The organism is Afipia broomeae ATCC 49717 (assembly GCF_000314675.2).
Taxonomy (GTDB): Bacteria; Pseudomonadota; Alphaproteobacteria; order Rhizobiales; family Xanthobacteraceae; genus Afipia; species Afipia broomeae.
Map to the genome: position 1 here is coordinate 427,678 of NZ_KB375282.1, position 55,694 is coordinate 483,371.

The 55,694-nt window shown below is 57.5% G+C and carries 56 protein-coding genes and 3 pseudogenes (2 of these 59 only partly in view); 34 read left to right on the forward strand and 25 right to left on the reverse strand.

What is annotated here, in order from left to right; genetic code table 11:
* Positions 1 to 44: the 5' end (the start) of a CAP domain-containing protein gene (locus HMPREF9695_RS02070; RefSeq protein ID WP_006019115.1), read on the reverse strand. 532 nt of this gene lie to the left of the window's left edge; the window shows 44 of its 576 coding nt (coding positions 1-44); it begins with the start codon at positions 42 to 44; its stop codon lies beyond the left edge, outside the window.
* Positions 45 to 239: 195 nt separating this feature from the next.
* Here HMPREF9695_RS02070 and HMPREF9695_RS02075 point away from each other — a divergent pair, with 195 nt between their 5' ends.
* From HMPREF9695_RS02075 to HMPREF9695_RS02090, 4 genes are all read left to right on the forward strand, one after another.
* Positions 240 to 1,184, forward strand: a complete 945-nt coding sequence (locus tag HMPREF9695_RS02075; RefSeq protein ID WP_006019116.1) for a hypothetical protein — start codon at positions 240 to 242, stop codon at positions 1,182 to 1,184.
* Positions 1,185 to 1,611: 427 nt separating this feature from the next.
* Positions 1,612 to 5,163 (forward strand): DEAD/DEAH box helicase, encoded by a 3,552-nt coding sequence (locus HMPREF9695_RS02080; protein ID WP_006019118.1) that lies wholly within the window; start codon positions 1,612 to 1,614, stop codon positions 5,161 to 5,163.
* Complete coding sequence (locus HMPREF9695_RS02085) at positions 5,160 to 6,911, forward strand: phospholipase D-like domain-containing protein (RefSeq protein ID WP_006019119.1); 1,752 nt, start codon at positions 5,160 to 5,162, stop codon at positions 6,909 to 6,911. The genes HMPREF9695_RS02080 and HMPREF9695_RS02085 overlap by 4 nt, the downstream gene beginning before the upstream one ends.
* 20 nt (positions 6,912 to 6,931) lie before the next feature.
* Positions 6,932 to 7,606 carry a DUF1889 family protein gene (locus HMPREF9695_RS02090; RefSeq protein ID WP_006019120.1) on the forward strand — a complete coding sequence of 225 codons (675 nt, stop codon included), beginning with the start codon at positions 6,932 to 6,934 and terminating at the stop codon, positions 7,604 to 7,606.
* Between the two features lie 112 nt (positions 7,607 to 7,718).
* Here HMPREF9695_RS02090 and HMPREF9695_RS02095 read toward each other — a convergent pair whose 3' ends face one another.
* A complete protein-coding gene (locus tag HMPREF9695_RS02095; protein WP_006019121.1) occupies positions 7,719 to 8,615 on the reverse strand; it encodes a 3'-5' exonuclease in 897 nt (298 codons plus the stop codon).
* Positions 8,616 to 8,749: 134 nt separating this feature from the next.
* On the opposite strand from HMPREF9695_RS02095, the gene HMPREF9695_RS02100 reads away from it, so the two are divergent.
* Both HMPREF9695_RS02100 and HMPREF9695_RS02105 read left to right on the forward strand, forming a co-directional pair.
* Positions 8,750 to 10,417, forward strand: coding sequence for a RecQ family ATP-dependent DNA helicase (locus HMPREF9695_RS02100; protein ID WP_083875141.1), 1,668 nt, complete (start codon positions 8,750 to 8,752; stop codon positions 10,415 to 10,417).
* Positions 10,418 to 10,609: 192 nt separating this feature from the next.
* Positions 10,610 to 11,905: an ISNCY family transposase gene (locus HMPREF9695_RS02105; protein WP_006019123.1), complete on the forward strand. Its 1,296-nt coding sequence runs from the start codon at positions 10,610 to 10,612 to the stop codon at positions 11,903 to 11,905.
* 169 nt (positions 11,906 to 12,074) lie between these two features.
* Here the strand turns inward: HMPREF9695_RS02105 and HMPREF9695_RS02110 are convergent, their stop codons facing one another.
* From HMPREF9695_RS02110 to HMPREF9695_RS27125, 3 genes are read right to left on the reverse strand one after another with little or no spacing between them, the layout of a single operon-like run.
* Positions 12,075 to 13,613, reverse strand: coding sequence for a recombinase family protein (locus HMPREF9695_RS02110; RefSeq protein WP_006019124.1), 1,539 nt, complete (start codon positions 13,611 to 13,613; stop codon positions 12,075 to 12,077).
* Positions 13,600 to 14,130 carry a DUF2924 domain-containing protein gene (locus HMPREF9695_RS02115; protein WP_006019125.1) on the reverse strand — a complete coding sequence of 177 codons (531 nt, stop codon included), beginning with the start codon at positions 14,128 to 14,130 and terminating at the stop codon, positions 13,600 to 13,602. Before HMPREF9695_RS02115 ends, HMPREF9695_RS02110 begins: the two co-directional genes overlap by 14 nt.
* Positions 14,130 to 14,606, reverse strand: coding sequence for a DUF3489 domain-containing protein (locus tag HMPREF9695_RS27125; RefSeq protein WP_347335802.1), 477 nt, complete (start codon positions 14,604 to 14,606; stop codon positions 14,130 to 14,132). The genes HMPREF9695_RS02115 and HMPREF9695_RS27125 overlap by 1 nt, the downstream gene beginning before the upstream one ends.
* Between HMPREF9695_RS27125 and HMPREF9695_RS25420 the strand changes: the two genes are divergently transcribed.
* Positions 14,503 to 15,644 (forward strand): IS3 family transposase gene (locus HMPREF9695_RS25420; protein ID WP_085947356.1). Its coding sequence is split into 2 segments (ribosomal slippage): positions 14,503 to 14,767 and positions 14,767 to 15,644, totalling 1,143 coding nucleotides; the frame shifts between segments, so codons are not numbered across the junction. The two genes, HMPREF9695_RS27125 and HMPREF9695_RS25420, sit on opposite strands and share 104 nt — an antisense overlap.
* 103 nt (positions 15,645 to 15,747) lie before the next feature.
* Here HMPREF9695_RS25420 and HMPREF9695_RS02135 read toward each other — a convergent pair.
* Positions 15,748 to 15,978, reverse strand: a complete 231-nt coding sequence (locus HMPREF9695_RS02135; protein WP_006019129.1) for a hypothetical protein — start codon at positions 15,976 to 15,978, stop codon at positions 15,748 to 15,750.
* 236 nt (positions 15,979 to 16,214) lie between these two features.
* On the opposite strand from HMPREF9695_RS02135, the gene HMPREF9695_RS02140 reads away from it, so the two are divergent.
* The 6 genes from HMPREF9695_RS02140 to HMPREF9695_RS02165 all read left to right on the forward strand — a co-directional run bounded on the left by HMPREF9695_RS02140 (position 16,215) and on the right by HMPREF9695_RS02165 (position 21,229).
* Positions 16,215 to 16,613 carry a type II toxin-antitoxin system RelE/ParE family toxin gene (locus HMPREF9695_RS02140; RefSeq protein WP_041711038.1) on the forward strand — a complete coding sequence of 133 codons (399 nt, stop codon included), beginning with the start codon at positions 16,215 to 16,217 and terminating at the stop codon, positions 16,611 to 16,613.
* Entirely contained in the window at positions 16,558 to 16,908 is a 351-nt protein-coding gene (locus HMPREF9695_RS02145; RefSeq protein ID WP_006019131.1) for a helix-turn-helix domain-containing protein, read from the forward strand. The genes HMPREF9695_RS02140 and HMPREF9695_RS02145 overlap by 56 nt, the downstream gene beginning before the upstream one ends.
* Before the next feature lie 447 nt (positions 16,909 to 17,355).
* Positions 17,356 to 17,844, forward strand: coding sequence for a ParB N-terminal domain-containing protein (locus tag HMPREF9695_RS02150; RefSeq protein ID WP_006019132.1), 489 nt, complete (start codon positions 17,356 to 17,358; stop codon positions 17,842 to 17,844).
* A gap of 10 nt (positions 17,845 to 17,854) precedes the next feature.
* Positions 17,855 to 19,297 carry a DNA modification methylase gene (locus HMPREF9695_RS02155; protein WP_006019133.1) on the forward strand — a complete coding sequence of 481 codons (1,443 nt, stop codon included), beginning with the start codon at positions 17,855 to 17,857 and terminating at the stop codon, positions 19,295 to 19,297.
* A complete protein-coding gene (locus HMPREF9695_RS02160; RefSeq protein WP_006019134.1) occupies positions 19,290 to 19,664 on the forward strand; it encodes a DUF5681 domain-containing protein in 375 nt (124 codons plus the stop codon). The genes HMPREF9695_RS02155 and HMPREF9695_RS02160 overlap by 8 nt, the downstream gene beginning before the upstream one ends.
* A gap of 62 nt (positions 19,665 to 19,726) precedes the next feature.
* Positions 19,727 to 21,229, forward strand: coding sequence for a phage terminase large subunit family protein (locus HMPREF9695_RS02165; RefSeq protein ID WP_006019135.1), 1,503 nt, complete (start codon positions 19,727 to 19,729; stop codon positions 21,227 to 21,229).
* A 60-nt stretch (positions 21,230 to 21,289) separates the two neighbouring features.
* Here HMPREF9695_RS02165 and HMPREF9695_RS02170 read toward each other — a convergent pair whose 3' ends face one another.
* The 4 genes from HMPREF9695_RS02170 to HMPREF9695_RS02185 form a co-directional block, all read right to left on the reverse strand.
* Positions 21,290 to 21,679, reverse strand: a complete 390-nt coding sequence (locus tag HMPREF9695_RS02170) for a hypothetical protein (protein ID WP_006019136.1) — start codon at positions 21,677 to 21,679, stop codon at positions 21,290 to 21,292.
* A 109-nt stretch (positions 21,680 to 21,788) separates the two neighbouring features.
* Complete coding sequence (locus HMPREF9695_RS02175; RefSeq protein ID WP_006019137.1) at positions 21,789 to 22,514, reverse strand: recombinase family protein; 726 nt, start codon at positions 22,512 to 22,514, stop codon at positions 21,789 to 21,791.
* 133 nt (positions 22,515 to 22,647) lie between these two features.
* A complete protein-coding gene (locus HMPREF9695_RS02180) occupies positions 22,648 to 23,631 on the reverse strand; it encodes a hypothetical protein (protein WP_006019138.1) in 984 nt (327 codons plus the stop codon).
* Positions 23,628 to 24,875, reverse strand: coding sequence for an MBL fold metallo-hydrolase (locus HMPREF9695_RS02185; RefSeq protein WP_006019139.1), 1,248 nt, complete (start codon positions 24,873 to 24,875; stop codon positions 23,628 to 23,630). The genes HMPREF9695_RS02180 and HMPREF9695_RS02185 overlap by 4 nt, the downstream gene beginning before the upstream one ends.
* A gap of 72 nt (positions 24,876 to 24,947) precedes the next feature.
* Here HMPREF9695_RS02185 and HMPREF9695_RS02190 point away from each other — a divergent pair, with 72 nt between their 5' ends.
* The 6 genes and pseudogenes from HMPREF9695_RS02190 (at position 24,948) to HMPREF9695_RS02210 (ending at position 28,721) form a co-directional block, all read left to right on the forward strand.
* Positions 24,948 to 25,208, forward strand: coding sequence for a helix-turn-helix domain-containing protein (locus HMPREF9695_RS02190; RefSeq protein ID WP_006019140.1), 261 nt, complete (start codon positions 24,948 to 24,950; stop codon positions 25,206 to 25,208).
* Between the two features lie 66 nt (positions 25,209 to 25,274).
* Positions 25,275 to 25,661, forward strand: a complete 387-nt coding sequence (locus HMPREF9695_RS02195; protein ID WP_006019141.1) for a hypothetical protein — start codon at positions 25,275 to 25,277, stop codon at positions 25,659 to 25,661.
* 344 nt (positions 25,662 to 26,005) lie between these two features.
* Positions 26,006 to 26,161: pseudogene (locus HMPREF9695_RS25425) on the forward strand (DapH/DapD/GlmU-related protein); the annotation flags it as partial.
* Positions 26,162 to 26,396: 235 nt separating this feature from the next.
* On the forward strand, positions 26,397 to 26,654 hold the full coding sequence (locus HMPREF9695_RS02200; RefSeq protein WP_006019142.1) for a SemiSWEET family sugar transporter: 258 nt from the start codon (positions 26,397 to 26,399) through the stop codon (positions 26,652 to 26,654).
* Between the two features lie 269 nt (positions 26,655 to 26,923).
* Positions 26,924 to 27,154 carry a DUF3551 domain-containing protein gene (locus HMPREF9695_RS25430; RefSeq protein ID WP_083875143.1) on the forward strand — a complete coding sequence of 77 codons (231 nt, stop codon included), beginning with the start codon at positions 26,924 to 26,926 and terminating at the stop codon, positions 27,152 to 27,154.
* Between the two features lie 215 nt (positions 27,155 to 27,369).
* A protein-coding gene (locus HMPREF9695_RS02210) for an IS3 family transposase (RefSeq protein WP_085947357.1) occupies positions 27,370 to 28,721 on the forward strand; the annotation gives its coding sequence in 2 pieces (ribosomal slippage) (positions 27,370 to 27,706 and positions 27,706 to 28,721; 1,353 coding nt in all).
* Between the two features lie 605 nt (positions 28,722 to 29,326).
* Here the strand turns inward: HMPREF9695_RS02210 and HMPREF9695_RS27065 are convergent.
* The 5 genes and pseudogenes from HMPREF9695_RS27065 to HMPREF9695_RS02235 form a co-directional block, all read right to left on the reverse strand.
* Positions 29,327 to 29,455, reverse strand: a complete 129-nt coding sequence (locus HMPREF9695_RS27065; protein ID WP_006019146.1) for a hypothetical protein — start codon at positions 29,453 to 29,455, stop codon at positions 29,327 to 29,329.
* A gap of 183 nt (positions 29,456 to 29,638) precedes the next feature.
* Complete coding sequence (locus HMPREF9695_RS02220; protein WP_167540037.1) at positions 29,639 to 29,941, reverse strand: hypothetical protein; 303 nt, start codon at positions 29,939 to 29,941, stop codon at positions 29,639 to 29,641.
* Between the two features lie 8 nt (positions 29,942 to 29,949).
* Positions 29,950 to 30,192 carry a hypothetical protein gene (locus tag HMPREF9695_RS02225; protein ID WP_006019147.1) on the reverse strand — a complete coding sequence of 81 codons (243 nt, stop codon included), beginning with the start codon at positions 30,190 to 30,192 and terminating at the stop codon, positions 29,950 to 29,952.
* A 1,101-nt stretch (positions 30,193 to 31,293) separates the two neighbouring features.
* The gene (locus tag HMPREF9695_RS02230) at positions 31,294 to 31,788 is read right to left on the reverse strand and encodes a YciE/YciF ferroxidase family protein (protein WP_006019149.1); all 495 of its coding nucleotides are present in this window, start codon (positions 31,786 to 31,788) and stop codon (positions 31,294 to 31,296) included.
* A gap of 122 nt (positions 31,789 to 31,910) precedes the next feature.
* Positions 31,911 to 32,219, reverse strand: a pseudogene (locus HMPREF9695_RS02235) (low affinity iron permease family protein); the annotation flags it as partial.
* 68 nt (positions 32,220 to 32,287) lie between these two features.
* On the opposite strand from HMPREF9695_RS02235, the pseudogene HMPREF9695_RS02240 reads away from it, so the two are divergent.
* Positions 32,288 to 32,485: pseudogene (locus HMPREF9695_RS02240) on the forward strand (transposase); the annotation flags it as partial.
* A gap of 71 nt (positions 32,486 to 32,556) precedes the next feature.
* On the opposite strand, the gene HMPREF9695_RS02245 reads toward HMPREF9695_RS02240, so the two are convergent.
* The 7 genes from HMPREF9695_RS02245 to HMPREF9695_RS02280 all read right to left on the reverse strand — a co-directional run bounded on the left by HMPREF9695_RS02245 (position 32,557) and on the right by HMPREF9695_RS02280 (position 39,794).
* A protein-coding gene (locus HMPREF9695_RS02245; RefSeq protein ID WP_085947357.1) for an IS3 family transposase occupies positions 32,557 to 33,908 on the reverse strand; the annotation gives its coding sequence in 2 pieces (ribosomal slippage) (positions 32,557 to 33,572 and positions 33,572 to 33,908; 1,353 coding nt in all).
* A gap of 52 nt (positions 33,909 to 33,960) precedes the next feature.
* Positions 33,961 to 34,578, reverse strand: a complete 618-nt coding sequence (locus tag HMPREF9695_RS02255) for a hypothetical protein (RefSeq protein ID WP_006019151.1) — start codon at positions 34,576 to 34,578, stop codon at positions 33,961 to 33,963.
* A 220-nt stretch (positions 34,579 to 34,798) separates the two neighbouring features.
* Entirely contained in the window at positions 34,799 to 35,836 is a 1,038-nt protein-coding gene (locus HMPREF9695_RS02260; protein WP_152544232.1) for a Bug family tripartite tricarboxylate transporter substrate binding protein, read from the reverse strand.
* Between the two features lie 33 nt (positions 35,837 to 35,869).
* Complete coding sequence (locus HMPREF9695_RS02265; RefSeq protein ID WP_006019153.1) at positions 35,870 to 36,892, reverse strand: PdxA family dehydrogenase; 1,023 nt, start codon at positions 36,890 to 36,892, stop codon at positions 35,870 to 35,872.
* A 64-nt stretch (positions 36,893 to 36,956) separates the two neighbouring features.
* Positions 36,957 to 37,979, reverse strand: coding sequence for a 2Fe-2S iron-sulfur cluster-binding protein (locus HMPREF9695_RS02270; protein ID WP_006019154.1), 1,023 nt, complete (start codon positions 37,977 to 37,979; stop codon positions 36,957 to 36,959).
* A 70-nt stretch (positions 37,980 to 38,049) separates the two neighbouring features.
* Positions 38,050 to 38,535: an aromatic-ring-hydroxylating dioxygenase subunit beta gene (locus tag HMPREF9695_RS02275; protein WP_006019155.1), complete on the reverse strand. Its 486-nt coding sequence runs from the start codon at positions 38,533 to 38,535 to the stop codon at positions 38,050 to 38,052.
* Entirely contained in the window at positions 38,532 to 39,794 is a 1,263-nt protein-coding gene (locus HMPREF9695_RS02280; protein WP_006019156.1) for an aromatic ring-hydroxylating dioxygenase subunit alpha, read from the reverse strand. Before HMPREF9695_RS02280 ends, HMPREF9695_RS02275 begins: the two co-directional genes overlap by 4 nt.
* Before the next feature lie 193 nt (positions 39,795 to 39,987).
* On the opposite strand from HMPREF9695_RS02280, the gene HMPREF9695_RS02285 reads away from it, so the two are divergent.
* From HMPREF9695_RS02285 to HMPREF9695_RS02320, 8 genes are all read left to right on the forward strand, one after another.
* The gene (locus HMPREF9695_RS02285) at positions 39,988 to 40,560 is read left to right on the forward strand and encodes an NADPH-dependent FMN reductase (protein WP_006019157.1); all 573 of its coding nucleotides are present in this window, start codon (positions 39,988 to 39,990) and stop codon (positions 40,558 to 40,560) included.
* A 128-nt stretch (positions 40,561 to 40,688) separates the two neighbouring features.
* Positions 40,689 to 41,912 carry an NAD(P)/FAD-dependent oxidoreductase gene (locus HMPREF9695_RS02290; protein WP_006019158.1) on the forward strand — a complete coding sequence of 408 codons (1,224 nt, stop codon included), beginning with the start codon at positions 40,689 to 40,691 and terminating at the stop codon, positions 41,910 to 41,912.
* Between the two features lie 85 nt (positions 41,913 to 41,997).
* Entirely contained in the window at positions 41,998 to 42,699 is a 702-nt protein-coding gene (gene pcaH / locus HMPREF9695_RS02295; RefSeq protein WP_006019159.1) for a protocatechuate 3,4-dioxygenase subunit beta, read from the forward strand.
* Complete coding sequence (gene pcaG, locus HMPREF9695_RS02300; RefSeq protein ID WP_006019160.1) at positions 42,699 to 43,286, forward strand: protocatechuate 3,4-dioxygenase subunit alpha; 588 nt, start codon at positions 42,699 to 42,701, stop codon at positions 43,284 to 43,286. Before pcaH ends, pcaG begins: the two co-directional genes overlap by 1 nt.
* Before the next feature lie 265 nt (positions 43,287 to 43,551).
* Positions 43,552 to 44,805, forward strand: coding sequence for a cytochrome P450 (locus tag HMPREF9695_RS02305; RefSeq protein WP_006019161.1), 1,254 nt, complete (start codon positions 43,552 to 43,554; stop codon positions 44,803 to 44,805).
* Positions 44,802 to 45,128, forward strand: a complete 327-nt coding sequence (locus tag HMPREF9695_RS02310; RefSeq protein WP_244434453.1) for a 2Fe-2S iron-sulfur cluster-binding protein — start codon at positions 44,802 to 44,804, stop codon at positions 45,126 to 45,128. Before HMPREF9695_RS02305 ends, HMPREF9695_RS02310 begins: the two co-directional genes overlap by 4 nt.
* A gap of 83 nt (positions 45,129 to 45,211) precedes the next feature.
* Positions 45,212 to 45,973 (forward strand): SDR family NAD(P)-dependent oxidoreductase, encoded by a 762-nt coding sequence (locus HMPREF9695_RS02315; protein ID WP_006019163.1) that lies wholly within the window; start codon positions 45,212 to 45,214, stop codon positions 45,971 to 45,973.
* Positions 45,970 to 47,424 (forward strand): NAD-dependent succinate-semialdehyde dehydrogenase, encoded by a 1,455-nt coding sequence (locus HMPREF9695_RS02320; RefSeq protein ID WP_006019164.1) that lies wholly within the window; start codon positions 45,970 to 45,972, stop codon positions 47,422 to 47,424. Before HMPREF9695_RS02315 ends, HMPREF9695_RS02320 begins: the two co-directional genes overlap by 4 nt.
* A gap of 9 nt (positions 47,425 to 47,433) precedes the next feature.
* Here the strand turns inward: HMPREF9695_RS02320 and HMPREF9695_RS02325 are convergent, their stop codons facing one another.
* Entirely contained in the window at positions 47,434 to 48,192 is a 759-nt protein-coding gene (locus tag HMPREF9695_RS02325; protein ID WP_204367752.1) for an IclR family transcriptional regulator domain-containing protein, read from the reverse strand.
* Between the two features lie 267 nt (positions 48,193 to 48,459).
* On the opposite strand from HMPREF9695_RS02325, the gene HMPREF9695_RS02330 reads away from it, so the two are divergent.
* The 5 genes from HMPREF9695_RS02330 to HMPREF9695_RS02350 all read left to right on the forward strand — a co-directional run bounded on the left by HMPREF9695_RS02330 (position 48,460) and on the right by HMPREF9695_RS02350 (position 53,288).
* Complete coding sequence (locus HMPREF9695_RS02330; protein WP_006019166.1) at positions 48,460 to 49,332, forward strand: branched-chain amino acid ABC transporter permease; 873 nt, start codon at positions 48,460 to 48,462, stop codon at positions 49,330 to 49,332.
* Positions 49,325 to 50,362: a branched-chain amino acid ABC transporter permease gene (locus tag HMPREF9695_RS02335; protein ID WP_006019167.1), complete on the forward strand. Its 1,038-nt coding sequence runs from the start codon at positions 49,325 to 49,327 to the stop codon at positions 50,360 to 50,362. Before HMPREF9695_RS02330 ends, HMPREF9695_RS02335 begins: the two co-directional genes overlap by 8 nt.
* A complete protein-coding gene (locus HMPREF9695_RS02340; RefSeq protein ID WP_006019168.1) occupies positions 50,359 to 51,186 on the forward strand; it encodes an ABC transporter ATP-binding protein in 828 nt (275 codons plus the stop codon). Before HMPREF9695_RS02335 ends, HMPREF9695_RS02340 begins: the two co-directional genes overlap by 4 nt.
* The gene (locus HMPREF9695_RS02345) at positions 51,183 to 52,001 is read left to right on the forward strand and encodes an ABC transporter ATP-binding protein (protein ID WP_006019169.1); all 819 of its coding nucleotides are present in this window, start codon (positions 51,183 to 51,185) and stop codon (positions 51,999 to 52,001) included. Before HMPREF9695_RS02340 ends, HMPREF9695_RS02345 begins: the two co-directional genes overlap by 4 nt.
* Positions 52,002 to 52,124: 123 nt before the next feature.
* Positions 52,125 to 53,288, forward strand: a complete 1,164-nt coding sequence (locus HMPREF9695_RS02350; protein WP_006019170.1) for an ABC transporter substrate-binding protein — start codon at positions 52,125 to 52,127, stop codon at positions 53,286 to 53,288.
* A 67-nt stretch (positions 53,289 to 53,355) separates the two neighbouring features.
* On the opposite strand, the gene HMPREF9695_RS25440 is transcribed toward HMPREF9695_RS02350, so the two are convergent.
* Positions 53,356 to 53,883 (reverse strand): acetyl-CoA hydrolase/transferase C-terminal domain-containing protein, encoded by a 528-nt coding sequence (locus tag HMPREF9695_RS25440; RefSeq protein ID WP_081758646.1) that lies wholly within the window; start codon positions 53,881 to 53,883, stop codon positions 53,356 to 53,358.
* Between the two features lie 838 nt (positions 53,884 to 54,721).
* Between HMPREF9695_RS25440 and HMPREF9695_RS27160 the strand changes: the two genes are divergently transcribed.
* Complete coding sequence (locus HMPREF9695_RS27160; protein WP_081758652.1) at positions 54,722 to 54,955, forward strand: integrase core domain-containing protein; 234 nt, start codon at positions 54,722 to 54,724, stop codon at positions 54,953 to 54,955.
* A gap of 56 nt (positions 54,956 to 55,011) precedes the next feature.
* Here the strand turns inward: HMPREF9695_RS27160 and HMPREF9695_RS02365 are convergent.
* The gene (locus tag HMPREF9695_RS02365; RefSeq protein ID WP_085947357.1) for an IS3 family transposase occupies positions 55,012 to 55,694 on the reverse strand (it continues 669 nt past the right edge of the window). Within the gene, positions 55,012 to 55,694 belong to an annotated coding region that runs on past the window's edge; the region does not span the whole gene.

Genomic DNA, 55,694 nt, shown 5'->3' on the forward strand with positions numbered 1-55,694 from the left:
ACCCTACCAACTGCACGAAGTGCAATTATCGTCCAGAAGCTCATTGCTCACCAAGCCTGTGCTATGCCCTCCCACCTCTCGATCGGCAATGTGGACGCTTCAAGGCACGCGCTGTTATTAGCACGAAGCAGGTCACTGAGGCCGGACCTCTTCTCTCATCAAATTGACGTGCCGCGCTGAGATCAAGGTGATGCCGCCCGTTCCGGGCAGGCCTTGCAAACTTGATGTTGGAGGATTCCATGAACAAGCTTGTCGCAGCGTCAATCGGTAATGCAGTAAAGATAAAGCTAATTGATGATAAGACAGTGCGCATTGCCGCCGAGGTAAAGGAAGCCGAACGACACGCACGCCGGAATGGTATCGTGCGCAACATACTAGAACGAAATAGGCTTTCTAAGAAGGCTTATGGAGCTCTATGCAGGCTGGATTTGGCCGCGACAAAGCTGACCCAAACAGCACCGACCACAGCAGCGGGTCTTGTCGCCAAAGCGGGCGTAGCCAAGCTTGTCGACGGTTACTCGGAGGGATTTTCAGAGGAAATCGAGAAGGAGTTGGCTTCAGACGTGTTGCGTGTGCTTGCGCCTGGCACGACATCCAGAATCATGGCTGACCTCGCAATCTCGCAGGACCGTCGTGAAAGTAGTCCTGTCCTTCAGGCTGTATTAAGCTATCGACGAGCCCTGCGTGCGGAAGCCAAGGCACGCCGTGCTTTGAGCAAGCTGACTGAAAAATATCCAGACCTAAAGGATACACGACCGGCGGTTGCCGCAGGGATCAGAGAAGGTAAGCCGGTCTATGTTCGCTGCCTGGCTGATTGGAATGCGCTTTATGGCCATGAACATGATGAGCAGTGGGCCAAATTCAGCCGAGCGCTTGATGAAGCAAGGCCTGCTCACAAGCTTGCGCGGCAACGCACGGGTATCAAGAAAGCTGAAAATACGTTTTATGAAGCAAGGCGTGCTACTGCACGGTCATTTGAAGACCTATGTCGCCTGAAACCCGAGAACGTGGTCGATCTAAGGGCATTTGCCGGCGTGATTGTTCGACATATGAAGAAGGAGGCTGGTGATTCTATCAGCAATGTCTATCCTTATTCGAGAAACAGTGACTATCAGGAGTGGAAAGACCGGCGACACTCCGCCATGTTTACCGCGCTACGTGTCCTTGGTGGCTTCGCGCGCTAGCAGCGGAAGAACAGCTTAACAGCGTTGAGGCTGTGCAAGTCAGCCCAGCCTCAACCCTCAGGGGCAACGCGATTTTCGCAAGACACTTGCGGCTGCAGTTTACCATTACCGTCCTGCTCTGGCACTGATCGCTCAGTGTTAGCCAGAAGGGTCGATAAATTTTCGTCTCAACTGTGCTTTGCTTATCAACAAGCTAAAATGTCAGCTTCTGACCCAAAGCGGACGTTAACGCCGGGCAATTAAAAGGAGAAAACACCTACCAGGCTCGTGAAGAGCGCGTGAGGAAGCGTGACCAGCAACTCAAGCTCGCCGAACGACAGGTCGTTATCGTACTGCACCAATTGATTTATGCTGGAGAATCTGCGTTTTCCAGTCAACGTAACTTGCCATTCGTATATCATTACAATCTGATTCTCGAAGGCGTTTTATGGCACTTAAGAACAATCAAGCCTCTCTTGAAGAATTATTTGAGCTCCCGGAAGACTATCTGCGTGGTCCGCAGTCTGAAGCGCTTCGACCTGGATTGATTGAAGCGGTCGACAGAAAGACTAAGCAGGATCGACTGCTGAAGTTCTGGCCGAAGACCGGAACCGCCGCCGATGAGGAGCTTCGCGACCTTTGGCGCCACGAGCGGCTTCAGGTCGATCGCATCATGAGCTACCCGGGCGCCGACGAAGTATTCGCCGGCGTCGTTGCGATGATCGAGACGTCGGACACGTTTTGTATCGTGCATGAGCCGGGATCGATGCCCCTCGAAGGGAAGCTGAGGACAGCGCCGAAGCGGTTCTGGATGCGCAACCTTTCCGTTCCTGCAAACCGTGTCATCCTCTGGCAGAACCTTGGTCGGCTTGCGAAGGCATTGGGCATCCTGCACTCGCACGGTCTTCTGCATGGCAGAATCGATAGCTATGCCGTCTTTACTGAGGGGGCGCAGGAGGCGGATTTCCGCCTGGGCGGCTTCGAATGGAGCTTGGTATTGGGCGAAGCGCGGACTGTTCACCCTCCGCTGCAACAGGTCCGTACCAAGATCCGACAGCTCACTTATTCCTATGCTCATGATTGGAAGGCTATTGCCTCGCTCTTCGCATCCTTCATTGGTATTGATCCGGGCGGATTGCGCAGAGCCGATCCCTATATCGACACGGACAACCCAATCGAATTGACGGATGGTGAAATCGATCTTCTGCGCCGGATGATCGATCCCGCACGTGAAGAGGTCGTGGAGGCAAAATCGGTCATCCGGTCAATCCAGGTTCTCACGCGGGAGCTGGGCGGTCACCGTGAAACACGCGAATCCCGCCTTCTTCTCCTGTTTCGTCCAAACGACAAGATGGCCGAGACAATTTATACGCTGAGCGAGGAGAGCGTAGCCTTCGATGATATTCAGGCTCAACAGTCGTTCGTCGAAAGCGACCTGTCGAGTGGCGCCAGAATTGTCGCCCCTGCCGGTGATGACAATCCAGAGCGTCTCTTTCTTATAACCGATACAACATCCTATCAGCTTCGCCGGTTCTCGGATTCAGGTGCCAGTACTTGGCAAGTTGCGACCGTCACGTCGATCATTGCCCGCGAGCCGGGCCGCGCATTTGGCAACAGCGAGATTCAGCCGATCCGGCACCCGGTCGAACTGGTCTCGAACAACAAGGAAGCGACACGTAGATTGACCGAGCTGGGGGCTGGAGCGCTGGAGTGGACGCTCTCTCTCGTCAAAGAGAAGTCTCACGAAGAAGACCCAGAGACCCGCACGCTCAGGCACGCGGTCCTGCTAATTCAGGTTGTCGAGGCGTTGTTGCACGCCCTCGAAATTCTCCCCGTTGCGATCGTGGGTACGCGTTCCGAACGAGGACGTGTCATCCTTCAGATCGCGCCGCGCGAATCACCCAGAGACGATGTCGCTCGGAGCGTCGGAGAGCGCAACACGGCCGACGTGCTGGACCGGTTGTTCGAGAAGGACGACCAGGGAATCGACGTCGAGTGGCGTTTGAGCAGTTCGGGTGGCTTGGGCGGACGGGACGCAGGCGATGTCAGCCTGAGGTTTGAGTCCGTTGAAAAGGACCAGTCCGGACGCACCGTCTACGAATTCTCGGCTTTCGAGCTGCCCGCGGAAGACGACGGCCTGTTTCTGCGAAAATATGGCGATCACGGCACCGAAAGCCTGATCCGACGGCGGCTCAGAACCACGCGCGCACTTGTAGAGCAGCGCGATCTCGTGACGCTGTTCTCCGATCCGAGGCGCAACAGCCGCCGTACTGACACGCCTCTTGCCAAAGATGAGTTCTACGAGGACCTGGACGAAGCAAAGCAGGGTGTTCTTGAGGACTTATGGACGCTCGAGCCGAGCTACTTCGTCGTTGGCCCGCCCGGTGTCGGCAAGACGAAACTTGTCAGCGAAGTGCTGCGCCGAAAGGTGTCAGTCGACCCCGCCGCTCGCGTCCTTGTATCAACGCAAAGTCATCAAGCCCTCGACCATATCTTAAAGGCGACGCGACGCGCGCTCAGTGGAAACGCAGATGATGTCATTATCGTCCGCTCGCCGGGACGTGACGATGCCGTATCCACCGAGGCGGACGTCCGGCGTACGGCACAAGACTATTTGAGACGCGTCTGCGCCTCAGATCGCTTCGCAGAAGCACCGCTCGGCGTGCAGTCCGGAATTGCAGATCTTGAGAAGGCGTTTGCGCAAGACGGGTTCGGTACGGTCCAACGGCGCGATGCGCGGGATGCCGAAGGAATGCGAGCGTTGACCGCATTGGTCCTCGGATCGGCCAACTTGGTGTTTTCAACCAGCGCATCGGCGGACATCGAGCGGCTGATCGACGAATCCGCCCAATTCGACTGGGTCATTATCGAGGAGGCCGCCAAGGCGACTGGACCCGACCTGATTGCTCCACTCTCATTGTCGGGGCGGCGTCTATTTATCGGAGATCACAATCAGCTTCCACCGTTCGACACCGAACGCATGACCTCGATCCTCTCAGATCAGACAGCGCTGCGGAATGCGTTGGTCAGTTCGGATGAGATGATTGGCCCGACGTTCTTTGAATCGGGGCTTGAGGAACTTCGCAAGGCCGCCGAGGACGACGACACGCTCGCCCAGGTTTCGCGCTCCGCGTTGCGGGCATTTGAACCATTCCGTGTTCTCGTCGAAGAAGATGAAAAACGCAGAAGCGTGGTCGCTGGAACGCGGCGGTCAGTCTCAAGCGAATTGCTGGTCCAGCATCGTATGGACCCGCAGATCGCGGAGTTGATTTCGCTCTGCTTCTATAAGGGACGGTTGAAGACTTCGGATCGCCGAACGAAGGAAGCGTCGCAACCCTTGCCATTCACATTTGGCGAAGGATTCCCAACGTCTCCTCTGGTTTTCATCGACATGCCCTATGTGAGCCGGACTGGGAAAGCTCCGCCGGTCGAAACGGGAAGGCCTCGATGGAGCAATGGATCAGAGGCGAGGGTCATCGTCGATTTGCTGGAGCGACTGCGTCTGCTTCCGCAAACTGGCGATCAGGATGCGCCTTCGCTTGCCGTTCTCGCGCCCTATCGGGCGCAGGTCGATCGGATCGAGCGGCAGATTGAGGCGCTCAAAGCAAAAGGCGGCGATATCCTGCGCTTCAAGGGATTCGCCGAGAATGGCCGAATTTGTGGGACTGTTGATGCTTCACAAGGTTCGGAGGCCGATTTGGTCCTCGTGTCTCTGGTTCGAAACAATCCCAGAACTGGTGTGCCGGCGCTCGGCTTCTTGCGCGATCGGCGCCGTATGAACGTGCTGTTAAGTCGGGGCCGTCAGCAACTCGTTCTCGTAGGATCGCTGGAGTTCCTACGGGAAAGCTCCCGGCATGCAACCAAGGATCCGAAAGACGAACTGTCGTTTGTCGTAACGTTTCTCGAAACGATCGAGGCGTTGCGCAACCAACAGGCCCAACGGGGCGGGCCGGCCGCGACGATCATCACTCCCGCGGAATTGCTTCGGAGGGCCCGATGAGCGTCGTTGTGGCTATACCGATCCGCCGGGTTTCAACGCGAGCGGTGATTGAAAAAGGTCGTGGCTGGAGTGCACTTGACGAGTTCGTCCTGTGGTCTTTGTCACGCGAAGCAATGTCGGCGACCCGTCTGGCCGATGATCTTGATATCCCGCGGCGCGTCATCCTGGAGATCATCGTCCGGATGATGAGGTTTAGGCTACTTGAGGCTATCTTGATCGACGGCTTTCCGGCATTTCAGACGACGGCGTTTGGTGCCGCCGTGGTCGCGGGCGGATCAGAGATTCCAACGGATAAGCAGCGGGTCACGCGAAACGTCTCGTTCGTTTACGATACGATCACTGGCACCGTATTTTCGAGACGAGACGTTGCGGGCAAACGCGCCGGCGTTATCCTATCGCTACGGCAAAAGGGGATCGACGTCCGGGATGTCGAGGTGCGTGGTGCGCTTCCTAAAACAACCCCTCAGGAAAATTTTGCGCGCATCCAAAAGGTCCTCCGTGAAGACGAGAAGCTGCTGTTCTTTGACGGCGACACATTCGTCGAGCGACAAAACGAGTTCATGCTCATTGTGGTGGACGGCGCATCGATGCGGAACTTGCCCGATCGTGCGCCTGAGTCTCTCAAGCAGGAAATCGCCCGCGTTGCGGCATCAGCAGACCGTGTGAGGCCGGTTGTTGTTGCATCCCATATCCTGGAAGAACCCGAAAAGGTTCTGCCTGATCCAATCACGGTTGCGTTTGAAGCGGATGACCTCATTTTTGGAGGTGACGCGCATCGTGAACGGCTCAAGCGGATTTTTGGAAGAGCGAGGCGGCGGATATTCCTTCACTCTACATTCCTGCGGCTTGGAGGCTTCACCAGATGGATCGACGAAATCCGCGACGCGGTCCGTCGGGGTGCCAAGATCGATCTGTTCTGGGGGGCAGGGGCGCCAGACAATCCGAATGAAAAAGCGTTCCTGCAGGCCGCAGAGATATCGAAGTTCGTCGCCGCCGATGAACTCCTTCGAGAGCGAGTCCGTATCCACCTCCGGTCGACCGGCTCACATTCCAAGCTGATTATTGCTGACGATGGCGACGAGGGATACGTCGCGGTCGTCGGATCCTGTAATTGGCTGTACACGTCGTTCGATCGGTTCGAGCTGTCGTGCGAATTCAGAGATCCGCGCCTCATCGCGGAAATCGCCGAGGCCTTCGGCGCGATGGTGGCTCGGCCGGGATTCAAGCCGGAGATCGGGACCGAACTCTATATTCTGGCGCGTTCGCTGCGACGGCGGCCTGAAAGCACCGGAAATCATCGCGCTCGCGTCATCGCGGGACAAGCACATGAGGCGATATTGCGTGAGGCCAGTGGCAGCCGGCCGAGCCGCTTCCTGGTTGCGAGCGATAAGTTCGGAAACTCGGCCTTTGCCAATGCTATCATTCCAGCCGAGGTTGCTGCGGCCACCGCCCGCACCGAGCCGGTGGTTATCTATGGAAGCACCGCCGGGCTGGTAAGTGGTCTGATCGCCGCTGGAATGACGATCGACGTCCGCGAACGCGGTGTTCGCCTGCTTCGAATCTCTGAAGGCTTCCATGCAAAATTTCTTCTGTGGGGCGACGATGACATCGTCGTCACCAGCATCAACTGGTGTTCGTGGACCTCGCCGCCAGATGCCTCATTCGGTGAGATTGGCGTGCACATATCGCGACCAGGCTTGGCGCGGCAGCTTGCGGAACGATTGCCTCTAATTTGGTCGCAGCTCTAATTCGGTAAGGGGAGGAATAAGTGTCATCCGTCTCACGATATGTCGTTGAGCGGTCGCCGGATCAAGTCCGGCTCGCTTTCAAGAGCGTCCTCGATATTTGCAAAACGAAGAATATCGCCAACGTAACGTTGGTGGTGCCACAAAAAGGGGGCTTCGATCGTACCATCGTGGCCGAATTCCTCGGGCCAAACATCGTAAAGGCGCTGGTAAAGGGGCAGGCCGTTCTGATTGCCCAAGGCGTCCAGATGAAACTAGAGAGTGCTCAGACCTTTCAGGGAAGCTGGTCAGAAGGGCTCCTGATTGGTGCGCACATCTCAGACAAAGACATGAACAAGCTTGACGATTCGATAGGAGCGCAAGCGATCGTCTATCTTCCGTGGAACGACACCGAGGGTAAAGAATGGCAAGCAACGTGGGAAGCCCAGATAGTGGGAACAACCACTGCAACGGCACCGGCCAGTAGTTTGTCCGGCCCTGTGGAGGAGGCGCTGCAGAACCTGACCCAATCCATCAACTTAGGCACTGGTCTCAGTCATCCCTTGGACAAGAAACGTGCAGAGCGCACAATCGCGCAGCTTCGTCAAGAAGGTCATTTATTCGACCCTGTTGAAATTCGCCGCTGGGCTCAGCGAAACGGCTGGACATCGAGTGCCGCTGCTAGTCTCGAAGCGGTTGCACGCAAATCGAATCCATAGTCTTGGCGTTCTCTGATCAGAGAATTGTATAGCAATAGCAGTTTACGGGACCCAAGGTTTCCAAGATGAGCACGGAATATACTAACAGTGCAAGTTGCAGTAACTTCGGTCCCTAGACTCGGTTCGAAAACCTCTGTGCAGCAGTGATCCGATTGGAGAAGAGATCAACGTCACGCCGGTAGATCTCATCGCATAAAAATTTGAGTTCATCGGCCTGGTTGGCTTCCGGAACATCCACATACCAAGCTTTGGGACGGCCGTCGGACCCATCATTCCAGCGATACTTTCGCTTTTTCAATATCTCACGGAGATCGAAAGGAGATTGCTCGGCCCATATACGTACCGTGGGCTTGCGAGCGGATTCGAGTAGCAGCGCAAGTGCCGTACTCTCACTCCCATTTGGCTTCATCGACATAATTTCTAGCAGTGCTTTGCAATCGTCGGCTGCTCGATGTGAATGATGAAAGTAACCACATCCCGCCAGGAGGTAGGCTAACCGGGATCCTTCAAAACCCAGCTTACGCCATTCGACCTGGGTTGCCGAGCAGGCCCAGTTTTTATGCTCAAAGACCGACCAATATCGCTCGCTAAACTGCCGATCGAAGGCTGCATTGTGAGCAATGATGATTGCTGCGTCTGCGACGAAGCTGCTGACGTCATCGGCTGAAATCTTATGGCCGGCGACGAGTTCGTCAGTAATCCCTGTTAGTTCTACAATTTCGGATGGTATCGGCGTCGATGGCTCATTAAACGCCTCGAAAACACCCATGATATCCGTGATTTCACCGGAAGGAAGGTAGGCGAATTTCACCATCCCTAATTCAATGATCTCGTCCTTACTTGTGTCGAGACCGGTCGTCTCAACGTCGAGCGCCACGCCAACCCTAGTGTTTTCGCTCTTATCAGGGATGCTCATCTCGCGTGGTTTTAGCCGGCGAAGGACGCGATAGTCCTGGCAAAGCGATAGCTTTTCCGCCATGGCGTCGAGTTCGGAGTTTGATACAGTCATGGTGGTAGCGGTCCGGAATGAAGCACGTCGACTATGCGGGATGCCCATTATACTGAACTGGACGTCAGATTTTTCCAAGGTTTGCCGCAATATTTTCGGGTAGGCTGGCCGGCAAGCACCGCACGGGTCCGTTGATGCTGCCTTCTTCAATAGAGTGGAAGCGAGTTCGCACGCAGGTTATTCAGCGGGATAACTTCAAATGTGTGGAGTGCGGGACTGTCGCGAAAAGCGCAGATATCGATGTGCATCACCTGCTGCCGAGGTCCGCAGGTGGTACTGACGATCCATCAAACTTGGTCACCCTCTGCGATGGTTGCCACGCGGCTCATCACCCAAAGCTCGCAGGCGGGCTGGCTCGGCGCGCAATCGAGCGCTGGGCTGTTCGGTTGGCGCGTTGGCTGGACCGTGACGGAGAGGTGGTCGCTGAAAGTCAGGCCTTTGGTCCCGTGCTTCGCTTGTTCGGTCTCGACCGATTCAAGGAAGGCCAGCTACCTATCATCCAGGCGGCTTTAGCCGGACAGTCGTTGTTGGTTGTAAGTCGCACGGGCTTCGGCAAGACCTTATGTTTTCAGCTGCCTGCTGTTTTGCGGCAAAGCGTTAGTGTTGTCGTCTCGCCGCTAAAAGCCTTGATGGGAGAGCAGGTTTCCTCGCTTCTTCGACGTAAGATTCCGGCAAGTTTCATCAATAGTGATCTCGACTCGGGCGAGAAGCGTCTGCGGTATCAACTTCTCTCACAAGGCAGCTTTAAGCTTCTTTATGCCGCGCCGGAGCGCTTCTTTGTACGAAGTGGAGCCGAGCAACAGGTGCTGCGCGCGATGCGCCCAAGCTTCTTGGTGATTGATGAGGCCCATTGTGTCGATCAATGGGGGCGAGATTTTCGGCCCGAATACGGGCGACTTAAGGAAGTGAGGGAGGCGCTGGGATCTCCTCCAATCCTGGCATTCACCGCAACCGCCGGAACAGAGATGCAGCAGCGCATTCTGCATTCTCTCGGCATTCCTGATGCGCGGGTGTTTGTCCGCGGCGTGGATCGGCCCAATATTGCGCTGCTGCGCTGGCAGGCGCCTGTCAAAGAAAGATCGGCGATCATCGCAGCTCTTTGCCGGCTTGCTCTTCCCGGGAGCGGCAAGTTGATGGTTTTCGTGCCAACTCGCAAGATTGGTGATGCTTTGCAGGCCCATCTCGCTCGTGAAGGGCTTGAGACGCCGTTCTATCATTCGCAGCTCGGTAATGGCTGGGAGCGAGAGCAATTGCTTAAGCGTTTTGTCGGCGACAGCAGACCTGTCGTTGACCGTATTATTTGCACGAGTGCTTTCGGAATGGGTCTCGACGTACCGAATGTGCGCATGGTTGTTCATTGGCAGCACCCCGGTTCGATCGAGGATTATCTCCAGGAGTTTGGCCGTGCTGGTCGCGATGGAGCGCCGTCTGTCGCCGTCCTGCTACAGGGAGGGGAGGTAAAAGAAGATATCGGCCTGTTGCGTTACATGGCCCAACGAGCAATCAACGGATCCAAGTTGAGCGATGAAGCGGCCATCGTGGCACTGCGGCACAAGCATGAGCAGATCGCCATCATGGCCAGTATGGCGCGTAAGAGTGCCTGCTTTCGCAAAGCGTTGGCTGGCTATTTCGAGGGACCCGAGAAGGTGACGCGAAGGAGCATATCAACGCGCATTATGGAATGGGTCTTTGCCGACGCTAGGCGTAATCAGAGCCAAGTGGCTTGCTGTGATGGCTGCCATCAGGCCGAGATCGTCAAGCAAGGGAGATTGAACTTCATTCGCAAAGTGCTGGCTTCATAGCGGGGGTAGAGAACTCGCGGTACCTTCCATTTTCTATGGTCGACGAAGTCCGCGTCCGGTGCGCGGCGGAGTTTTTTTTGTTCCATAATATCGGATGTGCGACTCTGATCTGTAGACGCCAGATAGAGAAGTCACTGTTGGCCCAGATAGAGATGTCACTCTCCACGGTTTCAGCTGGGGAGTATTGGGCCGATGACGGTGATTGCGATGAGCCGGACGGAGATCGACCGGATGAGCGTGTTGCAGGATCTGGCGGCGAACAGGATCAAAGTTGCGGACGCCGCAGCGCTGATGGGGCTTGGCCGGCGTCAGGTATTTCGGCTGGCGAAGGCCTATGACCAGCATGGCCCGGAGGCCCTGGTCTCCCGCCGCCGCGGCCGGCCGAGCAACCGCTGTTATCCGACAACGTTGCGCGCCGAAGTCATCGGCATCATTCGGGAGCGCTATTGCGACTTCGGACCGACGCTGGCTGCGGAGAAGCTGGCGGAGCTGCACGGGATTCATCTGGCGCGCGAGACGCTGCGGCAATGGATGATGGCGGCGGGCCTGTGGAAGGATCGCCGGGCAAGGTTGAAGCCTGTGCATCAGCCGCGGTATCGGCGCGATTGCCTGGGCGAGTTGATCCAGATTGATGGCTCGGAGCACTGGTGGTTCGAGGGCCGCGGACCACAATGCACCCTGCTCGTCTACATCGACGATGCCACCAGCCGGCTGATGCATCTGCAGTTTGTCGAGAGCGAGAGCACCTTCGATTATTTTGCCGCGACCCGCGCTTATCTGGAGCGCTATGGCAAGCCGGTGGCGTTCTACTCCGACAAGCATGGCGTATTCCGGGTCAACAAGAAGGATGCCGCCTCCGGCGATGGCATGACCCAGTTTGGCCGGGCGCTGCACGCGCTGAATATCGACATCATTTGTGCCAACTCCTCGCAGGCCAAAGGCCGCGTGGAACGGGCCCATGGCACGCTGCAGGATCGGTTGGTGAAGGAGATGCGGTTGGGCGGCATCGATACCATTGCGGCCGGCAACGTGTTCCTGCCGGCCTTCATGGAGACGTACAATGCGAGATTTGCCAAGGCACCGTTCGACGATCGCGATATCCATCGTCCGCTGGCCGGGCATGACGACCTCGACGATGTCTTTGCCTGGAAGGAAGAGCGTTCGGTCTCGGTGAACCTGACGCTGCAGTACGACCAGGTGCTGTTCATGCTGGAGCCGACCCCCATCGCCCGATCGCTCGCCCGCAAGCGGGTTACGGTGATTGACTACCCCGACGGACGGCTGGCGATCCGGCACCACGGCGTCGATCTGCCCTATCGCACTTTCGATAAGCGGCCGCAGGTCAACCAGGCCGCGATCGTCGAGAACAAACGCCTCGGTCCGATCCTGGCCTATATTGCCGAACAGCAGAAGCAACTCGACATGTCCCGCTCGGCCAAGGCGCCGCGCCGCCGCGGCCAGAAGAACCACATGTTCAAGATCGGATAGATCCCGTGACCGTCACCGGCGGCGCGTTGCGCAATATGAAGGCTTCATGCGCCGCCCGCTTCCGCCAGATTTCAACCTCTAACCCGTAGAAAGGCGGCTATCCTGCTCCCCATCGAGTGACATTTCTAACTGGCGCAAATCGTGACTTCCCTAAATGGCGGCGACATGATCAGAACCCCAGCGCACGGTACTGCCCGGACCAGGCCAAAGGCAGGGTCTTTGGAATCCGCGCCAGCGTGAGTGCTGGCGGCTGCTCACCGGTCAGAATGGCCTCGGTAATGGAAGGCGCCAGAAACGCATAGCGTAGCTCTTGCCGCACGACTTTTGGATGGAGCTTGACCGACGCTGCCAGCGCTTCGACGCTGTCGAACTTGCCACGTTGCAGGTCTCGCAGCCACACATAAGCACGGACGATCGCCTGCAGAAGCTTTGGATCTGGCTGATCGGTATCTGTTGAGGATGGCGCAAGTGCGGGAGCATTCTTCACAGGCGATTTCCATGGGATCTCGATCGCGTCAGCGTTGTCTGGTTGAAGGCGGATCGTTATCTTCTCCGGGTAAACGACGACGTCAGCAACGGAATCCATGACATGGCTTCTGAGCTGATCTTCAGGGGTTTGTGCATCGAGTGCGAAACGCTCGCGGATCGCGTTGATGACGAGGCCTTCGATAAGCTGCGCCGGAATGCGCGCCACCGAGCCAGCTTGAGCCTTTCTGCCGCGCATAAGAGCGCGTGAAATATAGAACCGGTAACGAATGCCGTTCTTGACCGTAAAACTCGGGCTCATGTAATTGCCGCGATCATCGCAGAGCTTACCGGCGAGAAGGGCTCCGCTGGTTGATCGACGGGTTTGCGTGGTGACGCGGTTTTCTGCGAGCAGGGCCTGCACCTGATCGAAGGTCTTCTGGTCGAGAATTGGCTTATGCTCGGCGGGATACCATTTGCCGCCATGATGGACCTCGCCAAGATACACGCGGTTCTTCAGGACATGGGCGAGGGGACCATAGGTGAAGGGGATGCCCCCGCGATACTTTGCTACCTTGGTGTCGCGCCGCTTGGTGACGATACAGCGACGATCAAGATCCTGCACCAGCAGTCTGAAGGACCTCAGTTGTAGATACTGACGGAAGATGGTGCGGACAGTCTCCGCTTCTTTCGGGTTGATGACGAGCTTCTTGTCTTTGGCCTCATAACCGAGCGGAACGGTGCCGCCGGTCCATTTGCCTTTGCGGCGGGAGGCGGCGACTTTGTCCCGCACGCGTTCGGACGCCAGTTCCCGTTCGAACTGGGCGAAGGACAGCAGCACATTCAGGGTCAGCCGCCCCATGGAGGAGGTGGTATTGAACTGCTGGGTCACAGCGACAAAAGAAATAGACTTCCGGTCGAAGGTCTCGACCAGCTTGGCGAAGTCGGCGAGGGAGCGGGTCAGGCGATCGATCTTGTAGACCACAATTACATCGATCAGCCCGGACTCGATGTCGGCCAGAAGCTGCTTCAGGGCGGGACGGTCGAGGTTGCCGCCTGAGAACGCCGGATCGTCATAAGGCTGTGGCAAGACACGCCAGCCCTGCGAAGCCTGACTCTTTATATAGGCCTCACAGGCTTCGCGCTGGGCGTCGAGAGAGTTGAACTCAAGCTCAAGGCCATGCTCGGTGGATTTGCGGGTGTAGATGGCGCAGCGCACCGGTTTGAGGCTATTGGTGGCCACGGCGACTTCCCTTCGAGACCATTCTTGCGGCGACCGCTTTGTCGGACTCTTTGGTTGTTGTCCTCAATCCGAAGAACTTTGGTCCATTCCAGCGCGTGCCGGTGATCCGGTTGGCGATCTCCGAGAGGCTGGTGAAGATTTCGCCCTGGTAGGCAAAGCCCTTGGCCAGCACCGTGACCTTGTGGCTCTGGCCGTTCCAAACCCGTACCAGTTCCGAACCGGGTTTGATCCGCTGCGGCACCTCAAGACGCCCCGTTTTTCCGGCGGCTATCGACCGGCTTAACTGGTCGAGCAGCTTCTTTGTCTCGCGGGACAGACCACCATAGGCCCTTTCTTGGATCTGCCTGGCGATACTCCGCCGCAGCAGGTCCGGGCCGAAGGCTGGCGGCGGGTCGGACCGGAACAGTTCGCGGTACCGGATCCGCAAGGTGGAGATGGGCATGGTGCCGAGCTGTTTCAGCTCGGCCTCCACACTGGGATTAATCGGTCGCCCGTTCACTGTGGGGCGGTTGTCCATTACTTGGATCCCGCGGACTTGCCAATCCGATAGCGGCGCTCGCCATCAGCCTTGTCGGAGGCGAGATCAAGCTTCAGCCTCTTCCGGACAACACCAGTCAGAAAGCCTCGCACTGAATGCTGCTGCCAGCCGGTCGCCTTCATGATGTCGGCAACGGTCGTGCCGCCGGGTGCCCGAAGCATCGCGAGCACCGTGGTCAATTTGGAAGACGCCCGGACAGGTTGCGAGACCGATGTATGGGAGGAAGATCGCTTCGACGGTATTGACCGGGCAATGGTCTTGCGAGGCTGCGTTGTTATCGGTCGAGTGGTGATCTGCCCCCTTTGAAGTGGTCCTCCCTGAAGTATGATTTTCGGATGGAGGATAAGATCAATGGCAAGGAAGAGGCATACGGCTGAAGAGATCGTTGCGAAGCTGCGGCAGGTTGATGTGCTGATGGCACAGGGCCGGCAGGTAGCAGACGCAGTCCGAGCGATAGGCGTGACGGAAGTAACGTACTATCGATGGCGAAACGAGTACGGTGGCCTGAAGGGCGATCAGGTGAAGCGACTCAAAGAGCTGGAGACTGAGAACAATCGTCTCCGGCGAGCGGTGTCGGATCTGACGCTGGACAAGCTGATCCTGGCGGAGGCCGCAAAGGGAAACTTCTAAGCCCCTCCCGACGCCGTGCTTGCGTCGATCATGTAACAGCCGAGCTTGGCATCTCCGAGAGACGGGCGTGCCGGGCTTTGGGTCAACACCGATCGACGCAGCGCAAGACTCCAACGACACCCGATGACGAGGCGGCTTTGACTGCCGACATCATCGAGCTTGCCCGCCAATATGGCCGCTACGGATATCGCCGAATTACGGCGTTGCTTCGCAGAGCCGGCTGGATGGTGAACAAGAAGCGTGTTGAGCGGATCTGGCGATGCGAGGGGCTGAAGGTCCCCCTAAAACAACCTAAACGCGGGCGTCTCTGGTTCAACGACGGCTCATGCATCCGTCTGCGGCCGGAGCGACCCAACCATGTCTGGTCCTATGACTTCGTCGCCGACCGCACCCACGACGGCAAGGCGTTCCGGATGTTGTGCATCATCGACGAGTTCAGCCGTGAGAGCCTGGCCATCCGTGTCGCGCGGAAGCTCAAAGCAACTGACGTCATCGAAGCGCTCTGCGAGCTGTTCGTCTCGCGGGGCATCCCTGCGCACATACGTTCGGACAATGGCCCTGAGTTCGTCGCCGAGGCGCTGCGGGATTGGATCGCCACCGTCGGAGCCAGGACTGCTTACATCGAGCCGGGCAGTCCGTGGGAGAATGGCTATTGCGAGAGCTTCAACGGCAAGCTGCGCGATGAACTGCTCAACGGCGAAATCTTCTACACATTGAAGGAGGCCCAGATCGTGATCGAAAACTGGCGACGTCACTACAACACGGTGCGTCCACACTCATCGCTTGGATATCGACCACCGGCACCCGAAGCCATCGTCTGGCCAGCACCAAAGGAGGTAGTCAAAATGCAATCCCTAAACTAACATTCCGATCGGACCACTCAGTGGGGGCCGGTCAAGCGTTGCACTGACTCGACCCGCCGACCGCAGCGCGGGGCGGGCAAGGAGCCGATCAGGGGATTCGGAACTAAGCGGTCTCGTCAAGCAGGCTGCGCTTGATCGCAAGAGCTGCCCGGAACAGATCCTGTGCCTCGTGCGCCAAACCCTCGAAATCCATCAAAATCTGCACTGAGCGGCTGACATTGCCGGCGCGGGCGCAGATTTCGGCCGCTTGCGCAATGCTATGGGCTTCTTCCAGCTTGGCGCGGACTTCCGATACGAGCGCTGCGACGACATGATGTTCCGGGGTATCTGTCATGAGGGGCTCCTTTATGGAGCACCACACATGCTTCCTTTGCCGCTGAAGTCGAGCAGATTGTGAGCAATCTTATGGCTTTGTGGGCCGGATGCTGAGCATCTTGTGATGCTGACAGATCTGGAAATCTCAGCAAGATACGATGCGCGCCAGCTTCGACGGGATTGCGATCCAGCAGATTTTCAACGTGTTCCCCCTGGTTGATTTTCGATCAATTATAGTATAAAAACTATATCTAAATGGCTGATAGCGATACTCCGGTCGAATGGGTGGGATCCTCCAAAGAGGATCTCTCTGCCTTCCCAAGGAAGGTAAAGGAAACCATGGGTTTTGCGGTACGTATGGCGCAGAAGGGCGGCAAGCACATTGACGCAAAGCCACTGAAGGGTTTCGGCGGGGCGGGAGTTCTCGAAATCATTGAAGACTTCGATGGCAATACCTATCGGGGCGTCTACACCATTAAGATGAAAGGCGTGATCTACGTTTTGCACGCGTTTCAGAAGAAATCGAAAAGCGGCATCAAGACGCCGGAATTCGAGATCAGGAAAATTCAGCAGCGTCTAAAAGTGGCGGAGCAGGCTTATGCGAACAGAAAAAAGGAAAACGACGAAAAGCAGGGCAAAGGTCGTAAAAAGTAGCGGTAATGTTTTTGCCGATATTGGGCTGCCAAACGCTGAAGCACATTCGGTCAAGGCCGACCTTGTGATTGCGATCGGTGACATTATTCGGGCCAAGGGCCTGACCCAGACCCAGGCAGCCGCTCGTCTAGGTCTCGCACAGCCTGATGTCTCAAAGCTTCTGAGGGGACAGTTCAGCGGATATACTTATGATCGGCTGTTTTATTATTTGAACGCGTTAGGTGAGAAGATACGCATCGAGGTATCGGAAGCCAAAAGCAAAAAAGAGGCGCGCCTCGAGCTAGAGGTTGCCTGAGGTTTACACCTAGGGTGCTAGGCGGGACCGTCGAAGATCTGAGTGTGTAATTGTCCTAATAATCTTATAGGTATAATAACACCTTCAAAACTTTTCTCATTACCCTTCGTTATATAGAAACCAGGGTAAGTAACCGAGACGGTTCGTATCTTTGTCTTTTACTATGACAAAGCACTGCGGACCCTACGGCGACTTGGGTCTGGACGAGCTTAACTAATTAGAGTCCACGGATCAGGCTCGCACTTATCGGTGTTGTCCCAACAGCATCGTCCTGATTCGTTGAACTCAACTTGGCAAACGCTCGGAGAACAGGGGGCTATCTGTTACAGACGTAATATTTTTCCCCTGGTGCAGCTCATCATCGTGGGCAGCACAGGCGAATATCAATATGCGCATTCATGGCTGCGTGCGTTCGTTTGCCGGTGCTCCCCGTTTCCGGAGCCCACTATGCTTCAAAAACTGAATACTAAAGTCATCGATTTTTCCCGCATCAAGGTTTCGCCAGCGCGCTTGCGTCGTAAGAACGTCGCAGCGGTGCGTGAGGCAATGCACCTGATCCGCAAATATGGTCAGCAGCGTCCACTGATTGTCGATCTGGATTATCACCTTCGTTCGGAAACGGTTTCGTACCTTGCGCTGAAGGCGGAGCGCTATGACTGTGTGAAGGTGCTTCAGGTCACGGACTTGTCTCCTGCAGTTGTTCGTGCTCTCGACCGCCTGCTTGTTTGCGCTGAGGTCATCAACCGCCAAGCGGAAGGCTTCAATGCGGCGCTGGCATGTTTGGTGGCGTCTCTCGACCGTGACGAAGAGCCTAGTATCTCGGACTTTGTTCGCGAACTGCTGCCGGTCATGATTACCGGTCTCGGTGAACTGCCGGATCGCGGTTCGCCGTCCGAAGCTTCGGACGCAGACGACTGCACTCCGTCTAAAATTTAAGGGGTGCAGCATGAGCAACAAGAATTCACTCGAGATCGTTTATCTCAACGCAACGGCTATTAAGCCGTCGCCCCATGCTGCGCGTCAGCATAGCGCCGCGCAGCGCCGTAAACTGAAAAACATCCTGCGGCAGTTCGGCCAAGTTGTGCCGCTTCCGCTGGACGCAACGACCGGCACGCTGATCGATGGTCATGCCGTGTTCGACACACTTGTCGAACTCGGTCATGAAGAAATTGCCGTCGTGCAGTTGGAAAATCGGTCCGAGCCAGAAATTCGAGCCCTCCGTCTGGCCCTCAACCGAGTCGCCCAGGACGCTGTGTGGGATGATGCAAAGCTGCGCGGCGAGTTCGAGTATTTGATCAACGTTGGCTTCGACCTCGATCTCAGCGGCTTTGACGTGGTGGAGATCGACATGGCCTTGTCGATCGATGCGTCGGTCGCCAATACCGTCGAAGAAGAATCGATTGATGACCTTGCGCCGGCGGTTGGTCCGCCAGTTGCAAAGCCTGGCGACGTGTTTCGCCTCGGTGATCACGTGATCGGCTGTGGTGATGCCCGCGACACAGTTTTTATCTGTGATCTTGTCGGCGCCCACACGGTCGCCTGCGTGTTTAGCGACCCGCCCTACAACGTGAAAATCGACGGGTTTGTGTCAGGCCTCGGCAAGACGCGACATCGCGAATTTGCTATGGGCACAGGTGAGATGTCGCGTGAGCAGTTCGTCAACTTCCTGAGCGAGACGGTTGCAGCAATCAAGCCTGTCCTTTTTGACGGTGCAATTCTTTATCTCTGCATGGACTGGCGCCATGGTGGCGAGCTGTGCGAAGCCGCCGCGCAGAACGGCCTGGAGCAGAAGAATCTCTGCGTCTGGGTCAAGAGTAATGCTGGCATGGGATCGTTCTACCGCTCTCAGCACGAACTGATTTATGTGTTCAAACACGGTGAGGGTCCGCATCAGAACCATTTTGGTCTGGGAGCCGGCGGCCGCAACCGTTCGAATGTCTGGCAATATCGCGGCGTTAATGCGTTCGGCAAAGATCGCATGGAGCTTCTCGGTACTCACCCCACAGTGAAGCCGGTTGTGATGATCGCCGATGCCCTGCGCGATGTGACCCGTCGCGGCCAAATCGTTCTCGACGTCTTTCTTGGGTCGGGATCGACGCTGATCGCTGCGGAAGAAACTGGTCGCGTCTGCGTCGGTGTTGAGCTCGACCCGGGTTACGTCGACGCAGCCATCCGCCGCTGGCAGAAGCGTACCGGCAAGGATGCTGTTCACGCTGTTACCGGTGAGACCTTCGACGCGATCTATGAGCGTGCCGCGGCTGCCGATGATGCCACATCGGCAGATATACCGGCTTCAGAACCCCCAACGGCGATCTTTGCTGGCGACGGCATGACGAGCGTAAATTCGGTCGGCATCGTTGTTACCCCGATGGAGTCCGGCGATGTCTGAGCCAGAAGAAGAAAAGATTGGATACGGCAAGCCGCCGGCCAAGACCCGTTTCAAGCCCGGGCAATCCGGCAATCCGAACGGACGCCCGAAGGGCAGCGTCAATCTGAAGACGGATCTGCGTAGTGAACTTTCGGAAAAGATCCGGATCCGGGAGGGCGAGCGTAGCCTCAAGGTCTCCAAGCAGCGCGCCATGCTGAAGGCGCTTGTTGCCAAAGCGCTTAAGGGCGATGCGCGTGCTGCCAATGTCGTCCTGACATTGGTCGGCCGTCTGTTCGAACCTGAAGCAGTGGCAGAAGAGGTGCCCGCGCTGACATCCGATGATGAAGCGATTCTTGCGCGCTTTCTCGCACGCCGTCTGGCCGAATAGCAGACACGGATTATCCGGCCGGTGCCGATCGGCACCGGCCCTATTTATTAAGAGCAGTAACCATGCCTTCTGATCTTCAAATCTACCGCGCGGTGATGCGGAACGACCTTCAGGCGTTTCTGGAGGGGGCATTTCCGGTCGTCGATGGTCGCTGGGCGCTTGAAATCGCGCCCTACCTTGAGTACCTGGTCTGCGAGCTGACCGGCATCAGCGAGAGTCGGGAAAGCCGCCTCATTATCAATCTGCCGCCGCGTCACCTGAAGTCCGTGCTGACGTCTATTGTATTTGTTGCCTGGCTTCTCGGCCGCAATCCGAAGCTGCGCATTGCGGTGATTTCTCACAGCCAGGCACTGGCCCTGGATCTGGCGTCAAAAACGTTCCAACTCGTCGGTTCGGATTTCTACCGTAAAGTTTTCCCCGGGTTCCGCCTGCGCGACAACGGCCGCAAGGTTATGGACTTTGTGACCGAAGACGGAGGCGGTCGCTATGCGGCCTCGTTCGAGACTGGCGTTACCGGCCGAGGGTTCGACATTATCATTATCGACGATCCGATCTCGGCTCACCACACCAAATCGGAAAAGGAACGCACCAAGATCAACGAGAGTTTCAAGAACATGATCTCGTCACGTCTGGACGATCCGATCAATGGCGCCATGATCGTGGTTGGTCAACGCATGCACGAAGATGACCTGTCCGGTAACCTGTTGCAGAAGGGTGGCTGGAAGCACGTCTGTCTGCCCTTAGTGGCCGAGGAAGAAGCATCGTATGCGATCGGCGATTCAAGCTGGCATCGAAAGGTCGGGGATGCCCTGCTGTCGAATCAGTGGTCGGCTGATGTCATCCAGCGCAAGCGGGAAGAGGTTGGTGCATCGATCTTCGCCGCCCAGTATCAGCAGAATCCGTCAGCTGCGCTGGGTGAACTGATCCGGCCGGACCAGATCAAGTATTTTGATGACCGGCCGCTCGACGCGCGACGGATTGTTCTGAGTTGGGACACGGCGGTCAAAACCGGATCGGACAACAGCTACACAGTGTGTTTGGTGATCGCCGGCGATAGCCGGCGTCACTATGTCATCGACGTGCTTCGCGCACGCCTTGACCCGGTCCAGATGCGTGATGCTGCACTGAGCTTAATCGGAACCTATAAGCCGTCAGAGATCCTGATCGAGGATGCCAGCTCGGGCAGCGGGCTTGCCAGCATGCTGTCCGAGCGCGGCTATCATGCCGAACTGCGCCCGACCGGTGGCCGCGGCAAGGAAGAGCGGCTCGAAAGCCAGCTGCATATGTTTGCCCAGCATCGGGTGCTGATCAAAAGGAACGAATCCTGGACGGTTGAGCTCGAGAGCGAATTGCTGCGTTTCCCGTTTGGCAAGCACAACGACCAGGTCGACGCCCTGACGCAGTATCTGGCCTGGGTCGCTGAAAGCCCCATGGTCAACCCTGTGGTGGTGGGCGTCGGCGGCAAGGACGCGCGTATCGAGCGGGCGCTTTCCCGGCGTCCTTGGCCTGTGGCCAAGGGCGACAATCCGCTCCGTCCACGCGGCAAACCCATGCGCTGGCGGTAGTGGAGATCAGAGGAATGCCGCGGGGTATCCCCGCGGAAGTTGCGGATCCCCTGTTGGTCATCAGAACGGCAGCATGGGAGCTTCGAGATAGATTTGTTTCTTTTCGGCATCGGCAAAAGACATGTTGAAATACACCGGCTTTCGTCCGAAGTTGGTAAAGACGTCGGCGACGCAAACGCGGTGCCGGACTTCATTGTTCTCATCGAGCAGGTCTTTCCCGACGACGGACATGTCACCGATCTTGAGCAGCTTCAGGCCGAGTGCGGCTTGCGGCGCATTCTTGAAGGCATCCTGCAGCATGTCGCGGGTGGTGTTGCTGTTGCATTCGGGGATGCCGCTGGCGCCGCCAAAGCTGCCTGTCGCCAGCCGCAGCGTGACGATGACGACCCCGAACAGGGCTGCGAAGGCGATACCGGTCATAAGGTTTGATTTTGAGAATGACGTTGTCATAGGTGGCTCCCTTTATGTGTGATTTTGAGGAGGGCAGGTGATGGGCATGCGGCATCGTTCGCCACCGCCTTTTTGAAGGACGTGCGTCGAGTCTTCGTGAGGTGCTTGGTTATTTCTTCAGAGCGACATATGCCGATGACAGAGGTGCGGTGCGGAGGGATGCCGTCAGCCGGTGCCTCTGTTCGTGCTGGTCAAGGAATGTGATCTCGAAGGCTGTAACGAAATCGCTGTCGAACATTGGATCGTAACGATCGACCACCGCGGCATGTCGCGTATCCAGCAGGTCGAGCGAGAATGCGGTTGGCGTCGTCGAGAGGGGCTGCTCGGAGGCAGGGCCGGTCTCATCAGCGACCGGGGCTGGCACGGTAAACTTCGTTGTGATGCCGATCGTCCTGACGGCGATGTCGTGAATAGGCGCGTCGGTCCCATTACACAGATAAACCGGCATGATGCGCAGGCTTCGGAAGTCCGGAAAGTACAGGGTTAGATCCGGCGGCGCCTTCTCCGGTGTCAGGGTGACATAGCCGCGCTCACGTGAGGGCTCTGGCGCAAACGCAACCGGAATGCTGGAAATCCGAGGAGAAAACTCCGCGCCGCTACCGATGGCTTCCGTGCGCGCAATCAGCAGCGTGGCGCCGGACTGTTTGCAGTCCTCCATAGCTTGCCGCAATTGCGGGCGGGAGAAACCGTCAGTCTCGGGTTCAATATATTCGGCCTGAACGATGGCCTGACGGCCTTTGATCCAGGTTTTGATGGTTTCACGTTGTTCTTGCAGTGCAATATCGGAATAGGCCGGTTCGCTTGGCCGGACGCGGTAATAGGCAATAACCTTCATGCAGAATCCCAGTTAACGGCACGGACAGCCCGTGCCCCTTAGATTCAAGTGAGGCCCCGAGGAATTGCGGGGTTTTGCAAAGAAATGCTGAGTGTCTCCCGAAAGCCGCATTTTGAGGCCGGACACCGCAACATCAGAAGAAGTCCCGGGCGGATCGGGTATTGCCGATCGCCCGAATCTTGAGGGTTGGCTGATATTCTCGCAGACGCTTGGCGTCCCGTTCCCAGCGCCCGTCGCGCTGATCGCCATCGAAGCCGAATACAATGAGCCGGGGATCAGGATCTATCTGGGCCCGGACCTTGCCTGAGGCGATGGCGGCGATCAGGGGGGTGAGCTCGAGCGGAAGCCTGCTGCCCGGAACAGCGGCGCGAGCCGCAGCCCGCATGGCTTGTATACGGATCAGCGCCTGGCAGACGGCGACGTAGCGCTGTCGCAGTGCCTCTTCATGTCGCCTGAGGGTCGCTTGGTATCGAACGATCTGAGCCAGAACGGCAGGTTCACCTTTGGCCCTCAGCGCAGGATTGCTGAAATGCTTGGCCTCATGGAAAACGATGAACGGCGTGCCATCACGATTTTCGACGGTCACAACGTCCAGACGGTCTTGGGACCGGTCAATTGACGAGGCGTCTGTCGAAGGGACATTAGTGTCCGGCAGACTTTCATCAACTGAAGAACTTGCCCGCAGCAGCGACAGTTCGACGTCGATGACCTTTGAGCTGCCCATGATCAAGGGATGCAACCCGCTTTTTTCAGCGCCGGCCAGATCGGTGGCCGAGCGGATCATGTCCGATAATGTCGATGGACCGGCGTATTGGGACCAACCGATATCGGAAGGTTCAAAACGTCCGTCTTCATGAAGCTGGGCCAGTACCTGCTGTTGGCGGATTAGGTATTTGGTGTGGGTCCATGGAAGGATCCGTCCATCGCCGCCGTCGTCGATCCGGAAGATCGAGGCGCCACGATGATAGACGTTGAGTGAGTTCGCTCGCACCGCGATGAACACATCGTCCCGCAGAAGGACATCGCGCCACCACGACGGTTTTTGAGCAAGAGCGTCGAGTGCATCGAGGAAGGCCTTACTCACGCCGTGGCCAGATGACGTCTGTTGGATGGTCATGTTGGAACGTCCCACCATTCGCCATCGTTTTTGAGACTGACGGCTTGGAAATGTGCCGGAAACTGCTCCGGCTCGTAGGTATGGATCGGCACGAGCATCTTTGGCTGGATAGCCTCGGCCAATCGTTTCAGATCGGGAATGCTGGCATGGCCGGATGTATGGGCGTGGTCGAGGGGGATTCCTCGTGTCTTAAGTTCGGCAAGGAGGGCAAGGCCGCGCTCCTGTTTGAGATAACCGTCCCATTGCGACCAGATGGCGCGTGCACCGGAGAGGCAATTGGCATGATCGAGGTCGCGCAGCATTGCCGGTCGGAAGAGCATCGCTGCCCAAGGCGCCAGATCCTCAAGTCGCTCCACGAAAATACGATTGGTCTTGTGAGGATCAAGCAAGTCAAAGCGGCCGCTGCGCTTGATCTGGATGCGCTGATACTGGGGGACGTACACCGCGACATTCTGCCAATCCGACTGGGGAATGTTGGCGTTCTCTGTCGCACGAAGAATCTCGGCGGCATAAAGATCGATGATCAGCGTTCGCCCGGTGCGCTTGCAGGCCCGATACAGGCTGACCATGCGATCAATGTTTTGCGCCGAGGCTGCGACCAGCGCCAGACCGTCTGTTGCCTGAAACAGGTCAACCAGGCGCTGCTCGACGTCTGTCTCGGTCGGAAAGACGTGGTCGGGGCTCAGGCGACCAAAGCTCGACCCTTCCATCAGCATTACGTCGATGGATCGTGGAGGGTCGGCCACAAGGCGTTCGAACAGTGCCGCTTTGCGGCCATGAGCCCGGATATCCCCGGAATAGAACAGGCGTTGGCCGTCAGCTTCCACCTCAAGGGCGTAGGCATCATAAGCGGAATGGTCGACCAGATGCGGAGTCACCCGAAACGGACCAAACTCCAGTGGTGTACCGCTTGTGAACTCGATGGGCGTGGCAGGCACATACGGTCTGGGAACGAACGGGGCTGCCGCCTGCAAAATGCGGTGTGTTGCAGCGCCAAGCGCGACCGGCAACTCAGGGCCGGCGAGGTGGGCCAGCCCCCAGTGATCGATATGACCATGAGACAGAATCAGAGCTAGCAAATCCTCGCCGCCAGCGAGTCCGTCTATTGACGGATGAATGCTGACCTCGTCCCCGTCGCCATCCAGTGGCAATCCCAGATCCAATAGAATCCGGCCACCGCCTGCCGCCAGTTCGACGCAGGTCCCGCCGATTTCGTTCGTCCCGCGATGAATACGAATGCGCACAACTGCCCCAAATCTCTAATAGGGACATTATAGTGCGTGTTTTAATGGGCCGCCAAGTCGTTTGTTTCGCTTATGAAAGCGACAGCGCTTGTGGCCTGGAATGTCCGAAAACTGCGGGTTAAGCGCGGTCTGTCGCAGGAGGCGCTGGCCGTCGACGCCGGTGTGGACCGGTCCTATGTCGGACGAATCGAGCGTGGGATTGAAAATCCGACAGCCGAGACTTTGGAGAGACTGGCCGGTGCCTTAGAGGTTCCAATCGCCGATTTGCTGATTGTTCCAAAAGCAAACGAAAAGCCGCCCGCTACGCTTCGGAAGGGGAGGAAAAAGCGGTAACCCAATCGTCGCTTAGTCGATCTTAGCAAATTTGTCGGTCGATGAGTGGCAAGGAGGCCGCTTCATATGTTTTTAACTGTTGGCGAAATGGATAAACACGTCCAATTGATTGCTGATGAAAATCAGATTGTTATTCATCCTACTTTGAAGAGGTTGAGCCGCTCGTACTCGGTACGAGTGAGCGAAGAAATTTATATTGCGCCAATCAAATCAGTGTTGAGCTACGCGGTCGCGCTGCATGAACTTGGCCATGTGCTGGGACCACATCAGAACAGTCTTCGTGTATTAGTGCGCGAAAGAGCTGCCTGGAGGTGGGCGAAGAGGAACGCGCTGGTTTGGTCACCTCGGATGCAGGAGCATGCCGAGACATCAATCCACTGGTATGAAAAGAACTATCGCGACATTGATAAGCGTCAGCGTTCATACTTGGCAATTGATGATAATTCGGGTTAAGCGCTGCAACTAAGCGTTCAAGCCCAAGCGAAGGTGAGATTCGCGGAATGAGCGATTATGGAATGTATGATGTTGCGCTTTTTCCGTCGTATTGGCGTCAGCAAGGCCGATAGCAGCTGCGGCTATCGCATTTCGCTGTGCGGATTGTTTGCTCACCACTAGTCCTGCATCGCAAAATTCAATGAAGATGGGATCGAAGCGGACACGAAGGATCCCGCTAACACTACGGGGATTACTAGGCGGAAGTCGGTAAAAGAATGGCGCGGCCATAAGCGAACTTGCGAACGGAACTCACATTTCTTTCGCTGTTACCGCTCTGCTAGCCTGAGTTCGGTCGTCCTGTGGTAATCGGATCAAATGTCTGGATCGGCAGCGGAGCGATCATCCTACCTGGCGTGATGATAGGCGACGATGCGATCATCGGGGCCGGCAGCGTCGTCACGCGCGACGTTCCGTCAGGTGCGGCGATGGGCGGCAATCCTGCCCGCCCTCGCAAATAGGCGTTTGGTATTCTGAACTACTTCTTACTACGGGGATGAGTCGAACGGGAAGATTACCGCCGCCGGTGCTTACCGCTTTATCCCTTGTTTCCCTTATCATTCCAAACAAATGGCCTAAGCTAATCCAAATTGCCGTACGGCTAGGATGCCAAGGCGTCTAAGAGAGCCGCTACAATGGTGCGACATCCCACGTAATTGAAGCGGAACGAGTAAGGTTATCTCTTGTTAGAGAGCGATGGATAATCTCGCTTCGATTATCGGCCTTCTTGCCGCGGCCTTGACGAGCCTTTCTTACATTCCGCAACTTCGAAAGGCCTTGCCGCGCGGCTCTACTGAAGACATCTCGCTCAGAATGCTCATTGTCCTCTCTTCCGGATTGTCGCTTTGGATCGTGTACGGGGTCATTCAGAAAGACTGGGTCATAACGCTCGCAAACGTTGTAGGACTATTCTTCGTCGGTGCCGTATTGGTCTGTAAGGTCCGTGATTTGTGAAGATTGGTTCGCCGTTCGCTTTCATCCGATTGCAGCATTAAAGAATAACCTTCGGCGGGGTCACATCGCAAAAGCCGAAAATGCAGTGCGTGTTCCTGGTACCGATCGCTTTTTGTAGGATAGCGCCGGCCGGCGTCAGAGACCCGAGGAAGCTCGCCCTATAGATTTGCCGCCGCTTCCTTGATGGATGCAGCGAGTTTTTTCCGTGTCCTGGAACAGTACATTGGCGCTCTCGTTAAGCGCTCGATGACAACGACAGGGAACACAAGATGAAGCCGGTTATCGGAGCAATATGCCTTCTCTCATTGGCAACGACCGGTGCGCTGGCCGAGAAATCAGCGAAGCGTGAGCGTGTAACGACGGGACAAGCCGGCGGCTATGCCTATTGCCTTCGGACGGCAGAGGGACCCGGGGATTGCAACTATCAATCCTATGCCCAATGTCAGGCCGCGCTTTCAGGGATCGAGGGAACCTGCGTAAGAAATGCAGGACCGCGTTAAGCACTCTTCGGTGTGATCTCCCTAAACTGGCCCGTGTCATCCTTCGGGGCGGCGCGGCTTTTTCTTTTCTGGGTCTGGGTCTTCCGGTGGCTGGAGGAACGGTGATCGCAGCAATGCGCCAACGCCAGCCGTGTTCCCCGTCAGCACCCCTGAGACAAACTGAGGGTCTTCCCGAAGGGAGGATTTCTGGTTCATCGTAGCCGCAAGGAGCGAAGATGAAACAGAAATCCGGGCCGGATAAAGCGCCGGCAGAACAAGTTCTCAAGAACATTCGGCGTCAGACACGCCGGCAGTACTCGGCGGAAGAGAAGATCCGCATCGTGCTGGAGGGGCTGCGCGGCGAGGAGAACATCTCGGAGCTTTGCCGCCGTGAAGGCATCGCCGCCTCGATGTATTACGGCTGGTCGAAGGAGTTCCTCGAGGCCGGCAAGCGCCGGCTGGCGGGCGACACGGCCCGCGCCGCAACGTCCGGAGAGGTGAAGGACCTTCGTCGTGAGGCCACCGCCTTGAAGGAGGTCGTGGCCGATCTCACCCTGGAGAATCGCCTGCTTAAAAAAAGCATGAGCGGGGATGGGGAGGACGACGCATGAGGTATTCTGCATCCGAGAAGGCCGAGATCATCCAGCTGGTCGAGCAATCACATCTGCCGGCCAAGCGCACACTGGACAAACTCGGCATCCCGCGCGCCACTTTTTATCGTTGGTATGACCGATACCGTGAGGGTGGGCCTGAGGCGCTGGATGACCGCCGTTCACGACCAGATCGTGTCTGGAACCGGATCCCGGACGATGTCCGCCGCCAGATCCTCGACCTGGCGCTGGATCTTCCAGAACTGTCGCCGCGAGAGCTGGCCGTACGATTCACCGACGAGAGGAAGTATTTTGTCTCGGAGGCGTCGGTCTATCGGCTGCTGAAGGCGCATGATCTCATCACCAGCCCAGCCTATGTGGTGATCAAGGCGGCGAACGAGTTCAAGGACAAGACCACAGCTATCAACCAGCTTTGGCAGACGGACTTCACTTACCTCAAGATCACCGGCTGGGGATGGTACTATCTCTCGACCGTGCTTGACGACTTCTCGCGCTACATCGTGGCCTGGAAGCTCTGTGCCACCATGTGCGCCGAGGACGTTACTGCCACGCTCGACCTAGCGCTCGCGGCCTCGGGCCTTGATCACGTCACCGTCGTGCACAGGCCACGGCTTCTCTCAGACAATGGCTCATCTTATGTGGCGGGCGATCTGGCCAAGTGGCTCGAGGCCAAGGGCATGGAGCATGTGCGCGGGGCACCGTATCATCCCCAAACTCAGGGAAAGATCGAGCGTTGGCACCAGACCTTGAAGAACCGCATTCTGCTCGACAACTACTACCTGCCCGGCGATCTCGAACGGCAGATTGACGCCTTCGTCGAACACTACAACCACGTCCGCTATCATGAGAGCATCAACAATCTGACCCCGGCCGACGTCTACTTCGGCAGGGCCGAGACAATCCTCACCGAGCGAGAACGCATCAAGCGAGCAACCATCGCAAACCGACGCTTGCAGCATCAGCTGCAGGCCGCTTAAACTCTAACCCTGATGAGCCAGAGCCTCTCTTCGCAAAACGCCTGAGCAGTCTCAAATTATCTGCCGACGGACAACTTTGAGCAATGAGCTTTCTGACCCATGACAGCCTCCGGGTCCATCCTGCCAATGCGTCATTACGTTTTCAAGGGATTATCGGTGAGCCGTCAGATCCTCGATCTTGGTTCGGCGCGAGGTACTTCTTTGACTGTTCGAAGCTTTAAGCCAAGGCGGCGGGCCTGGGCTAGAACAGCGATCCTCGACCGCTTTAGCTTAGCGGCTGCAAGAAACGGCGTGGCACCCTCAGCCACCAGATTACGCAGGCGCGCAATCTGCTCATCGGTCCAGGTTCGGCTTGTCGGATGTTTATGCGTTTCAGCCATACAAGAACCAGATCGCAAACGCGATTAGAGGGACGGTCGCCGCGAGCACGAGAATGATCGGTGAGGGCTCATTACCTTTTGGGGGGAACTGCTTCATCGTCAAACCTAGGAACACGTATAAGGGCAAGCCACGAAAGTACCAGGATGAGGAGCGGGAATAAGGATGGATTCCCGATTATATTTCCGTTCTGTCGCCTCTGAAGTCCCTTCCGCCTTTACTTTGTCTCAGACAGCGTCGTCCGTCCGTCTGAGTTTCATGGCGATTAGGCCCGTTAGGGTGTTCTCGGTAATCATGACTTTCAGTTGCTGAAGATCGTCATCACTCCACGGCTTGCCGTCGTTCTCGTTCGCCATCATGCACCTCCGTTTTCACGACAAGGAGTATGGAACGATTAAGTTCCCGGTTCCTCTGAGTAAACGGAAACGACTTTATGGCCTTCCCCGTTTAAGATGGCCAGGCCGCGCAAGTTACAGCAGAGCAAGTGATTAGAGGCAGATAGCGGAAACCAAGATTCCCTTACGAGAGGGGCGGGCTCGCTATCCGCTTCGGGCGCGCGACACAAACCAAACATCGCCAATAGCGTGAAGCTCCTCCGTTGTGTCGCACTCGCATTTGAATTGCAGCGTGTCCGTCCAATCGACGCCGAACGGGTCATTCCGAACTGCGAACAATCGAGCGTCTTGCTCGGTGTTCGCAGCTATAAAAGCCGCGCGTTGAATGCCAGCGCCCTCGAAAGCTGGAAATAGACGATAGATCGTCGTGCTTTCAGAGATCGTCACCGGCTCGGCCGGCGCAATCTCAACTGGCGCCACGTCGTTAGGCCGTCGCTTGGCGGCCAAGTCGAGCCTCACGTCAACTCGTTCGGTATGATCAGCCCGGTCGTTTGCTGCTTGTAGGAATTGGAACCTTTTTCTGCCCCACCCTTTACGTCACAGAGCTCGGGGTGCGTTATCCCAGAGCGCGGCAAAACGCGATCGGTTCCCGGCTTCGTTGTGTCATCGTTGTCCGCCTTGGTGTGCGGTGAACCCGGAGCATCGATAGCCATCAATTTCAGAACTTCTCGGACTGTCAGTATATCCACCATGATCATCTGGAGCTCTCCAAGTCGCCTTTCGCAACCAAAGCGCCAAGCTGTGAGCCGTTCCGCCGAACTCCAACCGCCAAAATTACTAATCTAACGCCTATTGCCGTGGAGTATCGCAATGGACTGCGCGGCTTTGGCGTCCAATGATTACTTCTCGTTGCCGAGAAGGTGCCTCTTTCCCAGTCGACGTTCTTGCGCGACCGGCTCGATAATTTTGTCGGTGCTTCTATCGGTATCGTCGAGCGGAGGTCCATCCTCTGGGCGAGGCGGCATGTGGTGCCCACCTTGCTTTTGCTGAACTCGCTCCTTCTCGTTTACCCGAGTGGGCGAAGAATCGGGGTTTTGCGCTGCTCGGTTGGAATCATTGTCTGCCATGGTCGTCCCAATCACTTTATCCACGGAGCCAATTCTCTGGACGAGTTATCGTTCCGAAGTGCTGCGGCGGGAGCTTTTTAGCCTTATTAAGTCAGTAGGCGGCTTAAGGCCCGGCGACGAAATCCAACTTTCCATCTCACATGCCGTATCAAGCTGCCGCGCTTTCTTTAGCATTGCGTCTTTAGCACGCCCTGCTGGAAGTTTCTCAGCTTCGGCGCGAGTCTGCTCGGCCAGTCGTTTCCATTTGTCTTCAATACTTGAACGCTCCATATGAGCCTCTTATGCGTTGCTTTCCTTCTCTTTGATTTGCACGCGAATTCGCGAGTAGTCTGAATCTTGACGCGTGCTTTCCGAGCGGCATTTCGAACAGAGTGTAACGATCGCTTAGGTGCTGCTGCGATTCCAAATAGCGAGGCTCCTGACTCTACAAGCGCCTTCGACCTTTCAAGCTGCTCAGGCGTCCAGCTTCGACTCGTGTGGTGCTGCATCTGTTGCCCTAATACATGAACCAGAAGCAGTAGATGAGAGTCGCGGCTAACAGCGCGATGCCGAACGCGGCGATACCCACGAACCACCGCTCAGAAACAGTCGCCGATTTCGCCTTCAGATTTAAAGGTCACAATATTCCAGAGTTCTTTAAAGTGCTGACGACCTATCGGCCCCGCAAGATCATTGCCACTTTTTGCTCGGATTGGGTTTGACCGCCCGATCCGAGCTCAAGCGACAGACCGTTCATGCGGCTTTCTGATTAATAACAGAGCCAGCCAATTTGCTTAATGCGGCGTCGGTTTTCTTTTCCTCGTCCAATGTCTGCTGCAGCAGCTTCGCTGCGTCCTCCATACCAAGCTGCTGTGCCCAAGATACAAGGGTGCCATAACGGGCAATTTCGTAGTGCTCGACCGCCTGAGCGCCAGACAAAAGTCCCGCGTCCAAAGCTGTCGAGTCCTCGAAATCTTCCATAACCTCTTCCCCTTCTTCGACGAGGCCGAGGATGGCAGGACAGGTCTTTCCCTTTGGCTGCTGCTTCAGCATTTTGAACACTTGCTGAAGTCGTTTCACCTGTCCTTCAGTTTCAGCAACGTGCTTTTCGAACGCTGCACGCAAATCGTCGGAATTGACGGCCTTGGCCATTTTGGGAAGTGCCACGAGGATCTTGCGCTCCGCGTAGTATATGTCTTTGAGATTTTCGAGAAAAAGGTCCTCAAGGGTCTTTGATTGTCCTGGCATAGTCCTCTCCCTGTGTCTTCACTAGCCGCAGTAAACTTCGGCGCGATTACGGGGTTCCAGCGAAGGGGTGCTTACCAGTGAAGAAGTGCTTACCAGCGACGAAGTCGAAATATTTTCGGTTTTTATTCAACAGCTTCGTCAGCGGCCCGCTGAGCCTTTTGTGCGGCGTACGAGACGGATCTGTCGGCCACCCTTTCGGCTTTTGCGCGATTTTCGCACAAGTGGCGGATCTTTTCGATTTCTTCGTCTGTAAGATGCTCAATTCCCACGAAGGAATTACGCGCAGCGCTAGCCCGAATGAGCTCGTCCAGTTTCACCTGAATCGCAGCACTGTCCCGATTTTGAGAATTCTGGATCAAGAAAACCATGAGGAACGTAACGATGGTGGTCCCGGTATTGATGACTAACTGCCATGTATCTGAATACTGGAATGACCTGCACCCCTGAAACGCCCGCGATTTTGAGTTAGGATTTCTGTTCTCCACCGAGGAGACAGAGGATGCGTAAAAGCAGGTTCACGGAAGAGCAGATTATCAAGGTCTTGAAGGAGCATGCCGCCGGGGTTTCGGCGAGCGATCTGTGCCGGAAGCACGGCATCAGCGATGCGACCTTCTACAAGTGGCGCTCGCGCTACGGCGGCATGGAAATCTCCGAAGCTCGGAAGCTGAAGGCGCTGGAGGAGGAGAACCGCAAGCTGTCCGTCGGCAGATAATTTGAGACTGCTCAGGCGTTTTGCGAAGAGAGGCTCTGGCTCATCAGGGTTAGAGTTTAAGCGGCCTGCAGCTGATGCTGCAAGCGTCGGTTTGCGATGGTTGCTCGCTTGATGCGTTCTCGCTCGGTGAGGATTGTCTCGGCCCTGCCGAAGTAGACGTCGGCCGGGGTCAGATTGTTGATGCTCTCATGATAGCGGACGTGGTTGTAGTGTTCGACGAAGGCGTCAATCTGCCGTTCGAGATCGCCGGGCAGGTAGTAGTTGTCGAGCAGAATGCGGTTCTTCAAGGTCTGGTGCCAACGCTCGATCTTTCCCTGAGTTTGGGGATGATACGGTGCCCCGCGCACATGCTCCATGCCCTTGGCCTCGAGCCACTTGGCCAGATCGCCCGCCACATAAGATGAGCCATTGTCTGAGAGAAGCCGTGGCCTGTGCACGACGGTGACGTGATCAAGGCCCGAGGCCGCGAGCGCTAGGTCGAGCGTGGCAGTAACGTCCTCGGCGCACATGGTGGCACAGAGCTTCCAGGCCACGATGTAGCGCGAGAAGTCGTCAAGCACGGTCGAGAGATAGTACCATCCCCAGCCGGTGATCTTGAGGTAAGTGAAGTCCGTCTGCCAAAGCTGGTTGATAGCTGTGGTCTTGTCCTTGAACTCGTTCGCCGCCTTGATCACCACATAGGCTGGGCTGGTGATGAGATCATGCGCCTTCAGCAGCCGATAGACCGACGCCTCCGAGACAAAATACTTCCTCTCGTCGGTGAATCGTACGGCCAGCTCTCGCGGCGACAGTTCTGGAAGATCCAGCGCCAGGTCGAGGATCTGGCGGCGGACATCGTCCGGGATCCGGTTCCAGACACGATCTGGTCGTGAACGGCGGTCATCCAGCGCCTCAGGCCCACCCTCACGGTATCGGTCATACCAACGATAAAAAGTGGCGCGCGGGATGCCGAGTTTGTCCAGTGTGCGCTTGGCCGGCAGATGTGATTGCTCGACCAGCTGGATGATCTCGGCCTTCTCGGATGCAGAATACCTCATGCGTCGTCCTCCCCATCCCCGCTCATGCTTTTTTTAAGCAGGCGATTCTCCAGGGTGAGATCGGCCACGACCTCCTTCAAGGCGGTGGCCTCACGACGAAGGTCCTTCACCTCTCCGGACGTTGCGGCGCGGGCCGTGTCGCCCGCCAGCCGGCGCTTGCCGGCCTCGAGGAACTCCTTCGACCAGCCGTAATACATCGAGGCGGCGATGCCTTCACGGCGGCAAAGCTCCGAGATGTTCTCCTCGCCGCGCAGCCCCTCCAGCACGATGCGGATCTTCTCTTCCGCCGAGTACTGCCGGCGTGTCTGACGCCGAATGTTCTTGAGAACTTGTTCTGCCGGCGCTTTATCCGGCCCGGATTTCTGTTTCATCTTCGCTCCTTGCGGCTACGATGAACCAGAAATCCTCCCTTCGGGAAGACCCTCAGTTTGTCTCAGGGGTGCTGACGGGGAACACTTTCGGATCATGCTTGAGCAGTTCCCCCTGTATCACCTTCAGATACGGAATCTTGTCCAAACCTAGCAGAGCGGTGTAATTGAGGAGGTTCAGTTCGCGAGCGGTCGCTATTAAATCAGCCTCTCCACAATCTGGCAGATGGAGATAGCAACGATCCTCTGCCTTTGCAGCTGAAATCGTCTGATGAACCATCCGCCAATCAAGATCGGTGATTTCGTACGGCAATTTCGCGGGAATAGGTTGAACCGCCCGGATAACTCTGCCGTCGGCTAAGGTTACTTCACCACGGACGTCAACCATGGCGTCAGCCAATTCAGCGGTGTCGAAATCGAGTGACTCCGAGCGATCTCTGGCTCGGCACCTTTTTGAGCTACGCAGCCAAACTATAAAAACGTGGCGATTGCCGCGCTCAAACAAAAGTCCAGTGAGAATGATAATCTCGCCGGACGGTAGCCTGAGGCCGCCACATGTTATTCTTGCTTGATCGCCGGATTGGAAGCCTGCCTCGTCGCTGAGCGTCGCGATCGCGTCTGCCACAGAAAGTAGATAGGGCTTACCATCGCTGAGGTTGATGTGAACTATCATACTTAACCATTAAAGACTACGAAGCTTCTTACGTTGGGGAAATAGGTCTTTAAATGTCAAGAGCTGATCCGCTGTTTTTGTTGTGCTCCGATCCGTGAGTTCTTTCGCATATTGTTTTTTATGGAAAAGGCACTAGTACGGTAGCGCATCGAATAATCACAATTGAGGAGTGACGCGCCAGCATGTGCTCGTGCCGGCGCGTCTGCCATTATCAAGTGTATCATTCGATCTTGATGTTCGCAGAATTGACAATGCTGCTCCATCTTGCGCGTTCGCTACCCACGAAGTCCGCCGTGGCCCGCACATCCATAGGAGCCGCCTGAACGCCGAGAGCCTCAAACCGGGACTTGACGTCCGGCTCGCGGAGTATTTCGGTAACGGCGGCGTTGAGCTTTTGCAGCGTGGGTTGCGGTGTGCCTTTCGGCGCCATCATTGCAAACCATGTCACAGACGAAAAGTCGGAAACGCCGGCTTCCCTGACGGTTGGAGTGTTGGGCAGCGACGGTGTGCGTTCAGGGCTGCACACGCCCAGAATACGCAGCTTCTCGCCCTGCTGAAGACTGAGCGACGAGCCGAGGTTGTCGAAAAAGATATCGACCGTACCCGCCATGATGTCCTGCAGGGCGGGTGCCGTGCCACGATAAGGAATATGGGTCATTTGCGTTTGCGTAAGACTCTGGAACAGCATTGCCGTCAGATGAGACGTTGAACCGTTGCCTTGCGAAGCAAAAGTCACCTTGCCTGGATTGGCTTTGGCGTAGTCGATCAACTCGCGGACGGTTTTCGCGGGAAAATCGCTTCTTACGTCCAGAACATTTGGCGCAGTGCCCAGAAGCGTCACGGGCTCGAGATCGCCCGGCCGGAACGCAAGCTTCTTGTACAACCCTTCATTGATGGCGATGGGTCCTGGAGGACTCGCCAGCAACGTATAGCCGTCGGGCGCGCTGTTCGCGACGAACTCAGCGCCGATATTGCCGCCCGCGCCGGTCTTGTTCTCGATGATGACCGGTTGCCCCCATTTTTGACGTAACTTCTCCGCGACGATGCGCGGCAAGATGTCGGCTGTTCCTCCCGCGGGGAATGGCACGACGATCTTGATGGTCTGAGACGGATAGTTAGCATCCTCGGTTGCCCGGACGGCTGAAGAAAAGAGAACCGCGCACAAAGCCACGCCTAATGATATGCGCATCTGAAAGACATGCGTCATGGTGATATTCCTCCCTGGATTGTTTGTTTTTGTTTCGGCCTGATTGGCCATTGTTTCGGAAAAGCGGCCGCTTGCTGGGACAGGTCATCCCCCTATGTTGATCCCGTCATCTGGAGTGCGAGCTTCTGCTGTCTGGTTTCCGATCAGCCGCAGCGTGCGAAGCACGGCGGTGGCCTCCGCCTTGCCCTGACCGGCAATATCGAAGGCGCTTCCGTGTCCGACGCTCGAAAAAATAATGTCCGATCCGACCGAAAGCGCGGATGCGTTTCGTCCGGCCAGAAGCTTGACCGGGATGTGACCTTGATCGTGATAGATCGCGACGAAGCCATCGATGTCTTTCCGCGTCAGCAGAATATCTGCGCCGATCGGGCCCTCGACAAGAAAGCCGGCTTCGCGCATCCGTTTCACGGCAGGCACCGTGATGCGATCGTCGTCATCGCCGAACAGGCCATTCTCTCCCGCATGGGGATTGATGCCGAAGATTCCGATCCGCGGATTCTCGATACCGAGGCGCTGCAGCGTCGTCACGCAGGTTGCACCGGCCTGTTCGATAAGAGCCGGGCTTAGCCGTGCCAGCGCGTCATGTAGCCGCTCGTGAAGAGTCGCATGCAGGATTCTCAGGCCGCCCCCGACCAGCATCATGAAGACATTGTTCTCCTCGGTCTCCGTGAGCCGTGCGATCAAACCCGGATAGCCGGAGAACGGGATGCCTGCAGTGTTCACCGCGGTCTCGTTGTGCGGACAACCGACAATCGCATCCGCTGCGCCGGATCGCACCAGAGCGATCGCGGCGGCGACATAATCAACCGTTGCCTGTCCAGCGGCGGCATCGATGTGGCCGGGCCTGAAGCGATCCGGCGGCAACGAATTCACGGCGTGCCAGAGAATTACGTGCGGCCCGTCGGTGCGCGCGCCTTGGCGGGAAATCAATTCAACGCCGGGTGCGTGGCGCTGTACATAGTAATGAATGACATGACCATCGCCGACGAGAATGATCTTCGGGCCCGGCTTGCCAGCGAGGGCGACGGCGGCCTTGATCGCGATCTCCGGCCCGATACCGTTGGGATCTCCGATGGTCAAGGCAATGGCGTTGACGGTGTTACTCATGAAATACGCTCGGTAGGAGTGATGGACATTCGTTCACGCTGCCGTGAAATCTCCGTGTGATGGACTAGGCGGCTGCGGTAGCGCTCTCACCGCCATCACCGGATGGCACAAATGCGTCGCTGAAAAACGCGTCGTCCTTCAATCCGGCCTCCGTGCGGAAATCACGTTGTGCCGACTCAATCATGATGGGCGCGCCGCAGGCGTAGACTTCCAGTCCGGACATATCGGGGTGGTCGGTCTGCACGGCGCGATGAACAGGGCCCGTGCGTCCGCCCCATTGCGTCGAGGGATTCGAAACGACCGGCGTGAAACTGAACCATGCATGCGTCTCGGCCCAGCTTCGCGCGAGATCCAGCAGATAAAGATCGGCTTCGGTATTGGCACCCCAATACAGATGAAGTGGCCTCGTCGATCCCTGCCGAATATTGCTTTCGATGATCGACTTTATCGGCGCGAATCCGGTACCGGTGGCGATCAGAATCGCAGGGCAGTCCGATTCTTCGTTCAGGCTGAACTCGCCATAAGGCAGTTCGATATCCAGCGTGCTGGTCTTGTCGAGACGCGTCAGAATGTCCTCCGAGAACTTGCCGCCGGGGACATAACGGATGTGAAGCTCCAACTCGTCACTTTTCTGGGGCGCGTTCGCCATCGAGTAGTTCCGCGAATCGCCGTCCGCCATCAATACACGCAGATACTGGCCGGCGCGGAAAATGGCGCGCCGTCCGATCGGCAGCCGGAGATGGATCACCGCAACGTTGGGTGCGGGTCGTTCTAGTTTGCGGACTTTCGCCGTGAAGATTTTGCGCTGGATGATTTCGGCTTCTCGAATGCGGGCCGGTAAAATCTCGAGATTGCTCTGCGGGCGAGCCTGGCATAGCAGGACATCGCTCATCGGGCCGGTGCAGATACCTTGGCCACGCACCACGGCCTGACCTGAGACAATACCGCCGACGCAGGACGAGCAGACTCCCTTGCGGCATGAATAGGGAATCGAGTAGCCGGCGCGTTCGCTGGCGTCCAGCACGGTCTCGTCAGGTGCGCAATCGAACGCAATGTCGCTGTTCGCGATCGTTATCGTAAAGCGCAACAAAGCCTCCGATGTTGTTTCTCTCGGCAGCGAACGCGACAAGTTGCGCGCTGCGTGTTCGAGCGGATTGTCAGAGCGGGAAGCCTAGCAGCGTATCGATGTAGCCGCTGTCGAGCACGACGATGCGTCGGACCAGCTTCGGCTCGTCGTCTGTCAGGCGATAGCGGTCGATATAACGTCCGGTCGCGAAGAGGTCGGTCGGGCCCTCGCGCGTAATTCTCGCCACCATGAAAGAGGTCTCGGAATCGAGTTCGTCTCCTTCGACATCGGTGATGTAGGGTTGTCCCATCAGATGACGGTAAGAGTGGCGTTCGTAAACGTTGGCCTCGAGCAGCGACAGGATGCGGTCGCGCAGCATGTTCTTGCTGTCCATCCACATCAGTCCGGCTTCAAGATTCTGGGCGTAGTTATCCGCAGTTGTGATCTTGTAAAAGCAGTCATCGACAAAGAAATCGGGCCACAATGTGCAGTCGCCGTCGTCGATCTCTCTCACGTAACGCGCCTGAACCATGGAGATCAAAGTCACGAGCTGCTGGCGCTCGCTTAAACTGCTCATACGTCCATCCTCAGCCTGTATTCTCTCCAGAAGCCGCGAATGGCCGCTTCGGTGATGCGGTCGTCGCTGCTGTCGGTCGAGTAGCCTCCCATCGCAAGCACAGCCTGTTCGTCGGGTGACCCGATGGTCCCGCGCTGGACAAAGCCGCCGATGCAGCCGTCCTCCATCGATACGTAACCGCCCGGACCGACGAGATTGGATTGCTTCATTCTTGTCTTGCGCTGCTCCGGCGTGTCGTCCTCGAAGCCGAAATACGTCCACTTCAGGTGCATGCTGTCCGTTCCGCGCGGCAGGATGGTGCGCACGGCAAGGGCGTTCTGGATCTGCTGGAGGACGAAGTTCGGAAACACCGACAGGATCTGCAGCGTGATGTCGTCCTTGAATTCCTTAAAGTTGCCGAGCAGCGACATATCCGAAAGCTTCAGGTCCGACTGCGAGCGGATATTCTGATCTGAGTAGACGTCCTTCGTCTTGGCGGCTTCCGCTTCGCGATCGATCATCGAGTAGCTGACGTGTGAACCGCCATTCTCGCTGACGATGATGCCGCCGCGCTGGGAGAGGCGGTTCAGTTCAAAAGTCGTGAAGAATGTGTGCAGGATGCTGGCGTGATAGCTGTCCTTGGTGTTTTCGGCATACAGTTTCCAGTTATTCGGCAGGATCTGCGTGAAGCGTCCAAGGACCACCGGCTTGCGGCCATCAAGGACTCGCGCGATCCGTCCGACGATTTCGGGGCCAAGATAATCTTCAATATCGTCCACGTTTTCGTCGAAACTGCCGAAGACAAGCCCTGACAACACGGTGACCCGCAGCTTTCGCGGCCCCTGATCGGACATGCAGAAGTCTTTGGCGATGCCGCCCTTGCCGCCGATGCCGTCCTTGAATGCGACGCCGACAAGGTCGCCCTGCAGATTGTGCGTCCATGCGTGATAGACGCAGGTGAAATCCTTCACATTGCCGCGGTCCTCAAGAGCCAGCAGCGAACCGCGATGCGAGCAGCGGTTTTCGAATGCGTAAAGTTCACCGTCGCGGTCGCGCGTAACGATCACGGGCGTTTCGCCCACATGAACCGCGACGAAGTCGCCGGGAACCTGCAACTCGACTTCGAGGCACAGAAAATTCCATGTCGGGCCGTTGAAGAGCTTTTGCTTCTCACGCTCGAACAGCTCTTTGTCGATGAAGGTCCAATAAGGAATCCGCCGGACGCCTTCTTCCTTCGACCATTCGGGCCGTTCCAACTCGAGGCGAGCATGCTCGGTCATCGGGAATTCCTTGGAAAATTGTGCGGTATGCGAACATCGGTCGCTATCCGGATTTTGTTTACAAGCGAGCTCCTTTAGTGTCAAGGTTCTGGCCTTCTCGATGCGCATCGCGCTGTGCCGGTTGCAAAAGCCTTCACGCAGCTTCTTCGTTGCGCACAACGGCAGGCGTCTTCCTTCACCGTGAGGATCGATCTTGATAAAGTTACTTTTTCTTTCCGGCAGCAGTCATATCGGCTCGGCGAACTGGAGACTGGCGAGCGCGGCGGCCGTGGTCGCGGAGCAGTCTTTCGGGGACCGCGTCGAACCTGTGAGTCTCGACCTTATGCAGTTCGATCTTCCGAACCTCGAGAATGCTTCGGAACATGACCGGCCGGAAGAAGCAGTTCGTCTCAAGGCCGCGTTCGATAGCGTTTCCGGCGTTTTCATGAGCTCCGACGAATACACAGGCACTTATTCCGCCATACTTAGAAATGCGATCGGCTGGTTGCGGCGATGTGATCCGAAACTCCGGACGCCCTTAGATGGAATGCAAGTTGCGTTGTGTGGAACATTCGGTCGAGGCACCGGCGGATTGCGCGGCCAGCCGGCGCTTCAGCAATTTCTTCGAGAACTTGGCGCGGTTGTCATTCCGCAGCATCTGGAGATGGGAACGGTGGAGAATCCGTTCGATCGCGAGGGAAGGTTGCTGCCGAAAGTCCAGAAGCAGCTTCTCGATGGCTGTCTCGGGAAGCTTTGCGCGAAGGTGATCGCGGCCGCCGCCGCATAAAAATTCGTGCGCATGTCGAACATCGATCGCTGACAGGATGCCTGCCAGTTGACAACAGAATGTCGCCCCGTATCTTATATTCGAACAATGTTCGTATATCGAACGGGATAAATTGTACGGGTTGAGGAATGAACAAGAACGGAGTCGTCATCGTTGGAGCCTGCCAAGCCGGCTTTCAGGTCGCCTGTTCGCTGCGAAGCGGAGGCTACGCCGAGCCAATCACGCTTCTCGGGGCGGAGCCCTACGCGCCCTATCAGCGTCCACCTTTGTCGAAGGCGTTTCTGAAGGATGCCAGCGAGGTTTCCAGTCTCTCCTTCCGTCAGGCGGCGTTCTATACGGAGCAGCGCATCGAGTTTGTGGGGGCGAGTCTCGTTTCCGATATCGACCTGACGCAACGCGTTGCGAGTACGCGGAGCGGGAAGCGCTATCATTTCGACCAGCTTGTTCTGGCGACCGGCGCGCGGCCTCGAAAACTTTCAATTCCCGGCGGCGATCTCGACGCGGTGATCACGTTGCGCAGCCTTGGCGACGCTATCGCTCTTCACGGGCGTCTCGCTGAAGCGGTGCATATCGTCATCATCGGCGGTGGCTTCATCGGGCTCGAAGTCGCTGCCACGGCAGCATTGTTGGGCCGTCATGTCACCATTCTGGAGGAACGTGGGCGACTCATGGGGCGGGCAGTGGCGCCGGATATCTCCGAGTTCTTTCTGCAGGCGCACCGGAACAAGGGCGTCGCGGTCCATCTGAATACGAGCGCAACCTCCATTGAAGACGTCGAGGGACGAGTCACCGGCGTGTGCACCGGCGATGGCCGGCGTATTCCGGCGGATCTGGTGGTGGTGGGCATCGGTGTCGAGCCGCGGCGGGAATTGGCGGTGGCAGCGGGCCTCGCGACGAACGGCGGAATTATTGTGGATGACTGCGGCCGCACGTCGGTCGATGGTGTCTACGCCGCAGGCGATAACGCCTCTCATCCGCATCCGTTCGGTGTCGCTGATATGTCGGTGATCGAGTCGGTCCAGAATGCGGTCGATCAGGCGAAGTCAGTGGCGGGCGCTATACTCGGACAAAGCATAGCGCATGGTGCGGTTCCCTGGTTTTGGTCCGATCAGGGCGAAACAAAGCTTCAAATTGCGGGCCTGTCGGCGGCGGGGGACGATGTGATCTTGCGGGGCACTCCTGAAGACGGGCGTTTCTCGGCGCTGCATTTCCGGGACCGGCGGCTCGTCGCCGTCGATAGCGTCAACTCGCCAGCCGATCACATGGCCGCGCGCAAACTGATTGCAAAGCGTGTTCGAATATCGCCCGACGCGCTCGCCGATGCGCAGCAGCCGCTCAAAAGTTTCGTTTGAAATCCTGGAACGGGTGCGGCGTTTATCCCGGCCGGTCAATTTCAGCGGCTTACTATTAGCACGGCAGTTAACGAGGATTTGAGCGATGGCGTTGGTTTATCCGATCGAAAGCAGCGCGGTTCATCCGGCGCGGCTATCTTCTGAGTATAAGAGCAGTCTGAAGCGCGCGCCGCAGAAGCCGCTCGTGATGGTTCGGCAGACGCTGTCTGAACTGACCGGGCCGGTCTATGGCCAGGATGCTGTCCGACCGCATGACAACGATCTCACGGCACAGCATGCGGGTGAGCCACTTGGTGAGCGGATCATCGTGCACGGGCATGTGCGCGATGAAGGTGGGCGAGGGGTCGCGAACGCTCTCATCGAGGTCTGGCAAGCCAACGCCTGCGGTCGCTACGTCCACGTTGCCGATCAACATCCGGCGCCGCTCGATCCCAATTTCACCGGCGCGGGCCGCGCGATGACGGACGCGTCGGGCTACTACAAGTTCGTCTCGATCAAGCCCGGCGCATATCCGTGGGGCAACCACCACAACGCCTGGCGCCCCGCGCACATCCATTTTTCGGTGTTCGGGTCGGCGTTCGTGTCCCGCCTTGTGACGCAGATGTACTTTCCCAATGATCCGCTGTTCGCCTTCGATCCCATTTTCAATGCGGTGACGGATGAAAGGGCGCGCATGCTGATGGTCTCCAGTTTCGATCTGGAGAGCACCCAGCCCGGATGGGCGCTTGCCTATCGCTTCGATATCGTGTTGCGCGGGCGAGATGCTACTCCTATGGAGAGTCGGTAATGTCAACGATAACGCCTTCTCAAACGGTCGGTCCGTTCTTCGCCTATGGTCTGACGCCGAACGGCCGTTATGCGTGGAACGACGTCGCGACCAACGATCTCGTCACCCCCAAACTAATTGGGAGCCGAATACGACTTGAGGGGACTTTATATGACGGCGACGGATCGCCTGTCCCTGACGGCATGATTGAGATCTGGCAGGCTGACGGGCAGGGGCGTTTCCAAAGCGGGCAGGATGCCGGCGGCGGTTTGTCGAACACGGCCTTCAAGGGTTTCGGCCGCTGTGCCACCGGAGCAGACGGCGTGTTTGCTTTCAGCACCATCAAGCCCGGTCCAGTAGAGGGATCGTTCGGCGGATACCAGGCTCCCCATATCCTGGTGGCAGTGTTCGCACGTGGCATGCTCGTTCATGCCTTTACGCGCATTTATTTCGATGACGAGCCGGCCAATGCAAGCGACCCGGTGCTGCAAGTTGTTCCCGCGGAGCGGCGGGCGACACTGGTCGCGAAGCGTCAGGCTGATGGAGTGGAATACCGCTTCGATATTCGCCTTCAAGGAGATCGCGAAACGGTCTTTTTCGACGTCTGATGCGGCGCTCGATGCAACATGCGCTAATCGCTCGGCGAGACGCGCAGCCTGCTCGCTCGACAAAACGTTGACACAAAAAAGCGAGGCTTGTAAACCAAAGCCGTATATCGGCCAACGTTCGTATAACGAACTAATAACGACGAACAAATAAATGTTCGCATGCCCAAGCGATCCGGCTTCTGATCGGAGTGCCGCTTGATCGACCCGGATGCGGAAGCGGCCGCTCCGACACTGGCATGTTCAAAAAGGTGGAATGGAGGAATCGATGTCGCAGGTTGGTTATGATCAGGTCGACACGATCCGGTTGGGAAATGTACCGCCGGGCGTGCCCGTCATCACGTTCGATCCGTATTCGGACGAGGTGATGTCGAATCCCTATCCGTACTATCAGGAAATGCGCGAAGCAGGCCCGCTCGTCTGGATACAGAAGTACGGGACCTATGCCGTCGGCAGTTACAACTCGGTGATACGCGTCCTGACCGAACATGACTCCTTCTGCTCCAGCGCGGGCGTCGGCCTTACCAATTTCCATACCGAGACGCCGTGGCGGAAGCCGAGCATCATTCTCGAAGTGGATCCTCCTGACCATTCGCGAACCCGCAAGGTCTTCTCACGCATTCTCTCGCCGCGATCGCTGAACAGGCTTCGCGAGCGGTTTGAGCAGGAAGCGCAGGCCATGGTATCGCGCCTGGTGATCAAGGGCGTCTGCGACGGGGTCAAGGATCTCGCCGAGGCGTATCCGCTGAAGGTGTTTGCCGATGCTGTCGGGCTGCCGCCGGATGGCCGCGAGCATCTGCTTCCTTATGGCGACATGGTGTTCAACGCGTTCGGTCCGCAGAACGATCGCTTCCGCGAGTGCCTGGCGAAGCTCGGCCCTTCGATTACGTGGATCAACGAGGTCTGCCAGCGCAAGAACCTGAGCGAGGGTAGTTTCGGCGCGGAATTGTATGCCGCGGCTGACGCCGGCGAGATCACCCACGAGGAAGCAGGGATGCTGGTGCGGACGATGTTATCTGCGGGGCTAGACACCACGATCTTCACGATTGGGAATGCGCTTGCATGTTTCGCCCGCAATCCCGAGCAGTGGGCCATCGTGCGCGATAACCCGGCCATCGCAAGGCAGGCGATCGAGGAGGTGCTGCGTTACGACAGCACGTTCCATTCCTTCTACCGCACGACGACACGGCCGGTGACTCTGGAAGGGGTGCAACTCGACAAGAACCAGAAGGTCCTTGTTTTGGTGGCGTCGGCGAACCGCGACACGAGCCATTGGGCAGGCGCGGATACGTTCGACGTGCACCGCAAGCCCGCCGCCAACGTGGCCTTCGGCACCGGAATTCACGGTTGCGCGGGACAAATGATCGCGCGGCTTGAAGCGGAAATTGTATTGAAGGCGCTGGCGTCGCAGGTGGAGCTGATCGAGGCGCTCGGCGAGCCGGAATTGCATTTCAACAATACAGTCCGTGGATATTCGTCGCTCCCGCTGCGTTTTGTGGCCAAAGATAACAAGGGTGAATGATGCCGACGATTGTTTACGTGGAGCCGGATGGTCAACGGACAGCCATTCAGGTCGAGTCGGGAGCTAACGTGATGCGCACCGCGGTTGGCCACGGGATTTCGGGTATCGTTGCAGAGTGCGGCGGCGCTGCGATGTGTGCGACATGCCATGTTTATGTGGATGACGAGGGGGCCGATCTCCTTCCACCAGTGGGTGATGTCGAGAATGAAATGCTGGAAAGCGCTACGGCAGAGCGGCTGGAAAGCAGCCGCTTGAGCTGCCAGCTCAACGTCACAAGCAGTATCGAAACCCTGGTGGTCCGGATTCCGGACCGGCAGTCCTGAAAATTTCGCCACTCGCTGGTTTTGTTTCGGCACCGTGTCCTCGGCCATTGTGCCATGGTCCAAGATGCTTCTGAGGAGAATTCATGTCTGACAAGAAAAGCGAACGCGTGGCGATCGTAACCGGCGGGGCAAGCGGCATCGGCCTCGTGCTGACGCGTGCAATGGCGGAGAACGGCTATTCGGTCATGGTTGCCGACATGCAGAATGCTGACACTGCGGCGGAAAAGCTTCGGGCCGACGGCCTTAACGTTGTTGGCATCAAGGCTGATGTCACCAGCGTTGAAGACACTGCAAACATGGTTGCGGTCGCGAACAAGACATTCGGCGGACTGGATGTGCTCGTTAACAACGCAGGCATTTTTACATCTCTGACTCTGAAGCCGTTCGACCAGATATCGCCGTCAGAATGGATGAAGGTGATGGAGGTCAATACGCTGGGGCCTTTCCTTTGCGCCAAGGCTGCACTGCCTGCGTTGCGTGCACGAGGCGGCGGGCGAATCGTCAATATCGCATCCACGTCGCAACTGAAGGGGGCCCCCTTCATGCTCCACTACACCTCCAGCAAGGGCGCTGTGGTGTCATTTACACGCTCGCTGGCGCGAGAGCTTGGCGGCGACGGTATCACAGTCAATGCGATTGCACCGGGCTTCACGCTGAGTGATGGCGTGCTCGCTGCCGGCATGGAAGAGAAAATGGGTGAAGTTATCAGGCGGTCGAGCCGTTCGATCCAGCGTGACCAGGTGCCTGCGGACCTTGTCGGCGCATTGTTGTTTTTCTCGGGAGAGGGCTCCGCTTTCATCACCGGGCAGACCCTGGCCGTCGATGGCGGGAGCGTATTCCTGTGAACGCTCACCAGCCTGCGCCTTACGCTGCGCTATCGATGTACATCGATGGTCAATTCATCGGGAATGATAGCCGCCAAGGCGAGCCGGTATTCAATCCAGCGGATGATACGATACTCGGGCAGTTGCCGCATGCCACCAAGGAAGATATGGACCGTGCGCTCGATGCCGCGGCGCGCGCCTTCGATCAATGGCGCTGGACCTCGCCGCTCGAGCGCAGCCGTATTCTGCGGCGTGTTGCCGAACTGATACGGGAGCGGGCAGATATCATTGCCCGCGATCTGACGCGCGATCAGGGTAAACCGTTCGTCGAGGCGCGTCATGAAGTGTATTCCGCCGCCGATCACGCCGAGTGGCATGCGGAGGAGGGGCGCCGCATATACGGCCGGGTAGTGCCGCCACGCACCCCCAGCGTCCGGCAGACCGTGGTGCGACAACCCGTAGGCGTCTGCGTCGCCTTCGCGCCATGGAATTTTCCGTTCAATCAGACTTTGCGGAAGATATCGGCCGCGCTTGCGGCAGGATGCACGCTCATCATCAAGCCGGCAGAGGATGCGCCGAGCGCGGCCGTTGCCCTTGCGAGGCTGTTTCACGAAGCAGGTCTGCCTCCCGGATGTCTGAACGTCGTGTGGGGCGTTCCTGCTGAAATCTCCAATTATCTGATCCGCTCACCGATCGTACGCAAAATATCGTTCACGGGGTCTATCCCTGTCGGCAAGCAGCTCGCATCTTTGGCTGGCGCGCATATGAAGCGCGTGACGATGGAACTGGGCGGTCATTCCCCTGTGCTCGTGTTCGACGATGCCGACATTCCGCGGGCCGCTGCGCTGCTCGCGCGGTTGAAGGCGTTGAATGCGGGACAGGTCTGCATGGCGCCAAGCCGATTCTATGTTCATGAAGCGGTGCGTGACGAGTTCACCGATGCGTTCACCAAGGCGTTCTCATCCCAAGCGCTGGGTGACGGCCTCGACGCGGGGACCACCATGGGCCCGCTTGCGCATAAGCGGCGCGTGGGTGTGATGGAGCAATTGGTCGCCGATGCATGCAGCCGCGGTGCCAGCGTCGTGACGGGTGGAAAATCATTATCGCGGCCCGGGAATTTCTTTCCGCCGACGGTCCTTATCGATGCAGTGGATGACTCCCGCGTCATGCAGGAAGAGCCGTTCGGTCCCATTGCGCCGATTACGTCTTTCCGCGAGGTCGACGAGGTCGTGACCCGAGCTAACGCCCTGCCTTACGGGCTGGCATCCTACGTGTTTACGCGATCTCTAAAGACATCACATTACGCCTCGACGCGCCTGGAAGCTGGAATGGTGAATGTGAACCATTTCGGTATCGCGCTGCCCGAGACGCCGCTAGGGGGCATCAAGGACAGCGGCGTTGGCAGCGAGGGCGGGAGCGAGACGTTCGACGCCTATGTGACAACGAAGTTTATCTCGGAAGAAACAGCGTAATGCCGCGAGTCACTTCTTGGCGACTGCAGGCGAGGTCCGTTTGCCGAAACATCGCTCCTCCAACTGCGCGGCGCAATCGCGGATGACTTCGAGAAACTGCGTCGAGAAGACCTTGCGGTTCACACGCGCCGAATAGGCACTCACACTCAGTGCGGCGACGATCTTGCCGTCGGCGTCGTGCACCGGCACGGCCAGAGACCGCATGCCAAGTTCGAGTTCCTCGTCGCTGATTGCGAAGCCGGTTGTTCGGCTGCCGCCGATTTCCCGCAAGATCAGGGCGGGCTTTACGATCGTCTTGGGAGTGCGTTGAACGAGTGCTTTGTCGTCGATGATTTCGTGAATGTCGTCGTCATCGAGTGACCCGAGGAGTACGCGGCCCGTTGCAGAACAATAAGCCGGAAGCCGCGCACCGATGCGCACGCCGGTTGAGACAATATGTTCAGCTTCCGCACGTGCGATGAACAGGACGTTCTCGCCTTCGAGTACGGCGAGCGAGAGTGACTCGTTCAGCTTGTCGCGGCCATAGGCGAGGATTTCCGCGCTTGTCTCGATGAGTCTGTCGCGCAGGCCGCCGGGCTGACCGAGATTGCGCAGTCTGGGAAGCGGCCGGAATTCGCGCCCGACGCGCTCGACGTAGCCAAGCGCAACCAGTGTCAGCAGGCATCGCCGCGCGGCCGCGCGTGTCGACTGCGCGGCTCGCGCCGCATCGGCCGCGCTCTGCACGCCGCGCGAAGAAAGCGCTTCGATGATGGCAAGGCCTTTCGCCAACCCTCCCATACCTTCCGCGGGACGGCGACTGGATTCCGGTTTCGCTCGTTTAACAGCGCGCTTGACAGGCATCTGAATTATGGCTCTATGTTAAAGAAAACAACCATATGTTCGATATACGAACAATCAGATTTGATGTCAAGGGGAGGTTGATGTGATTTTCAAAATTCAATGTCGCGATGTTTTTGCTGTCTTCGCCGCGCGCGCTCTCCGCGTTGCCGGACGCCGGCTGACGCGAATCGATTGCTGAGCGGTTCGGGAAACACCATGCAGCTTGTCGTCAATATTGTGGTCCTCGCGGCGATCTATGCGCTGATCGCGAGCGGTTACGTCCTCGTCTATCGAGCGAGCCGGGTTCTTAACCTCGCGCACGGCGAGCTGATGATGCTTGGCAGTTATCTTTTGATCGCTGTCGCGTCAGGCATTTCATCGTCGCCCGTTATCGCGCTTTCCGGCGCCGCGCTGCTCAGCGCTCTGGTCGGCTTTCTGGTCTATGTCATGCTGATCCAGCGCATGACGGGTCAGGCCGTTTTGGCGGCCGTGCTGGCAACCATTGCGCTTGGCGTCATGCTGCGCGGTCTTGTGATCCTGATCTGGTCGACGCAACAGCAGTATCCAGCGCGGATAATCGGCCTGTCGAACAACTCGATTGAGCTTTTCGCAAATGCGCGCATTTCGACATTATCGTTGGCGCTGGTCGTCGTGACTGTCCTGATCTATCTGGCGTTATTCGCGGGCCTTTATCTCACGCAGTGGGGCATTCGCACGCGCGCGGTCGGCCAGAACCCGCTGCTCGCCGCACAGCGCGGGATCAATCTGAATGCCATCTACGCGTTGACGTGGGGGCTTTCGACGTTCACCGGAGCTGCCGCCGGAATCCTGATTTCTCTCGATTCCGGCCTCGACGGCACCATGACCATGATCGGGTTGAAGGCGTTTCCGGCTGCGCTCGTCGGCGGTCTCGACAGCCTCGTTGGTGCCTTGATCGGATCGCTTCTGATCGCTGCCATTGAGGTCGTTCTCATTCAGACCGCGGATCCTTTGCTGTCCGATGTCGTGCCGTTTCTCGTTCTGATCGTGGCGCTCGCAATCCGGCCATGGGGTCTCTTCGGAACGCGGGAGGCGCTCGATCGTGTTTGATCCTGCAACCTCCGACAATCCCGGTGCGCTTTCGTGGGTGCGGGGCGTGGTCCTTCTTGCCGTCGCGATCCTGTTTCCGCTGCTTGCCTCGCCGTTCCAGATCGATCTCGCCTGTCAGGTGTTTCTCGCCTGCATCGGCGCGCTGTCCTTGATGATCCTGACCGGATTTGCAGGGCAGGTCTCGCTTGGACATGCGGGATTGATTGCGGCGGGCGCTTTCACGACGGGAATTCTCACGAAGGAATTGAATGTTCCGGTTTTCCTGACGATTCCTGTCGCTGCGGTGACGGGTATGGTGCTGGGACTGGTGTTCGGCCTGCCAAGCCTTCGTCTGCGCGGCCTCTACCTCGCCGTGAGCACGCTCGCGCTCCATTTCGTCGTGATCTATCTGGGTGGCGAGTACGAAACCAAGCGCGGTTTCTCGACCGGCATTCTGATCGAACCGCCGTCGATCTTCGGTTATCACCTGACCGATGGCCGCGGATGGTACGTCGTCCTCCTGGTCGCGGTGGCGCTGGTGTTCTGGTTGGTACGCAACCTCCTGCGAGGCCGCACAGGGCGTGCCTGGGGCGCGATGCATGTCAATGAGGCGGTTGCAGCAGCTCTCGGCGTGAATGTTCCCCGCGCCAAGTTGATGGCGTTCGTGATCTCGTCGGCAATCACCGCAGTCGGCGGCGCGCTGTTCGCTTCCTATCGCGGTTTCGTGTCGGTGGATGCATTCCCGCTGATGCTCTCGGTCCAGTACGTCGCAATGATCATCGTCGGCGGGATGGGATCACTGGCTGGCGCAATTCTCGGCGCGGCGTTTCTGACCATACTGCCCTATGCCATCGAAGCCCTTGTCATGCTGCTGCCCGGTGCTAGCGGACACGCTAATCAGGTGTCCGCTTTCAATTACACGGCATTCGGTTTGGTCATGATCCTGTTCCTAGTGCTGGAGCCTGGCGGTCTGGTTGCGATCGGGCGGCGAATCCGCAGCCGGCTTTCGATCACGCGAGTTCGTGCGCGCGCGGTGGAGAAAGCGCTATGAGCACCGACAGCGCTGTCATTCTCTCAGTCGAACATGTCGAGGTGATCTATCAGCGCGCCATCGCGGCGCTTCACGGTGTTTCTCTCAATATCAGGGAGGGGCAGGTTACAGCGCTGCTCGGCGCCAACGGCGCGGGAAAAACAACGACGCTGCGCGCCATCTCGGGCTTTATCGGTCTGGACAACGCGCGCGTGTCGCGGGGCAAAATTCGTTATCGCGGCCAATCGATCGAGAACTGGCGTCCGGACCGGGTGGCGCGTCTCGGAATGCGGCTCGTTCCTGAACGCGACAAGGTGTTTCCGAATCTTACGGTGCTGGAGAATCTTGACGCGGTCGCCTCGCCGAATCTCACCAGGGCAGAGCGATCGCAGCTGGTTGAGCTGGTCTTTGAAACGTTTCCGCGGCTGGTGACTCACTCCCGCAAATCGGCCGGTCTGCTGTCGGGTGGCGAGCGGCAGATGCTCGCGATCGGTGCGGCGATCGTCTGCAAGCCGCACTTGTTGCTGATCGATGAATTGTCGCTCGGGCTTGCCCCGGTCATCGTGGAGGACATTGCTCAACGTCTGGTTTCGCTGCGCCGGGAGATGAACTTGACCATTCTGCTGGTTGAACAGAGCGCAAGCGTCGCGCTGAAGATTGCCGACTATGCTTACGTCCTTGAAAACGGGCGAGTCACCATCGCGGGTGCGGCTATGGACCTGCGCGAAGATCCATCGGTGCAGAACGCGTACCTCGGCCATGGTTCATCAGGATCCGATCGCCGTAACTACCGGGATATAGCGATGGCGCGGGGCGCACTGAACGGCGGGAAACTGTTCGCATGACCGCTGTTCACGCAGAGATCCGTCATCCATCGGTAAACGCCGCCGCGCCCGGCGAAATTGCACTTTTTGCAGAGAACATCGTTCTCGCGTTTGGGGGACTGACGGTCCTGAATGGAATATCCCTGAATGTGCGCGTTGGCGAACTTCTTGCGCTCATAGGGCCAAACGGCGCGGGCAAGACCAGCATGCTGAATTGCATCAGCGGTCTTTACCGGCCGTCCTCGGGCCGCATTCATGTCGGCGATACCGACATCACCGGCTTCAAGCCGGATCGCGTTGCACGGCTCGGCATTTCGCGGACGTTCCAGCACGGGGAATTGTTCCCGCAGATGACCGTGATTGACAATCTCTTGGCCGCCCGCCATGCGCGCATCGGCACCACTACTTTGTCCGAGATATTCCGCACACATGCCGCGCGAGGCGAGGAAGAGCGGCATCGCGCCCACGTCGACGGCGTGCTGAAGTTCGTCGAACTGGAGCGCTACCGGGATGCTATCGCCGGGGATCTTTCTTTCGGTCAGCAGAAAATCGTGGGGTTTGCGCGCGCGCTCGCGGCCGAGCCTTCGGTCCTTCTGCTCGACGAGCCATCGGCGGGTTTGTCGCGCGATGACCGCGAAGGGCTCGCCTATCTGATCCTCAAGAGCAAGTCATCACTGAGATTGCCCGTGATCTGGATCGAGCACGATATGGAAATGGTTTCCGATCTTGCGGACCGGATTCATGTGCTTGATTACGGGCGCTCTCTTGCCGACGGCGCACCCCGCGACGTGCTCGCGAACCGAGACGTCATCAAGGCCTATCTGGGGGAGGCGTGAGGTCATGCGCCCGAGATTTGAGCGATCAAGCCCGCAACACAATGCAATCACCAAAGGCTGCCGCAGAAGCGGCCATGAAGCAATGACGCAGAGACCATAACCAATATGTCAGGAGGAGCTAAAATGCGATTTGTTCGAGTAGGGATTATTTCAGCCGGGCTTGCTCTCATGGGGACGGTGGCCCATGCGCAGGAAACCTATGTCGTGGGTATGAGCACAGCCCTTACGGGTCCTGGCGCGAGCACCGTTGCGGGCGCTGCCGAAGGCTTAAGACTTTATATCGATCGTCTCAACAAGGCGGGAGGCGTCAACGGGCGTCAGATCACGCTGGTCGTGCAGGATGACCAGGGCGAGCCGTCGAAGGCGGCCGCGAACGCGAAGAAGCTGCTGACGCAGGATAATGTTTCGCTGCTTATCAACACCAGTCTTTCGTCGACTTTCGCGCCGATGATCGCCGAGGCGCAGCGTGCCGGAGTTCCTCTGCTGTTCGCCGGGTCGGTCTGTCCGTCGGAAGTGTATCCGCCGGCAAACGCGTTTTTGTTCTGCACAACCTCGTTTTCGGCCGCGCACGATGCGCGCGCCACCATCGACTTCATCAAGGAAAAGTCGGGCAACAAAATCAATATCGGCCTCGCGGCGATGGCAATTCCGGTCTCGCGGCTCGGGATCGATGCTGCCGAGAAATTTTCCACGGAAGCCGGAATGAAGGTGATCGGAAAGGAAAACATCCCGCCGGCGACCGCCGACTACACACCGTTTGCGACCAAAATCATGCAGGGCAGTCCTGATTGGGTATATTGCTGGGCCCCCTGGATCACGGAGATCAAGACGTTTGGTGCGCTGCGTAAGCTTGGCTGGAGCGGCAGCTACGCGCTCAATGTGCTGCCCGAGACAGAGGCCGAATTGGCACAGATCAAGGATGGCGAACTGTACGCGATGGGTGCCAATGCGATGTTCTTCGAGGACCTCGCTGTCCAAAAAGAAATTTCGAAGGCCGCGAAGGATGCTGCTTCGACCTACAAGCCGGAGCAGATGTCCGATGGCTGGATCGGAGGCATGACGATTGAGACCACGTTGAAGGCGGCCGGGTGGCCGGTGACTTCAGCGAAGCTAAAAGACGTCATGTCCACATTGAAGGTTGATACGAAGGGCCTTCGCGGCGGACCGATCGAGTGGACCAAGGATAACCACTTCCGGACCAAGCAGTACTACCGCGTATATCGCTGGGACACTGCTAAGAACGCGATCCAGATCGCTTCTGATTGGAAGGGATACGATATCAAGTAGAGGCAGATCAATGGTGCTGCGGGCTGACGCCCCGGCGCTTCGACCTTGCGTGCTGCACTGCCGGGCATCAGTTCTTGCCGTCGACGAATTCCTTCGCCAGACGATCCTGATGTAAAGGACTTGCGATCGCGATAAGCGATTCCGCGCGTCGATTTGCCGACAAGTTTCGTAGATCCGCAATGCCATTTTCCGTGACGACAATAATCCCGTCGGCGCGAGGTATGGTTACCGGCACGCCGGCCTTGAAGGAAGTAACCAGGCGTGACTCGCCGTTGGTTGTGACAGAAGGAAGTGCCACAATGGCCCGCCCGTTCGGCAGCGCGTTGGCGCCGCGAATAAAATCGAGGGCGCCGCCGACGCCACTCACGGATCTGCTTCTGATGGTCTCAGAGTTGACTTGACCGAAGAGATCGACCTCGACCGCGGAGTTGATCGAGACGAGGTTCGGTATTCGAGCCAGAGTCGTCAGAGCATGTGTGAATCCAACGTTGGCAAACGCGACGTGGTCCCGACCTCCCTGCTCATAAAGTTTGGTGGTTCCGACGAAGGCGTTGGTGACGATCGGGGAGCGGCTTCCACGATCCTGTGAAGCGATGGATCCATTGCTGAGAAGGGCCTTATTCTGCTATCAGTGGACCGGTGTGTGTACCGAAAACCTTATCCGAGTTGATGACGTGATGGAATCGCCTAAGCTGGCGGAATGATCGGGCTGCTCTGTTTCGTTCTGGCCGTCCTGGCCTCGCCATTCAAGTCGAAGTTGCGGCTTGAAGCTGAGAATGCGGTGCTTCGACATCAGTTGATTGTCTTGAAGCGTAAGCTGCATGGTCGCGTCCGGCTCACGAACAACGACCGCTGGTTCTTTATCCAGTTGTATCGATGGTGTCCGTCGATCCTGCAGGTCCTCACGATCATCCGTCCCGAGACGCTCGTGCGTTGGCATCGGGCGGGATTTCGCTGCTGTTGGCGGTGGAAGTCACGATCACTGGGAGGACGGCCGCAGATCGAGACGGACCTGCGCGCGCTGATCCGACAGATGAGCGTCGAGAACCCGCTTTGGGGAGCGCCGCGTATCCACGGCGAACTGCTCAAGCTCGGGTTTGAGGTGGCGCAGTCGAGCGTCGCCAAGTACATGGTCAAGCGACGGGGGCCGCCCAGCCAGGGATGGCGAACCTTCTTGCGTAACCACGCGTCGGACATTGCCGCCATGGACTTGTTCGTTGTTCCAACTATCGGCTTCAACCTGCTCTATGTCTTCGTCATCGTCCGGCTCGACCGCAGAGACCTCATCTGGATCAACGTCACAGCAAATCCGACGGCAGAATGGGTTGCACGTCAAATAACGGAGGCTTTTCCTTGGGATGATGCCCCCACGGTATCTCATCCGAGACAGGGATCGCATCTATGGTGCCGTCGTCACACGTCGATTGCGTGCTATGGGCATCCGGGACAAGCCTACCGCACCAGCCTCGCCATGGCAGAACGGCTATGCCGAACGGCTGATTGGATCGATCCGGCGAGAATGTGTGGACCACGTCATTGTCTTGGGCGAGGCGCGTCTGCGCCGAATTCTGCGATCCTATGCACGCTATTACAACGACATCAGAACGCATCGGTCATTGGATAAGGATGCGCCGGTCTCTAGGTCGGTTCTGTCCGTCGGCAGATAATTTGAGACTGCTCAGGCGTTTTGCGAAGAGAGGCTCTGGCTCATCAGGGTTAGAGTTTAAGCGGCCTGCAGCTGATGCTGCAAGCGTCGGTTTGCGATGGTTGCTCGCTTGATGCGTTCTCGCTCGGTGAGGATTGTCTCGGCCCTGCCGAAGTAGACGTCGGCCGGGGTCAGATTGTTGATGCTCTCATGATAGCGGACGTGGTTGTAGTGTTCGACGAAGGCGTCAATCTGCCGTTCGAGATCGCCGGGCAGGTAGTAGTTGTCGAGCAGAATGCGGTTCTTCAAGGTCTGGTGCCAACGCTCGATCTTTCCCTGAGTTTGGGGATGATACGGTGCCCCGCGCACATGCTCCATGCCCTTGGCCTCGAGCCACTTGGCCAGATCGCCCGCCACATAAGATGAGCCATTGTCTGAGAGAAGCCGTGGCCTGTGCACGACGGTGACGTGATCAAGGCCCGAGGCCGCGAGCGCTAGGTCGAGCGTGGCAGTAACGTCCTCGGCGCACATGGTGGCACAGAGCTTCCAGGCCACGATGTAGCGCGAGAAGTCGTCAAGCACGGTCGAGAGATAGTACCATCCCCAGCCGGTGATCTTGAGGTAAGTGAAGTCCGTCTGCCAAAGCTGGTTGATAGCTGTGGTCTTGTCCTTGAACTCGTTCGCCGCCTTGATCACCACATAGGCTGGGCTGGTGATGAGATCATGCGCCTTCAGCAGCCGATAGACCGACGCCTCCGAGA

Bases quoted from the DNA above. Each gene is read 5' to 3' on its own strand.
- HMPREF9695_RS02135 (WP_006019129.1), bottom strand. From the start codon at position 15,978: ATGACAGATACCCCGGAACATCATGTCGTCGCAGCGCTCGTATCGGAA.
- HMPREF9695_RS02200 (WP_006019142.1), top strand. From the start codon at position 26,397: ATGGATAATCTCGCTTCGATTATCGGCCTTCTTGCCGCGGCCTTGACG.
- HMPREF9695_RS02290 (WP_006019158.1), top strand. From the start codon at position 40,689: ATGAACAAGAACGGAGTCGTCATCGTTGGAGCCTGCCAAGCCGGCTTT.
- pcaG (WP_006019160.1), top strand. From the start codon at position 42,699: ATGTCAACGATAACGCCTTCTCAAACGGTCGGTCCGTTCTTCGCCTAT.
- HMPREF9695_RS02145 (WP_006019131.1), top strand. From the start codon at position 16,558: ATGCGAACAGAAAAAAGGAAAACGACGAAAAGCAGGGCAAAGGTCGTA.
- HMPREF9695_RS02175 (WP_006019137.1), bottom strand. From the start codon at position 22,514: ATGAAGGTTATTGCCTATTACCGCGTCCGGCCAAGCGAACCGGCCTAT.
- HMPREF9695_RS02345 (WP_006019169.1), top strand. From the start codon at position 51,183: ATGACCGCTGTTCACGCAGAGATCCGTCATCCATCGGTAAACGCCGCC.
- HMPREF9695_RS02155 (WP_006019133.1), top strand. From the start codon at position 17,855: ATGAGCAACAAGAATTCACTCGAGATCGTTTATCTCAACGCAACGGCT.
- HMPREF9695_RS02150 (WP_006019132.1), top strand. From the start codon at position 17,356: ATGCTTCAAAAACTGAATACTAAAGTCATCGATTTTTCCCGCATCAAG.
- pcaH (WP_006019159.1), top strand. From the start codon at position 41,998: ATGGCGTTGGTTTATCCGATCGAAAGCAGCGCGGTTCATCCGGCGCGG.
- HMPREF9695_RS02140 (WP_041711038.1), top strand. From the start codon at position 16,215: ATGGCTGATAGCGATACTCCGGTCGAATGGGTGGGATCCTCCAAAGAG.
- HMPREF9695_RS02095 (WP_006019121.1), bottom strand. From the start codon at position 8,615: ATGACTGTATCAAACTCCGAACTCGACGCCATGGCGGAAAAGCTATCG.
- HMPREF9695_RS02310 (WP_244434453.1), top strand. From the start codon at position 44,802: ATGATGCCGACGATTGTTTACGTGGAGCCGGATGGTCAACGGACAGCC.
- HMPREF9695_RS02330 (WP_006019166.1), top strand. From the start codon at position 48,460: ATGCAGCTTGTCGTCAATATTGTGGTCCTCGCGGCGATCTATGCGCTG.
- HMPREF9695_RS02230 (WP_006019149.1), bottom strand. From the start codon at position 31,788: ATGCCAGGACAATCAAAGACCCTTGAGGACCTTTTTCTCGAAAATCTC.
- HMPREF9695_RS02260 (WP_152544232.1), bottom strand. From the start codon at position 35,836: ATGGCCAATCAGGCCGAAACAAAAACAAACAATCCAGGGAGGAATATC.
- HMPREF9695_RS02170 (WP_006019136.1), bottom strand. From the start codon at position 21,679: ATGACAACGTCATTCTCAAAATCAAACCTTATGACCGGTATCGCCTTC.
- HMPREF9695_RS02160 (WP_006019134.1), top strand. From the start codon at position 19,290: ATGTCTGAGCCAGAAGAAGAAAAGATTGGATACGGCAAGCCGCCGGCC.
- HMPREF9695_RS02255 (WP_006019151.1), bottom strand. From the start codon at position 34,578: ATGATAGTTCACATCAACCTCAGCGATGGTAAGCCCTATCTACTTTCT.
- HMPREF9695_RS02165 (WP_006019135.1), top strand. From the start codon at position 19,727: ATGCCTTCTGATCTTCAAATCTACCGCGCGGTGATGCGGAACGACCTT.
- HMPREF9695_RS02350 (WP_006019170.1), top strand. From the start codon at position 52,125: ATGCGATTTGTTCGAGTAGGGATTATTTCAGCCGGGCTTGCTCTCATG.
- HMPREF9695_RS02085 (WP_006019119.1), top strand. From the start codon at position 5,160: ATGAGCGTCGTTGTGGCTATACCGATCCGCCGGGTTTCAACGCGAGCG.
- HMPREF9695_RS02190 (WP_006019140.1), top strand. From the start codon at position 24,948: ATGAAAGCGACAGCGCTTGTGGCCTGGAATGTCCGAAAACTGCGGGTT.
- HMPREF9695_RS02195 (WP_006019141.1), top strand. From the start codon at position 25,275: ATGTTTTTAACTGTTGGCGAAATGGATAAACACGTCCAATTGATTGCT.
- HMPREF9695_RS27160 (WP_081758652.1), top strand. From the start codon at position 54,722: ATGGGCATCCGGGACAAGCCTACCGCACCAGCCTCGCCATGGCAGAAC.
- HMPREF9695_RS02275 (WP_006019155.1), bottom strand. From the start codon at position 38,535: ATGAGCAGTTTAAGCGAGCGCCAGCAGCTCGTGACTTTGATCTCCATG.
- HMPREF9695_RS02265 (WP_006019153.1), bottom strand. From the start codon at position 36,892: ATGAGTAACACCGTCAACGCCATTGCCTTGACCATCGGAGATCCCAAC.
- HMPREF9695_RS02115 (WP_006019125.1), bottom strand. From the start codon at position 14,130: ATGGACAACCGCCCCACAGTGAACGGGCGACCGATTAATCCCAGTGTG.
- HMPREF9695_RS02315 (WP_006019163.1), top strand. From the start codon at position 45,212: ATGTCTGACAAGAAAAGCGAACGCGTGGCGATCGTAACCGGCGGGGCA.
- HMPREF9695_RS02105 (WP_006019123.1), top strand. From the start codon at position 10,610: ATGACGGTGATTGCGATGAGCCGGACGGAGATCGACCGGATGAGCGTG.
- HMPREF9695_RS02075 (WP_006019116.1), top strand. From the start codon at position 240: ATGAACAAGCTTGTCGCAGCGTCAATCGGTAATGCAGTAAAGATAAAG.
- HMPREF9695_RS02305 (WP_006019161.1), top strand. From the start codon at position 43,552: ATGTCGCAGGTTGGTTATGATCAGGTCGACACGATCCGGTTGGGAAAT.
- HMPREF9695_RS02280 (WP_006019156.1), bottom strand. From the start codon at position 39,794: ATGACCGAGCATGCTCGCCTCGAGTTGGAACGGCCCGAATGGTCGAAG.
- HMPREF9695_RS02340 (WP_006019168.1), top strand. From the start codon at position 50,359: ATGAGCACCGACAGCGCTGTCATTCTCTCAGTCGAACATGTCGAGGTG.
- HMPREF9695_RS02080 (WP_006019118.1), top strand. From the start codon at position 1,612: ATGGCACTTAAGAACAATCAAGCCTCTCTTGAAGAATTATTTGAGCTC.
- HMPREF9695_RS02225 (WP_006019147.1), bottom strand. From the start codon at position 30,192: ATGATCATGGTGGATATACTGACAGTCCGAGAAGTTCTGAAATTGATG.
- HMPREF9695_RS02100 (WP_083875141.1), top strand. From the start codon at position 8,750: ATGCTGCCTTCTTCAATAGAGTGGAAGCGAGTTCGCACGCAGGTTATT.
- HMPREF9695_RS02180 (WP_006019138.1), bottom strand. From the start codon at position 23,631: ATGACCATCCAACAGACGTCATCTGGCCACGGCGTGAGTAAGGCCTTC.
- HMPREF9695_RS25430 (WP_083875143.1), top strand. From the start codon at position 26,924: ATGAAGCCGGTTATCGGAGCAATATGCCTTCTCTCATTGGCAACGACC.
- HMPREF9695_RS27065 (WP_006019146.1), bottom strand. From the start codon at position 29,455: ATGGCGAACGAGAACGACGGCAAGCCGTGGAGTGATGACGATCTTCAG.